This window comes from Trichocoleus sp. DQ-A1 (assembly GCF_039961955.1).
Lineage (GTDB): Bacteria > Cyanobacteriota > Cyanobacteriia > Cyanobacteriales > FACHB-T130 > FACHB-T130.
On the sequence record NZ_JAMPKE010000015.1, the window covers coordinates 57672 to 115342 of the forward strand.

A 57671-nucleotide genomic window follows, 5' to 3' on the forward strand; every position below is an offset into this window, starting at 1 on the left:
TAACGAGCTACAGCAAAACGATATTTAGATGCTTGGGGCAAAAGAGACAATGATGACTAATAATACGCCAAATTTCGAGAGACGTGACGAAAATGCTGGCTCTAGCGAGACAGCTCAACCTTATATTCGTACAGAAAGCACAACTCAACCTAGTGGAATAGCAAGAGCAGAAAACAGCCCTACGATTACATCTCAATCTGTTGCTCGGCAACAACCCACCGACATCAATGCTCGGCAACAACCCACCGACATCAATGCTCGGCAACAACCCACCGACATCAATGCTCGGCAACAATCCGGCAGTATGAATGCTGGACAACAATCTAGCAGCATGAATCCAGCCTTATCTAGAGCGCTGATGGGAGGACTCATCGGTGCTACCTTAGGGACACTAGCCGGTCTGGTAGCTGGTAGGAGAACATCTGAGGGTGTGAAACACGCTGCCAAAGGTGTTGGCGATGCGACAAAGACTATTGCTGGCGGTGTTAACCAGACTGCAAAAGGTGTTGGCGAAGCAGCAAAGACTGTAGCTGGCGGTGTTGGTCAGACAGCCAAAGGTGTTGGCGAAGCGGTTAAGAGTGTAGCTGAAGGCGTTAACTACGCTGTAGTAGGCACATTACAAGATACCGCTGAAGGTGTTAGCCAGGCTGTAGTAGGTACATTGGACGCAGTAAAGGGTACAGCTTCAAATGCTAAGCAAGTTGTAGCAGGTGCCGCAGACCAGCTACAGGATAAAACTGAGGATGCCAAGCAATCTGCAATCAGTGGATTGGACGCAGTTCAGGATGCCGCTGAGGATATCAAGCCATCTTACGAGCAGAACGTCAAGGTAGCGAAAGAGCATCCGGTGATCAGTACGCCGCAGGTCACGACAACTGCGAACATCGGCATGGAAAGGGACATGGATATGCAGACAGCATATATTTCCGGCCCAGATGAGGAAGATGTGGTTAATCGAAATAGGTTTTCAGAGACTGAAACCTCACTAGATCCTAATGCAACCTATCTCCAAGAAGGGGAAGCTTCTGGTTTCCAACGTTATGAAGATACTGCTGACATTTAGAAGCAAGTCTTGATGACTGCGAATGATTGATAGAAGGGTTAGGAGTTAGGAGTTAAGAGTTGGAAATTGATAACTCATAATTCATGACTCCTAACCTTTATCAATTGTCACTGAAAAACAACCCTTGCAAATTAGAATAAAATTGTAATTAGTTGGGTTTGAACTAAGCGTTAGCAAAGGATATTTCCGCATTTGCTTAGGTTAAGAGAATATCGCTTTTTTCCCATTTAAGCAGGCGGCTATCATCAGTATCTATTTAAGTAGAAAGGAGACGATTTTTATGATTGATAATGACAAAGTTTTGGGTGAAGATGAAATATTTGTTGAGCAAATTCCACACGAATATGATACTCCTCCGGCAGACACAGGCATGAATAATGCCTTGACTAAAATAGCGATTGGAGCATTCATTGGTGCTACGGTGGGTGCGATAGCTGGCGCTATGGCGAATAAGGGTGCCGTTGATCGGGTAAACCAGACTGTAAGAAATGCAGGAAATGCAGTCAAAAATGCCGCTGACGGTGTTAACCAAACTGTAAGAAGCGTAGGTGATGGTGTAAAGAACGTAGCTGTCAGCGTTAACGACACAGTAATCGATGTAGGGGACAAAGTTAAGGGCGTCACCCAGGATGTTAATTACACCGTAAAAGATACCCTTAGCACAGTTAAGGGTACAGCAGAGAATGTTAACGAAACTGTGAAAGGTACAGTGGATGTACTCAAGGATGCAGCGGATAATGTTAACGAGAATGTCAGAGGTGCGGGAGAAGCATTGAAAGGTGCATCTGAGGATGCCACTCCATCTGAACCTCAGATTGTCAAGGGGCCTGATAAGCAGGTAAAGTACATTTTAGTGCCAGTAGAAACTGAAGGGAATGTTTGATAAACCAAACTTCGAGGAAGGGGAAGTTTAGGAACAAATACTTGAAGTGTTGCTTTTGCAACTGGACAAACTTTTGTCGTCAGAACAAATTTTAATTAGAAGCGATCGCTCTCTGAAAAAAAGAAGCGATCGCTTCTTTTTTTCTAATAAAAAGGGTAGATTGAGCCTTGACTTTTATTAATTGTAGAAATCTTAATAGATTAGGAATTGATTAAGGGCGGTGCCGTTTCAATTTTTCCAAGTAGCTCCATTTTTTCTGTGTCATCACACCAAGAAGATTTGATGGCATTTTTAATCAAATTTACAATATCATCCAAAGAAAACCCTAATTTTTCAACCAACATTTTATATTCGTAAGCTAAACTCGAATTAAACATTTTTGGATCGTCAGTATTAACCGTTATCAGCAGTCCTTCCTCGTATAATTTTTTAATCGGGTGGAGTGAGATGTCAGCAACGACTCCTGTTCTCAGATTAGAGATAGGACACATCTCTATGGGGATTTGCTCTGACTTCAAAAAGGATACTAATTCTGGATCGTCTATCGCACGTACACCATGCCCAATACGATCCACTTTTAAGCTGCGAATGGCTCCCCAGATACTCTCAGAACCTGCTGCTTCACCCGCGTGGGCAGAAGTTTTAAATCCCAAGTTTCTCGCTTGCTCGTAAACCGCTTCGTAGGGTTCGGGAGGAAATGTTTGTTCCGAGCCACCGATGCCAATTCCCAAGACTCCAAGATTTTTTACCTCGTGAATCTGTTTTACCCAAGTCATTCCCTGTTCCGGTCCGAAATCTCGAATCAGGTCGGCTACTAAATTCACTGTAATTTTATCGGCATGAACATCCAAACCTTTGCGAATTGCTTCTGTGAGTTTCTGGGGTTCCAGTCCATGCCGAATAAAATCACCTGGAGAATAAAAAGCTTCCACATAAATAATATTTTGAGAAGCTAAATCCTCAGCAACTTTACTGGCAATCAATGTAAAATCTTCGTATTCTCGTAAAAAGTTGTTCTTCCAAACCCAGGTGTCAATAAAATGTTGAAAATCTTTGTATTGAAATTTTTGCTCCATCTGGGAGAATGAACCAACGGAAGAAACGGCATTATACTTTTCTATAAGTTGCCAAAGGGCTGTGAGGGGAATTGCTCCCTCCAGATGAAGATGAAGTTCAACTTTGGGTAATTGGTGCAGAGTATCATTTAGCAACATATTCTTAAAATGAAAAGTAATTTTTATCAGCGTCAGATGACGCAATTTTATCGCTCAAAAATCGCCAACTCTATTTATTAGAGTTACTTTGCCTAAAGGTTATTATCTTCCTCCAAGTGGTTCACCCGATTGGGTGACAGTATGGACAGATAGCTCCCAGGTGAGAATATAGCGGGCAAGCTAGTTGAGTCCAATACAAACCTAACCCCCAGCCCTTCCCTAGTGGGAAAGGGGAGTAAGACTTAAATCAAAGCCTCTCTCCTGCTAGGACAGAGGTTTGGAGAGAGGTCAAAAATGTACTGCATCCAACGGAGAACGGCTATATCTCATTGATATTCCTTGGCAGTAAGGGTGCCTTTACACACAATTAGTTTTCTGTCAATGTGGAAGCGATAAAAATAATTCGTGGATGGGTGTTTTAGGATGATCATCACAGAAGTGTCTGATTCGTAACTGCTGAACACATCCGATGCTGAACATTCCTCAACTACTAGCACAAGAGCTTTCCCTCAAACCTTCTCAGGTGCAAAGTGCGCTGGAACTTTTCGCCGAGGGGTCAACGATTCCCTTTATTGCTCGTTATCGGAAAGAGCGTACTGGCACAATGGACGAAATCCAGCTTCGCAACCTGTCGGAGCGATTTACCTACCTGACGGAGCTAGAAGAGCGCAAGGCGGCGATTCTGGAAGCGATCGCATCCCAAGGTAAACTGACCGATGAGCTGAAAGCTAAAATCGAATCCTCTGTGCAAAAAACCGAACTAGAGGATCTTTACCTACCCTACAAAACGAAGCGACGGACACGCGCCACCATCGCTAGGGAAAAAGGACTGGAACCCCTGGCAGAGTTCATCAAGTCGCTGAACAATCGCACTGCTCAGCCTGCATCCTTGGAGGCTGAGGCAACAAAGTATATTTCTGAAGAAAAGGGAGTGAAGACGGTGGAGGAAGCGCTTAAAGGTGCTTCTGACATTCTGGCGGAGGCGGTGTCTGAAAAAGCTGAGGTGCGATCGCATCTACGCGACTATTTGATGAACGAAGGGGTATTCGTCTCGCGCATCAAAAACGATCATCCCGAAGGTTCCACCAAATTTGAGATGTACCGAAATTTCCAGGCTTCGGTAAAAAATATTGCGCCGCACAACTTGCTGGCACTGCTGCGAGGCGAGACGGAGGAAGTATTGAACTTAGAACTTTCCTTCGATGAAGAAGTTGTCCTGTCGTATTTGGAGTCGCAGGAAATCCAAACGAAAGTCCCTGCGGTGAGAGACTTTTATCGGGGAATGCTCAAAGATGCCTTCAACCGTTTGATGAAAGCTTCCCTGATTAGCGAAGTGCGTGCTGATAGAAAAGCTTATGCAGATGTCGAGTCGATTAAGACATTTGAAAGTAATTTGCGGGAGTTGCTGCTGTCGAGTCCCGCGGGATTGAAGCCGACGCTGGCAATCGATCCGGGATTTCGGACTGGCTGCAAAGTTGCCGTTCTTGATGAGACGGGGCAATTTTTAGAATACCAGGCTGTCTTTCCCCATCAAGCAGCCGAGCAGCGATTGAAGGCTGCCAGCACTCTCAAGAAATTGATTGAAAAGTACAATATTCAACTGATAGCCATCGGTAATGGCACTGCCGGACGAGAGACGGATGAGTTCGTTGCAGAAATTCTCAAGACGATGGATCGCAAACCGATTAAAGTCATGGTGAATGAGTCGGGAGCATCGATTTATTCTGCGAGTGATGTCGCGATCGCAGAATTTCCCGATCTTGATATTACGGTTCGCGGTGCTATCAGCATCGGTCGTCGCTTGCAAGATCCCTTAGCCGAACTCGTCAAGATTGACCCCAAATCGATTGGCGTCGGACAGTACCAACACGATGTCGATCAAAAATTACTGAAAACGAAGCTAGATGATACGGTAGAAAGTTGCGTGAACTATGTCGGTGTGGATTTGAACACTGCCTCAAAAGAACTTTTGACCTTTGTTTCCGGGATGACACCAACGGTTGCCAAAAATATCATCACCTATCGCAACAAGCAGGGTGCATTCAAAAACCGCCGGGAATTGATGAAAGTGCCAAAATTAGGGCCAAAAGCCTTTGAACAGGCGGCTGGTTTCTTGCGGATTCGCGCTGGCGAAAATCCTTTGGATAATACAGCCGTGCATCCTGAGAGTTATGGGGTTGTACAAGCGATCGCTAAAGATTTAAATGTGCCGTTGGAGCAAATTACGCAAGTTGCAGAAAAACTTAAGTCAACCAACTTGAAGAAATACGTCACTGATACCATCGGCGAACCGACGCTGCGCGATATTATCAGCGAACTAGAAAAGCCGGGAAGAGATCCCCGCGCCGAGTTTAAGTATGCCACTTTTAAGGAAGGAGTCAAAGAAATAAGGGATCTCCAAATTGGCATGGAACTGGAAGGGATTGTGACGAATGTTGCTAACTTTGGCGCGTTTGTCGATATCGGCGTTCACCAAGATGGTTTGGTGCATATTTCGCAACTCTCTGACCGATTTGTAGAAGATCCAAAACAAATTGTCAAAGTCGGACAAGTTGTGAAAGTGCGAGTTCTAGAAGTCAACGAGCAGTTGAAACGCATTAGTTTGTCGATGAAATCAGCAGGCGAAGCGAGTGGCGGAAGTAGTGTGAAAAAAACAAGCGATCGCATGCAACAAAAATCACCAACACTAAACGACTTAAAAACGAAGTTTGGTAGAAAATCGTAAGCTTGCAACTTCCTAGCTCGATCCCCCCAACCCCCCTTAAAAAGGGGGGGCTAAAATTCTTAAGACTTTGGCAATATTGGGTAAGCTCTAAATAAAAAAATACTTTTTTATTTAGAGATTCTGATTTTTATCAAGTTTTTTTTAGTTTAGAAATGAAAAATATTGGTCTTAGCTTCCCTTAAAAAGGGGGGTTGGGGTGCTCAAATATAGCAGCAGCCCAAAATTATCTTATCCCTTCAGCTTTTGAAAAACCATCAAATGCTGCTGAGGTAAAAAGCTTTTTGTTTCCAACCATTGCAAACCCACTGCTGCCATTTCTTTACGCACTTGCTTTTGAGTCATTTTGTGCAGCGCTTTGATCAGAATAAACGGATTTTCACCGCGATACTCAACTAAAACTACACGTCCACCTGGTTTAAGCGCCTTCACAAGTGCTTCCATCACTTCTCTGGGATACTCAAATTCGTGATAAGCATCCACCATTAACGCCAAATCGACACTTGCTGTCGGCAGATTTGGGTCTTTAATTGTGGCTAAAATTGGCTCAACATTCGTAATATTTCCCTCTTTTTTCATAAAATTCATCATGTCGAGCATCTCCGGCTGAACATCCACCGCCAGCACCTTCCCTTGTGACACGAGGGGAGCAATGCGAAAGCTCATGTATCCCGTCCCGGCTCCGATATCTGCCACAATATCAGTAGGTTTCAAGTCAAGGGCATTCACCACTTTAGAAGGTCGCTCTTCAGCTTCTCGACTCGGTCGTTCCAGCCAAAATGCTCCCTCATGTCCCATCACTTTAGCAATTTCTCGACCCATGTAAAACTTGCCAATGCCTTCTGAGCTGTGGTTGCTCCGTTCCTGATAAATCGCGTTATCAGAAGCTATTGTATTTGTTAGTCCCGTGTCAGCAGGATTAAGCAAGAAACCGCCTATCATTACCAAAATAATCACTGCTACACGTAATTTTTTCAAAATTTCCATCCTTGGTTTACCTAAATATGTCTCTGCTTTGTGCCCCAAAGCTCAACTTAGCACTCAGACAGTCAAGAGCATATCATCCGATTCCTTAAAATCTTCGGAATTCCCGAAGAAACGGCTATATGAAGAATCGGATGTATTAGGAAGTAGCTGGTGATGCGATCGCGGCATCGACTAATGGGCTAATCCCACTCGGAGATTCTCAAAGCACCGCTGGACGCCCATTTAAGTTGAAATTTCATCATTAAGTGCGCTTCGATCTGCCAGTGCGAGTGTCAGTCCTCAACCTGCCTTATTCGTTATGCTGTTTGGCATTCATGTGACGAATAATCCAATAACTAATTGAAAGAGATAATAGGGCAATTCCCAACCCAATTATGTCAACCCCTGATGTTTTTTCCAAGTCTAGAATAATAATTTTTCTGGCAACAGCGATTATAGAAGTAACAATAACTAATTCAACTTGAATAACGTGTTTTTTTAGATATGCAGTGATATTTTCTAATATTTCAAGAGCAATCAAAACATTCAAAAACAATCCAAATATTTTGAATAATGTTTTAGTAAAAGGCTCATCTGGTTGACCAATCAGCGTTTGTACCAAAGACAAGCCTAGATTCCAAATTGCTAACAAGATAACTAATATCATAGCAATTGAAAGAATTTTGGAAACTATACCCTCTATATTTTCTAGCTGGTGCAAAAAGTTTTCATCTCTGAAAGCTGCTCTGATTTGTTTTGTTAACTTTTTGCCTATCCGCATTTTGCTAGTCTCTTTTTATAGATACACCATTGAGATTGTTTGAAAAGCGTTAGTATTTTTTATGATTAACGCGCTAAAAGGCAAAAGGAAAAAAAGGAGCGTTATTTTTCCTTTTGCCTGTTGCTTTATTCGTCGTGGGCGAAGCGATTGTAGAGAAAATCTAGAGCGTGATTCCGGAGTTTGTAGTATTGCGGATCTTCCATAATGCGGGCGCGATCGCGCGGACGCGGAAAAGGTATTTCCATTACCTCACCAATTTTAGCGTGAGGCCCATTCGTCATCATCACCAATCGATCTGCTAGAAATAGAGCTTCATCAATATCGTGAGTGATCATCAACACGGTTGCCCGGTTGTCGTTCCAAATTTTTAGCAATTCTTCCTGTAATTCTTCCTTAGTAATCGCATCCAACGCTCCAAAAGGTTCATCTAGAATTAAGACTTGGGGACGAATCGCCAAAGCACGAGCAATACTCACCCGCTGTTTCATCCCGCCGGATAATTGCGGCGGCTTTTTGTCAGCAGCTTCTGTGAGTCCTACCATTGCTAAATGATCTCGCACTATTGCCCTTTTTTCAGCTTCCGGTTTATTAGGATAAACTGCGTTAACAGCCAGGTAAATGTTTTCAAACGCAGTCCGCCAAGGTAACAAAGCGTAATTCTGGAATACTACCATGCGGTCTGGCCCTGGCTGGGTGATGCGCTTCGAGCCAACCCGAACCTCGCCGCTGCTGGGCGTATTGAAACCCGACACCATGTTGAGCAGTGTCGATTTACCACAGCCAGAGTGACCGATGAGGCAGATAAACTCGCCTTGCTGTACAGTAAGGTTAACGTCTTCCAGCACCGTGTAAGGACCTTTTGGTGTTGGATAAACTTTGGATACGTTCTCAATCACCAAAAACGGTGAACTAGGGGATTTTTGAGTGTTGAGGTTTGAGTTTTGAGTTAAAGAATTTGAGGTTTGAAAGTTAAAAGCTTGCATGGCTGTAGAAGGAGTAAATAAACTGTGGGAGCAAAACTAGGGGATTTCTAATCGCGGCTACACAGGCAAAACTCTACAAAAGTGGGTTTCAAATTCAATCCACGCAGGCGGGCAAGAGTTTGTATAGCCGCGAATGACCTTCGCTGGGGTTTCTATTAATTAAGCTGCCGTCTTTGTCCTGGAATCGATGACAACTTCCGCAACTGAAAAGTCCTGCTTAATTGCCAGACTGTTGAGGTAGGAAATTGGGTCATCGGCGTTAAACGGAGTGCCGTCAAAAAGTTGAATTGCGCCGCGAGTGTAACTAATGTCAAGACCCAGTTCTCGCGCTGCTGTACTGAACGCACCAACTCGACAGACTCGTTCCAGAATTTCTACCCAATTTCTGGGGAAAGGAGTATCGCCCCAACGCGCTAGCTGTGTCATAATCCAAAGTTGCTCAGTACGACTGGGACGGTTGACACCACCTTCACCGTAAAACTGGTGATGGGCATACTCGCGCATGGGATGCTCTAAGCTACAGGCAGAGTAGTTTGGTTCTCCCATCTGGATGTAAGCCAAATCGGTGCTTACATACTCCCGTCGCGCCAAAATCTCCCGAATTTCTTGGGCATTACCCGTATCTGCACAGTATTTGCAAGCCTCTAAGAGAGCTTTAACTAAGGCAATGTGGGTGTTCGGATAAGCTGCTGCCCAGTCTTCCCTCACTCCTAGAACTTTGCCTGGGTGTCCCAGCCAAATTTCTAAGTCTGTCGCAATAGTAAAGCCAATTTCTTCCTCGGCGGCGCGGAGGTTCCAAGGTTCCCCGACGCAGTAACCGTCAATCGTTCCGGCTTGCAAATCCACTACCATTTGGGCGGGAGGAATGGTTTTTAGGGATACGTCGCGGTCGGGGTCAATGCCACCAGCTGCCAGCCAGTAACGCAGCAACAGGTTGTGCATGGAACTGGGATGCACCATTCCCATCCGGTGCTGACGATCGGGAGTGCGACGCAGGTAATCTTTAAAATCAGATAAGGTGTACACGCCTTCCTCGTAGAAGTGCTTGGCGAGGGTGATGGCGTTGCCGTTGCGGGTCATGGTCAGGGAGGTGACGACCGGAACGGAGCGGTTTTCATGACCTCCCAGAGTTAACCAGAGAGGCATTCCGGAGGGCATCTGGGCGGCATCTAAATATCCGCCAGTCATGCCGTCGGTGATTCCCCGCCAGCTGGTTTCACGCATCAGGTTGACTTCATCAAGTCCATGCTTGGTAAAGAAACCTTTTTCTTTAGCGACAGCTAGAGGCGCACAAGCGGTTAGCGGTAAGAAGCCAATATCGAGATTAACTTTTTCTAGACCATGACGAGCGATCGCTGTCGTCTTCCTCGCCCGAATTTTCTTAATCCGTTTCTGCTGATTGAGGAAGTAAATCATCTCACTCCGCAAGCTGTAGTAGCTGGGATGTTCTACTACTTCCATCCGCTTGCGGGGTCGGGGAATATCAACTTCTAGAATCTGACCGATTTTGGATTCTGGCCCATTGGTGAGCATTACAATTCGGTCAGATAACAGCACCGCCTCATCGACATCGTGAGTCACCATGACGGCGGTGACTTGGTTTTCTTCGCAGATTTTCATCAGCTGTTCTTGCAAGTTACCCCGCGTCAGTGCATCTAATGCACCAAACGGTTCATCTAGTAGCAGTAACTTGGGACGAATCGCGAGGGCGCGTGCGATCGCTACCCTTTGTTTCATTCCACCGGATAATTGAGCGGGTGGCTTATCAGCAGCATGACGCAACCCTACCATATCAATATGCTGCTCGACGACTGCTTTGCGTTCCCCTGCTGGCAAATCTTTCATCACCGAGTTTACAGCTAACGCAATATTTTCCCGTACCGTGCGCCAAGGCAATAGCGAATAATTTTGGAATACTACCATCCGGTCAGGGCCAGGTTTAGTAATGCGTTGTCCTTCCAGCGTCACTACACCTTCAGTTGGCAAATCCAAACCCGCCACCATGTTTAACAAAGTGGATTTACCACAACCGGAGTGTCCAATTAGAGAAACAAATTCTCCCTTTTTTATCTGGAGGTCAATTCCTTTGAGGGCGACATAGGTGCCACCTCCGGTTAACGAAAAAACTTTATCAATTTGGTCAACGGCAACAAAAACGCTCATAGTAGTTGGTGATTGGTAATTGGTAATTGGTGATGACTAACGGGTGATTGGTAGTAGGTAATAGGTAGTAAGTAGGCGCTTTTTACCCATTACCCAGTCCCTACTTCTGTCCTTCGGGTAAAATCCGCGTTTCGATCCAACCCATCGCTTTATCTAGCAGCAGACCAACAACACCGATGTAGATTAAAGCCAAGATAACTTCGCTAACTGCGTTATTCTGATAAGCTTCCCAGATAAAGAAGCCAATCCCGACAATCCCGGACATCACAATTTCTGCTGCGATAATTGCCAACCAAGCCAAACCGATTGCAATTCTCAAACCTGTGAAAATGTAGGGTAAAGCAGCAGGAATGAGAATATTGAAGAAGTATTCTTTCCGTGAAAGCTGCAAAACTTTGGCGACGTTGTTGTAATCTTGGGGGATTTGCTTCACTCCTACCGCTGTATTAATCAAGATAGGCCAAATAGCGGTGATAAAAATTACGAAAAGGGCGGCTGGTTCGTTTTGGCGCAATGCTGCCAAAGAAATTGGCACCCAAGCTAGAGGCGGTACGGTTCGCAATAACTGGAAGATGGGATCTAAAGCTTTGGACATCATTTTATTTGTACCAATCAAGATGCCCAAGGCAATACCAATAATCGCTGCTAAGGAGTAACTAATAGCGACTCGTTGTAAACTAGCGAGAATCTGCCAAAACAAACCTTTGTCCGTACCGCCTCGGTCATAAAAAGGCCAGAAAATTAGTATCCAAGTATCTTTGACAACCTGTATTGGCCCTGGTAGCGTTGCACCTGGAGTCCAAGAAAACAGCTGCCACGCGCCGAGGAAGATAGCGATCGCAATAATTGGCGGTATCAGGTCAGGAAATTGTTTGTTCAGGCGGGATAACCAGGTGTTCTGGGAAGCAGTTGCAGGGCGTCTTTGTAGCGTTGTCATGGACAGTGTTCTCCTAAACTTTACTAATTGACTAAGGGGTTGTTGGTCTATTGGTTGCTGTCTGTTGTCCGTTGTTTGTTATCAACTAACTGCCGACAACCGACTAAGCTTTCACCTTTTTGATTTTCAGTTGTTGCAGGTAAGCTGTGGGATTCTCTGGGTCAAACTTGACACCATCAAAAAATTCTTCAACGCCACGAGACGTACTTGTAGGAATGTCGGCAGCAGAAATTCCGGCTTCTTTGGCAGCTTCTCGCCAAATGTCTTCCCGATTGACTTTATCAATAAGGGCTTTAGCATTTGCCAATGCAGATTCAGGCAAAAATCCCCAGCGGACGCTTTCTGTGATAAACCAAAGATCGTGGCTCTTATAAGGATAAGAAACACTTCCTTTTTCATCTTTCCAGTAAAGAGATGCCATTGATTTATCATCAATGACACGACCATCGCCCATGTCATATTTCCCCTGAAATGGTTCGGCTAAAATTTCGGATGGAAGATTAAAATAATTTCGTTCGCCAAGGATTTCAGCGGCTTCTTTCCGGTTGTCAAAATTATCTAACCACTGCTGCGCTTCCATCAGACCTTTCAAAAGTGCTTTGGTAGCTTTGGGATTCTTGTCAACCCACTCTGCTTTCATAGCAAAGTATTCTTCTGGGTGGCACTTCCAAATTTCCGCTGTCAATGCTGAAATGAAGCCAATCTTATCTTTAACAATTCGATAAGGCCAGGGGTCGCCTGTACTGAAAGCATCCATCGTTCCCGTCTTCATATTGGCAACAGTTTGAGCAGAGGGTACGGGAATTAATTTAACTTCCGTATCTGGATCGATGCCGTTTCCTGCTAACCAGTAGCGAATCCAGAAATCCTGATTAACTTGTGAAAAAGTATAAGCAGCGGTAAAAGGAGTTTTTGCGGATTTGAGTCCGTCAAAAAATGCCGTCGCTTTGTCCATTTTTAACTCAAGACCTTTTCCGAGATGCTTGCTAGCAATCGCGATTCCATTTCCATGAGTAATCAACTGAGCCAGCACGTACATGGGAATTTTCTGATTACCTTTGGTGATTAAACCTTCAGTAATGAGATGCGGCATTGGCATCTGATATTGACCACCATCAACGCCGCCACCCGCTGAACCTATTTCGGTGTTATCCCGCATAGAACCCCAGGAAGCTTGCTTGGAAAGCTCAACTCCAGTCATGCCATACTTGGCAAAGAAGCCTTTTTCTTGAGCAATAATAAAAGGAGCTGCTTCTACAATTGGGATATATCCTAGTTTTACTTTATTAGTTTCCGGTGCTTGTTCTGGGCTAATGTTAGCGGCAGGCGTTGTCTGTGCTTGCGTTCTGTTGCTGAATTCCGGGGGATTTCCTAAACAGCCTTTGAGCAATAAAGACCCCATTGCGGATGCTCCAGCAGTTAGGATAAATTTGCGGCGTGAAAGTTTAGAAAATTCGCTCATAAAGTCTCCTTCCTACAATCTGGTTTAGTATTTTGAACGGAAGAGCTATCTTAATTAAAAGAACGCTTTTTGAACGCAAAAGCCATGCCAATTAGAGGCATACCAAACCGATTTCCTAGAAGGGTCAAAGGTTTAATGCACTAAAATTGACGGTTGTTTGCTACAACCAAGTCGCGAACCTAGTGATAGATTTACGACAATTAGCTTTTGAAAAATTTGCTGAGGTTGGTCGCGCTAGCTTCTTTGCGTCAGGTAACGCTGCTTTTCCTCTGCGTTAAAGGTAAATATATCACCTTGATTAGTGAGCGCCTAGCTAAAAAGCGTTACTTATCAGTGGAATCTTCAATGGTATTTATAAATTTTTTCTTTAGATTAGACGCCATAATCAGCTAAACCAATAGGCTGATTAACGGGTGATTATCTAAACTCCTGAATTTGACCTAAAACCTAATTCAAGGCAGCGCGATCGCTCAAATTGCATACATCAGGCAGACTTGTTAATGAAAAATCCAATGGTAATCATAGAAATTTCCTTGGATGTCATCGCTCGACCGAATAAACAGCCTAATTAAGTTTTGCTTATTTAACCGATTTAATCAGGTTTATCAAATTTCCTCAACTTGAGGCGATCGCTGATGCTGAATGTATTGATCCCTCTAGCCTGTCGGGAGAGCTAAATTCATCTTCTATTTCCGCCTAACACACCAAGCAGACTAGTGATCTTGGTAGATTACGATGTGAAGCGAGCAGCCAGGTTGTGGTTGGGTTTCGCTCCCACACAAGCCTAACGAACGGCTTTTCAAAGGTTTCAAGAGTTTTGGAGAGTCTTGCAGCTCGAAACCTCGTCCCCAACTCTCTCTTTGCTTGCAGGGAATAGCCGGGGTGGGGTAAAACTGGACTGCATCCAAACCAGAATTGCTGTATGCGAAAACTAAAATATTACGTAGCTTGCACCATTGATGGGTTTATTGCCCACGAAGACCACACAATTGATGGTTTTCCTTCGGAAGGCGAACACATAACCGATTATCTCGAATCGCTCAAGCAGTTTGATGTCGTTTTAATGGGACGCAGGACATACGAGTTCGGGCTAAAGCTCGGCGTGACTAATCCTTATCCAGCGATGAAGCAGTACGTTTTCTCGCGGACGATGAAGGAAAGCCCCGATGAGAATGTTGAACTCGTTTCGGACAATATTACTGAATTGGTCAGGAAATTGAAAAATGAAACCGGCAAAGACATCTACCTTTGCGGTGGCGCGGATTTAGCGACAATGCTTCTTGGCGAAAACTTGATTGACGAGATCATCCTGAAGTTGAGTCCGGTACTATTCGGTTCGGGCATTCCACTTTTTTCTGGAGTCATCAAGCAAACCGCTTTAGAACTCACGGACAGCAAAATCTATGCAACTGGTGTCTTATTGCTTCATTATCGGGTGAAGAATTGAAGTATTAAGGCTTACAGATTAGAGGATATTAAGGTCAAGCGATTGCTTCTGAAGTTCCGCTTGCTTGAGATAAGATGCTCCTCGCCTGATGGACGATTAGTTCTTACAAGCCTAAAAGACTCACCACCATTTTTAGCAATCCGATCCGCGAAAACCTGTGCCAGTCGCCAACTTCCGAAACCAGACAGCGCTGTTGGGGACGCGATCGCTTCTCCCCAATTGCTCGCGTAGAAGGGGGCGTGAACTGTAGAAAGCATCCACAAAGCAAATTGACTTTTTGGGCGCTAGGCTAACGCCTCGCTTTGCTATTTTCATGCCCAAAGGGCTGTACGCGATCGCGTCCAATTTAATTTATGACTCAGTAACACTCACCGCAGCCCTGAGAATTGCTAAAATTTGCATCATTTATCTTTCAGGGGGAGTGATGACAAACTGGCAAATCATTAGTGGTGGAGTAACGGCTCCTAGAGGGTATCGGGCGGCTGGAATCGCCGCCGGACTAAAGCCTTCAGGCTTACCGGATTTAGCGCTAATTTATTCAGAGGTAGAAGCGATCGCAGCAGGCGTTTTCACCACCAGTCAAGTACGCGCCGCTTGTGTCGATTATTGCCGTCAGCACCTCTCTACCAAACACAGCGCCCACGCAATTCTCTGCAATGCTGGGCAAGCCAACGCCGCTACGGGTTCCCAAGGTTGGATCGACGCGATTGAAAGCGCTCAGATGTTGGCTCAAATACTGAATATCTCCTCTGACTCTATCTTGTTGGCATCTACGGGCGTTATTGGGCAACGAATTAAGATGGATGCCCTGCGGGATGGGATTCCTAAATTGGTCGCCGCTGCTTCTGAAACCGGCGGCGATGCAGCCGCCCAAGCGATCGTCACCACCGACTTAGTGACCAAATCGATTGCCCTAGAGACCACTTTTGGCGATCGCCCGGTGCGAATCGGCGGTATGGCAAAGGGATCTGGGATGATTCATCCCAACATGGCGACGATGCTAGCTTTTGTCACTTGCGATGCGGCGGTTGCTCCTTCTCTCTGGCAAAAAATGGTGAGTCGAGCCGCTGACCAAAGTTTTAACCAAATTACCGTAGATGGCGATACCAGTACCAACGATACGCTGATCGCCTTAGCAAATGGGGAATCTCGCACCCCAGCGATTACCGAGATGGGACCAGACGCCGAGAAATTAGAGGCGATGCTGACTGAAGTTTGCCAATATTTAGCGAAAGCGATCGCCCGTGATGGCGAAGGGGCTACCTGCTTAATTGAAGTGCAAGTTACCGGCGCATCGGATGAAAAAGCTGCCCGTCAGGTTGCCAAAACGGTTGTCGGTTCATCCTTAGTTAAGTCAGCCGTGTTTGGGCACGATCCAAACTGGGGAAGAATTGCAGCAGCGGCGGGTCGTTCCGGAGTGCTGTTCGATCAAGAACATCTCCGCATTCAGCTAGGGGACTTCTTATTGATGGAAAATGGTCAACCGTTGCCCTTCGATCGGGCGGCGGCGAGTGCTTATTTAAAACAAGCGGCGGCGGCGTCGGCAAAAGAGTTACTCAGCACTGATTCCAGCAATGACTTAATGCAAGTAGAGTCCGGTCAACCTGTTGCATTTGGTCGCCCCGCCTCACCTACCAACTTCAAAGATCAGACTGTTGCGATCGCGCTGAGCATCGGGAATGGTTCGGGTTCTGGTGTCGCCTGGGGCTGCGACTTGAGTTATGACTATGTGAAGATTAACGCTGAGTACACAACCTGACTTTTGAGGAATTTGACCGATCTGTTGTGGGTGCCATACTGCGGACTCTCGCAAAGGTTAATAGGATGAAAACTAAAACAACCAAAAATATCATCAAATTTCAATCCTATAAGTTTGCCTTTGAGCGCATGGAAGAGGCAATTCAAAAAGAGTTTTTCCTGGAATCAATTATGATTGCGGAAAGCATCATTTCAGATCGGCTTCTCAGTTACTTAGTTGTTAGACTGAAAGAATCCGGTGAAACTCATCAGTTTACAAATAAAGAAACTTTCCTAGGAAGATTGATTCAGGAATGGAAAAGGCGGGATGAGAAAGTTCCGTATAAAACTAGGGAAGATTTGATTGATGCTGTGAGGCTCTGGAGCTACGACCGGAATGAATGCGCTCATGGTCTTGTGAAATCTCGACCGGGCGACCCGACTACATCGGTAGAAGAGTTTACCAAAAAAGCTTCTAACTGTGCAGTCAATGGGAAACAGCTAGCCCGTGATATCTGTAGCTGGACGCAAAGCAAAAAATCAAAAATTAGAAAGACGAAAGTCCAAGCGCCTGAATCAATCGATACACCCACACAGCCTGCTTGTTCTGATTTAATTTAGGGCGATCGCTTGGTGAAAGCGATCGCTGAGTGCCCCATGAAATTACCAACACACGCATTGTCCTCCCTAGGAGGATCGATAATGTATGTTCAGAAAAATGGAGTTGCTTTGCCTTGCCATCATGTTGGGAATCGCCTTGCTGCCCAAACAAACACTGGCGCAAGAGTCATCTTACTTAGAATCGCGGATTTCTAGATTGGAATCCGAAACTTATCAATTGCGATCGCAAATAAATCAGCTACAGTCGCAGTTACAAGGACAGAACCAGTCCCCCTCTGGAAGAACCGGCTCAACGAAACCAGCGCCTCCTATCGCCCCTAGAGGCAATCGACCCGCCTCAGCAGACCCCATGTTTGACCGCCTAGCCACTCTGGTAATCGAACTCAAGCAGCGTATCAACAAACTAGAAGCACAAGTTGCTGAATTACAAAAACAACGCCGTTGAAACTCCCCACGGCTATAAGCCGGGGGATGCTTTCACCTCAGGGATTTCCATGAATTTATCCTCCCAAAGGTACTGCGGCGAAGAATTGGGTAGAAGCCAAACAATTTTAGATTTTTTAACCAAAACCTGGTGCATCTACGCTCCTGATAAATTCCCAGCAATTTCTCGATACCGACAAAGCAACCTTTGATCGGGGAACCGCTAATCTTAAGCTTGGGTAAGGATTTCGACGCCTTCCTCAGTAACAGCCACCGTATGCTCAAACTGGGCGGAGAGCTTGCGATCGAGTGTGACAGCCGTCCACCCATCGTCGAGAAGCTCGACTTCCCAAGTTCCCTCATTAATCATCGGTTCAATCGTAAAAACCATGCCTGGTCTCAGACGCTTCCCGGTTCCGCGTCTACCATAATGGAGGATCTCTGGTGCAGTATGGAAAATGCGGTGAACACCGTGTCCCGCGAAGTTCCGCACCACAGAAAAACCTTCTCCTTCAGCGTACTCTTGAATCACTGCCCCAATATCGCCAATCCGCGCCCCCGGCTTGACTTCAGCAATTCCTCTGTTTAGGCACTCCAGCGTCACCTCAACCAACTTTTTCGCGATGGGTGAGGGCTTCCCGACAAAAAACGTCTTAGAGGTATCGCCGTGGTAGCCATCCACCAGCGGCGTCACATCAATGTTAATGATGTCTCCTTCTTTGAGAACCTGTTTAGCGCTGGGGATGCCGTGACAGACCACCTCATTGATACTGGTGCAAAGAGACTTGGGAAATCCCTTGTAGCCCAGCGGGGCGCTTTTCGCTTTGTGAGCCAAAGTCCAGCGTTCAGCTTCATCGTTGATTTCTAGGGTACTGACTCCTGGCTTGACCATCGGTTCTAGATGGTTGAGGAGTTCAGCCGCCAAGCGTCCAGCCTGACGCATTTTATCCAACTCCCGGTTTGACAACAGCTCAATTGTTTCGCTTTTCATCTGTAATATATTTCCTTGATTTTCTGGTGGCGATTAGCCGCTTGTGAGGCAAGAGAAGGCGTCTCATTTGCAGCTAATTCGTGTATCTGGGAATGCAGAGTAGACGCGCTGCTTCCCCCTAGCTCTGTTTCTGGTGCGTTCTGGAGTGGTTTATTTCTGGGCGTGAATCACCTGCAAACTTCCACCTGCATGGAGAGTCGGTTCTTCCACCAGATTAAACCCAATCTCCTGCAACAACCCAGCCAAATCCGTCTTTAACAGCTGCCAAGCGGTTTCTGTTTCAAACAGCCACAAAAATAGGGAGATTGGAGGCCAAAATAGCGGATTTGTGGGACGATGAAAATCGACTAAGGCAAAGATACCTTCCGGTTTTAGTACCCGGTAGACTTCTTGGAGAATTTGCCGCAATCGATCGGGTTCCATTTCATGCATAGCAGCACGTTTCTGAATCGATCGTTAACCCTTGCAAAGGTAGTTGACGAAATCTTGCTTCCCCGCCTACACTCACAGCAGCTAAACGAGCGATCGCATCATACAGCCACTGGTGTTGATAACTCCAAGTACTTAAAATAGTAGCCACTACTCTACCCGTAGTTAAAATCTGTATCTCTTATTGCAGACCCGAACCTTTAAAAGAATATTATTGTTAAAATCAGTAACGAAAATGAAAGATTTGGAAACTGTAACCGCTATGGGTCGTGTAGGAGTTTTGCTACTAAATCTGGGTGGGCCGGATGATTTAGAGGATGTTGGGCCTTTTCTGTTTAATCTGTTTTCCGACCCAGAGATTATTCGCATACCCTTTTCTGGGCTACAGAAACCCTTAGCGTGGCTGATTTCCACCTTAAGAACCAAAAAATCGCAAGAAAACTATCGGGAAATCGGGGGCGGCTCCCCACTGCGGCGGATTACAGAAGCCCAAGCAGAAGCGCTTCAGGCAAAATTGCAGCAACAAGGACAAGAAGCGAATATTTACATTGGGATGCGTTACTGGTATCCCTTTACAGAAGAAGCGATCGCTCGCATCAAACGCGACGCCATAGAACACCTGGTAATTCTGCCCCTCTATCCTCAATTTTCCATCAGCACCAGCGGTTCCAGCTTCCGCCTTTTAGAAAGACTGTGGCAGGAAGACCCAGCACTGAGCCGAATCGAATACACCGTCATTCCCTCCTGGTATCACCAACCCAGCTACCTACAAGCAATGGCTGAGTTGATTACCCAAGAACTGGACCAATTTCCCAATCCCGACCAAGTTCATCTCTTTTTCAGCGCTCACGGTGTTCCTGTGAGCTACGTTGAAGAAGCCGGAGATCCCTATCAAAGAGAAATTGAGGACTGCACCGCTCTAATTATGCAGACCCTCAATCGACCTAATTCCCACACCTTGGCTTATCAAAGTCGAGTCGGGCCAGTCGAGTGGCTTAAACCCTATACCGAAGACGCTCTAAAAGAACTGGGAGCCAAGGGAGTCGAAAATTTGTTGGTTGTACCGATTAGCTTTGTCTCCGAGCATATTGAAACCCTACAAGAAATTGACATTGAGTACCGCGAACTGGCAGAAGAATCTGGCATCCACGACTTCCGCCGCGTGCCAGCACTAGATACTCATCCCCGCTTTATTGAAGCAATGGCGACTTTGGTAATTGATGCTCTCGACGCCCCCAGCTTGAAGCTATCCCAAGTCACACAGCTCAAGAAGAAAGTCAAAATGTATCCCCAAGAGCGCTGGGAGTGGGGCATGACCACAGCAGCAGAAGTCTGGAACGGACGGCTGGCAATGCTTGGCTTTCTTGCCTTAGTAATCGAGTTAATTAGCGGTCGCGGCCCTCTACACTTTGTTGGGCTAATGTAAAAACTAAAAATAAAATAAAAAAGTAAAAAAGCCAAACTAAAAACAAACAATCCTTTCTTTTGCCTTTTTACTTTTGCTTTCCTTTAGTCGGGTTGCTGATAGTGTCCCCTAGAGCGTTTTTGTCCTCGATACCAGCGATACCATTCCTTAGAGCTGCGAATAGCCAGCCACAACAAAAGTAAGGCGATGAGTCCTCCATGCTTGGGCGCATCGAAGGCGAAGACCACCAAGACAACGCACAGAACATCTTGCAAAAAGACGACCCACAGCGGTAGACGCCGCAAGCGGTAGAACCAGCCGACCTGAACTAGCTGGAGGACGAACGCTAATAAGCTGCCCACCACAGCAACTATCCAGAGAAGGCCAGTGGAAGCGCCAGCAATTTGGGCAACGGCAACGCCCATAATCGCTCCGACAATTGGGCTGAAAAGTAGCTGGATCAGTTGCAGTACGCGCTGACCCAACAGCTTTTTCGAGGCGAACAGCTCAAATAACGACCAGCTGGTTAGCACTCCTAAAACGACAGGAGGAGGAAAGCGCGACAATAGGGGCACGCTTGACCAGAGATTGGTACTATGCAATAGACCAATTACCAGCAAGGGAAGAGCTACTCTCATTCCTGCCGCCGCAGATGCAGAGAGTGCGGCTAAGATTTCAATCATAAGAATTCAGCCGACACAAGAACTGATTGCTTGACATCAGGGCAGACGAGAATTATTTCCTCTGTTTACAGTTTCACACTGCTTTAGAGAGCTTGCCACTAATTTCCAAGATATTTCATAAACAGCGATCGCGCTGATGGGTCATCCCCCCTCCCCCGCCGTCCTAAGCTCTACTTAAACCGGAATTGTGTCGCTTATTCTTAAAATGTTACATATAATACAGTTTTTTTTGTGTTTTAATGTTGGTAGGGAAAGTTAAGCGTCTTCCAAGAAAGAAAATTAATTGCAATACGTGCGACGCGCACACTTATTAAGTCGGTAAAAATAAACAAAAAATCCTCACTTTGCTGAGAAACTCGACGATGAGCAACTCGCAAAATTCCCTATTGAAAAATAGGTTTAGAGAGGGTTCGGTTTTTGCCTACTTAATTAAGAACCCTAGCCAAAGCAATCGTTTTCTATTGCGAGAATCTACTGAAACAGGTGGTGTAATTAAACATTACTTGTAGGGTTTGTAATGGGTAATTGGTTATGCTGCATACCAGTTAACTTTTTCACTTCCAATCCTCAAGAATTAGCTTAATTTGCACCATTCTGCTTTTCTTAAAGTGAAATTTGTATTTGCATACCAGCTTGATCGTGCAACAGGAGGAATCGTGGGATGTCAGACTCATTATTTGCTGATGCTAGCCAAAGATTAGAACAAGCCCTAAAATTTGTTTCTATTTCCGACGATGCAGCCGAACACTTAAAATATCCAAAAGCCAGCTTAGCCGTTTCAATTCCTGTCCGGATGGATAACGGCACTTTGAGGATTTTTCAGGGCTATCGTGTCCGTTACGATGATACCAGAGGCCCGACTAAAGGAGGGGTACGCTATCACCCCAATGTTTCAATGGATGAAGTGCAATCCTTAGCCTTTTGGATGACTTTTAAGTGTGCGGTGTTAAATTTACCGTTTGGCGGAGCGAAAGGGGGAATTACGCTGAATCCCAAAGAACTCTCGAAGATGGAGTTAGAAAGGCTGAGTCGAGGATATGTCGATGCGATCGCAGACTTTATTGGCCCTGACATAGATATTCCAGCACCCGACGTATACACCAATCCCATGATTATGGGTTGGATGATGGATCAATACAGTATTATCCGCCGTCAAATTACCCCAGCCGTTGTCACTGGCAAACCGTTAACAATGGGGGGTAGTTTAGGCAGAGATACGGCTACCGCTATGGGTGCTTTCTTTGTGATTGAAAGCATCATGAGCAAAGTTGACCGACTCCCTCAAGAGACAACAGTAGCCGTTCAAGGATTTGGGAATGCTGGTGCAGAGATAGCAGAATTACTCTACAAAGCCGGATATAAAGTTGTTGCGGTTAGCGATTCCCAAGGTGGTGTCTATTCCAAAAAAGGTTTAGATATTCCCAGTATTCGGCAATATAAAGTCTCCAGCAAAGGTATTAAAGCCCTCTACTGCCAAGACACCGTTTGCCACATGGATGAACACGAAGTCATCAGCAACGAGGAACTTTTAGCTTTAGATGTGGATGTCTTGATTCCCGCCGCTTTAGAAAATCAAATTAATGAGGCGAATGTCAAGGATATCAAAGCAAAATATATCTTTGAAGTCGCCAACGGTCCAGTTAGTTCGGCGGCTGACAGAATTTTGGAAGAACGAGGAATTTACGTCTTTCCCGATATTTTAGTTAATGCGGGCGGTGTTACAGTCAGCTACTTTGAATGGGTACAAAATCGCAGCGGACTTTATTGGACGCTCAAAGAAGTCAATCAACGTTTAATGGAAAAAATGGTCGAAGAAACTGAGAAAATTTGGTCAATTTCCCAGGAACTAGCGATTTCGATGCGAACAGCGGCTTACGTTCATGCTTTAAATCGATTGGGAGAAGCTATCAACGCTAAGGGTACGCGAGACTATTATCTCAACGGTCGAGTTTATGCATAGTCCGTAAGTTAACGAGAAGCGGCGCTATCTACTGGGGCAGGGGATACCTCTGCCCTATTTCGATGATATCATCCATCTGAAACCCCCAGCCATCGGCAAACTGCCCATTGCAGTTTATGGCGTAGATAGACAAAAACGTAAATACCTTGAGATTGGAAAAGCTCGGTCTGGAATCGAGAGTAATCTAGGATACCTGTTTAAGTCTTGCCATTGGATAGGGACATCCAGCCGCTTTTTAGAGTATCAAGTTAGATTTATAGAAAAAGCTAATTGCAATGCCTATTGTCTCGGCTGAGAAACTGAGCAAAGTCTACCCAGTGGCGGTCAAAGAACCCGGACTTAAGGGGACATTACAGCACTTTCTGCGCCGCACCTACCGCGAGGTGAAGGCGGTTCAAGAGGTTTCCTTCGAGATTGAACCGGGGGAAGTCGTGGGGTTTTTAGGTGCCAATGGCGCGGGAAAAACGACGACTCTGAAGATGCTCACGGGGTTAATCCATCCCTCCGCAGGGAATGTAAGAGTGGCGGGACAGGTTCCTTTCCAGCGTCAGGCGTCCTTTTTAAAACAAATTACGCTAGTGATGGGGCAAAAGCAGCAGTTGCTCTGGGACTTGCCAGCGATGGACTCGCTGAGGATAAACGCCGCTGTTTATAACATCTCCGACAAAGAGTTTCGGCGGATGGTGGGGGAGCTGACGGAGATGCTTTCACTGCAAGGCAAGCTAAATCAGCCGGTGCGGAAGCTTTCTTTAGGGGAACGAATGAAGGCTGAGTTGCTAGCCGCTCTCCTCCACCAGCCCAAGGTACTGTTTTTGGATGAGCCGACGCTGGGGCTGGATATCAATGCTCAGGTGGGGGTGCGGGAATTTTTGCGGGAGTACAATCAGCTCTATGGAGCGACGATTCTCTTAACCAGCCACTACATGGCAGATATCACGGCTTTGTGTCAGCGGGTGCTACTGATTCATCAAGGTCAGCTAATTTATGATGGTAGTTTGGATGGACTCCTAGACCGCTTTGCCCCCTACCGCGAGGTGAAAGTAGAGTTGGCGCATCCGCTACCGAAAGATGATGTAGAAAGGGGAAGTTTGGCATCTTTAAAGTCTTATGGTGAAATCAAAGCGGTAGAAGGTCAAGTAGTGCGATTGCTGGTGCGGCGGGAGGCACTGACACGCACAGTCGCTAAAATTTTGGCAGAAATGGATGTATTGGATTTGGCAGTGACTGACCCGCCGATTGAAGAAGTCATCGGTCAGGTGTTTCGGGCGGGAGTCGTTGTATGAGTTCAGCAATTAGAACCGCCAAAACTTTGCTGATAGCTTATTACGCTCATATGGTGGAGTATCGGGCAGAGTTATTTTTGTGGGCGTTATCAGGTTCTGTGCCCTTCATCTTGATGGGGATTTGGATGGAAGCAGCATCGCAAGGTGGACAATTTGGACTGTCGCCAGTAGATTTTGCCCGGTATTTCATTGCAGCTTTTCTGGTTAGGCAGTTTACGGTTGTTTGGGTGATTTGGGAATTTGAGAAGCAGGTGGTACAAGGGACGTTGTCTTCTCGACTGCTGCAACCCTTAGACCCGGTGTGGCATCATGTCGCTTCTCATCTTTCCGAACGCCTTGCCCGTTTACCGTTCATTGCGGGATTGATAATCTTGTTTTTCACTCTCTACCCGAAGGCTCTTTGGTTGCCGAGTGTGGGGACAATTTTATTATTTTTCGGGGTGTTAGCGATCGCCTTCACGCTCCGCTTTCTCATCCAATACACGTTTGCTCTGTTTGCTTTTTGGACGGAACGCGCTAGCGCCATCGAGCAATTCTGGTTTTTGCTGTATCTGTTTCTTTCTGGCGTTGTGGCACCCCTAGAAGTTTTTCCGCCAGCGGTGCGTGAGGTGGTGCTGTGGACGCCATTTCCCTATCTGGTGCATTTCCCGGCGGCCTTGTTGGTAGGGTTGCCAGTGGATTTAGGGCGGGGTTTGTTGGCAATGTTCGGTTGGTGTTTGCTGTTTTTTGTCTGGAATCGTTGGATGTGGCGGCGGGGATTGAAACAATATTCGGGGATGGGGGCGTAGGAAGAAAGAGGGGAAGAGTGCGATCGCTTTCGCCGTGTTGCTATCCGCAAATCGCGTTACTTTCAAATTGGCACACCTTGCAACCTTGAGAAGATGCAACGATATCTATGGGTACTAAAGCTATTTTAGAGTACAGCGATCGCATCCCTAACTATTCATCGCTCATAGATATGAAGTGTGAAGGCGCGATCGCGCTTAATAGTACACTAGAACTAAATCGACTGTGAGAATGCCATGACCCCAGTAGTAATTAGACCCTCTTCTTGGCTAACGACTGGCATCCGAGTTGAAAAAGTAGAGAATATGAATCTTTTCAAGTTCACAGAAGAACTCCAGTCCCGGATGGAAGAACTTTTGGAGAAAAAAAAGGCTGATTTTCTCACGCCAGAAGAAGCTGCTGAACTGGAGGGTATAGGAGAATTAGACATGATTTTTACCTACATCAATGCCCAAATTGCTGCTCAACCGTGACGATTTCAAATAAGCTCCAGCAGTTGGTACGGCAACGAGCAAAATATTTGTGCGAGTATTGCCATTCTCCTGAATTTTTGAGTACATCTCTACTCACCATAGAGCATTTGTTCCCGCAGTCTTTGGGAGGGTCTGATGAGATTGAAAATTTAGCTTTAGCTTGCCGTCGCTGTAATGAGCGTCGTTATAATTTTATAGTAGGAATTGACACAGAAACTCAAGAAGAAATACCCTTATTTAATCCTCGTCAGCAACCGTGGGCTGAACATTTTATCTGGACAGCAGACGGTATAAAAATTTTAGGTATTACACCTACAGGTAGAGCTACTTGCAATCGACTTGATTTTAATGATGAGTTTCATAATGATGGTTTTATTCAGAAATCTCGTCGGTTTTGGGTGCAAGGCGGCTGGCATCCTCCCAGCGACGATCCGCGTCAGAAAAGGGGGATTTAAAGACGCGATCGCTTTCGCCGTGTTGCTATCCGCAAATCGCGTTACTTTCAAATTGGCACACCTTGCAACCTTGAGAAGATGCAACGATATCTACGGGTACTAAAGCTATTTTGGAGTACAGCGATCGCTGCTGAACTTGAATACCGGGTTAATTTTGTTCTAGCAGCACTCAGTAGTTTGGGAAACCTAGCCGGTAGTATGTTTGGGTTGTCCTTGTTTTACCGCAATGGTTACACCTTTGAAGGGTGGAAATGGGAGGAAGCTTTGGTTGTGCTAGGAGTTTTTACGATCCTGCAAGGCTTTTCTAATAGCTTTTTGGTGCCTAATTTAAACCGGATTGTCGATCAGGTTCAGCAAGGGACATTAGACTTTGTGCTGCTGAAGCCAATCAGCAGCCAATTTTGGCTTTCTACCCGCGCCTTTTCTCCTTGGGGACTGCCAGATTTAGTCTTTGGAGGGGTGCTGATTGGCTATGCTGGGGCGCGGTTGGGTTTAAGAATCAGCGACTATTTCTTAAGTACGATACCGCTACTATTCGGTTTCGCAATTCTGTACAGCCTGTGGTTTATGCTGGGGGCGACTAGCATCTGGTTTGTGAAAATCTACAACGTCACTGAGGTACTCAGAGGCTTTTTAGAAGCTGGGCGATACCCAATGGTTGCTTATCCCGCTGCTTACCGTTTTTTCTTTACTTTCATAGTGCCAGTAGCGTTTTTAACGACTATCCCAGCGGAGGCGATGCTGGGGCGCGTCGAGGTGGGTTGGATAGTGAGTGCGGGAATTCTGGCGTTGGCGCTATTATTCGCTTCGCGGGTTTTCTGGCGGTTTGCACTGCGATTTTATACGAGTGCGTCGAGTTAGAATTGCCCTTTTAGACGTATGGACACGCTAATGCTGTGTCCTTGCAAGGTGTTGACCAACAGAATTTGCGATCGCTTGTTGAGAACTAACCGTCAGACAGACGATTTCCATCCGGCAATCTTCAATCAATTGAAGGGGTAGAAGACGAAAGCAAAATCAAACAATGGAAACGAAAGAACTCGGACATACAGGTGTCAAAATCAGCGCGATCGCACTGGGTGGAATGCCGATGTCTTTAAGTAGCAGACCCCCAGAATCAGAATCCATCAAAGTCATCCATCACGCCCTCGATTTGGGCGTGACGCTGATTGATACAGCTGATTCCTACTGCAAAGATGAATCAGATAAGCACCACAACGAAGGCTTAATTAGTAAGGCGCTTTCCTCTTATTCAGGTGATAAGAGTAATGTTCTGGTTGCCACTAAGGGCGGACTGATGCGCCCTAACGGTAGCTGGACGCGCAACGGCAACCCCAAGCATCTACGAGAGACAATTCGGATCAGCTTTGAGACTTTGGGGGGAAAGCCGATAGATATTTGGCAATACCACGCACCCGATACAGATTACACGATTGAAGAGTCGCTCAAACCAGCCAAAGAAGCTCTAGAACAAGGGATGATCCGGTTTGTCGGCGTCTCTAACTTTTCAGTAGAGCAAATTAAACGCGCCCGTGATGTGGTTGAGATTGTCTCTGTACAAAATCAGTACAATCCTTGGAATCGTCAGCCGGAAGAGGACGGAGTGCTGGAGTATTGCGAAAAGGAACAACTAACGTTTTTACCTTGGAGTCCGTTGGGTGGTAGCCGTCGCGTGGGCAAACTGGAAGATATTGATGCGATCGCGCAACTTGCCCAAGAAAAAAGCGTTTCTGTCTACAATATTGTCCTAGCATGGCTGCGGGCAAAATCTCCAGCCATTGTGCCTATTCCCGGCGCAAGTAAAGTTTCCAGCATTGAAGACTCTGTGCGTGCTGTCGATGTCAAGCTGTCAGATCGAGAAGTTGCCCAAATCGACCGCGCTACAGCATCCTGATGATTGTAGGGGCTTTCGCATTCCAGCGAAAAAACGCTTGCTGTAACAATAGTTGCTCCGAAGGCTTCGCCCTTCCCACGGCTAGATTGAGGGCGAAGCCTTCGGGTTCAAAATCAGGGTGTGTGACAGAAATGTTCGCCTAAATGCGAAAGCCCTATAAGAAATCAGCGAACGAGAAAATAGGTTAAGCTACCGCTAGTTCTGCTTCCTCAGACATTTCTGTGGGAACGCCATCCTGAACCAGAGAAGGCATCTGTCCGCTTTTCTGCATCAGATTTGTCACCATTGCCAACAAAGCATTCACCTTGCGAGTCCGCCACGCATCCACCATCTCTTCTACTGCTGCATCTGGGAGGCGACGCTTTAGCGCTTCTAAAAGATAAGCGGCGTGTCCGGTTTCGTCGTGGGCGATACTGAGGAGTCCCTTTTTCAAGCTAGCGCTGTTCGGTTCATCCTCTGGTAACACATTAGCCATGCGAACGAAGTCTTTGCTGGCATCCAGTTCTAGGATATACGTGCTAGCCATGAACACCACCCAGTCAATATTCTGCGGTTTCAAGCTTTCTTGGGAGTATCCTTCAAAGTAAGCTTCAAAAAAGGGACTGCGGCGGCGTTCATCCGGCTTACCCTCTGGCTTAGCTTCAGCGGCTTTCTTGAAGTCAATGACTTGCTTATTCAGCCGCTTCAGCGCTTGGGCAAAAATTTGACCGTGACGCTTTTCATCAGAGGCGTGGCGGGCAAGTTTTTCAGCTAGCCACGTATCGCCTTCAGCAGCGGCGCGATCGCTCAAGGCTTGCAGAAATGGAACTGAACCAGATTCTGCCAGTTGGAACCCGGCGAGGACGTTTGGGCGCGTTAAAGGATCGCGGATTTGGCGGGCACCAATGTAAGCCCCAGCACCCGATCCGGCTAAGTGCAACAGGTAGGTAAAAAAGTTCATGCTGAAATTTTCTTGAGTGTTTAGAGCTAACGGATGATATTCTATCGCTGTTTTTTTAAATAGGGGGTTAGAGAGGATGCTTTTGTTGTTGCCAATGTGGGGTTTGCTCGCTGACTCTAAACTCCTAGTTTTATTAAGCAAAAATACTAAAAAGCATCCCTCCCAGGAAATATCTATTACAGTTGACTCTAAGGAATTTTAGGGTGCAGAAGCTTCTAGGCTGAGCGGGTAACAGTTTAGCAGGAACTGAGTGTTTCGCTAATTTAAAAGAAATTGTCAATCCTCAAGTAAAAATTTAAAATCAAATAATCTCTGCATTCAAAAGAATAAGATTGCCATGAAAAGTTTACCCGTAATTTCACTGAGTTTTGTCGTGGTTGCGACGATTTTCATATCTTCAGACGCACTCGCGGAAATTTTCAAAACCAGTCGTAGACTATCAGGTTTCTCAACTGATAGTCGTCACTATATTTATCTAGAAAGTTATCGAAACCCGATTACGGAAACGCCTAAAGCACAATTGCAAATCGTAAATGCACCTACAAATTCTTGCATTGAATATGGCTGTATAGAAACAGAAAATACTCAGGAATCTTCAAGCCCAACGACTCAAGCCGCTGAAACAGAATTACTAAAAAAAACTGCGGTAATTCGGTACAAATTAAAATTAAATCGTCCAGCGGCAGGAAGAAGACTGCCTGCTCTTTCTCGCGTCACCAACCCAGATGGAAGTGAAGTTTATACCTTTTTAGTGAAGAATAAGAAAGACCCTCTACAGGTATTAATGCGGCAAAAATATATCCCATCAGTTGCGTATGGAGGAAATGCGGATACAGATCGTGCTGCCCTACAACTTGAGATTATTTACAACAATCGGAGACGTACCCTGAGCAGCCTGAATACATACCGCGATAATACGATGAAATATGCACTCAGAGAAGTGCGCTTAGCCCCAAATGGACGCAGTGCGGTTATTCTAATGAATACGATCGAACCGGCTGAACAGGGGGCAGTCCAGACAACTTTGGTACAGAGTTTCCCGCTTTAATCCAGCTATAAATTGCCCGGTTTAAAAATGCAATGCCGCCAGAAAATTTAACCGATTATCCCTACTTTAGTGCCCGACGAGTGGTGATGGGGCAGCGAGGTGCTGTGGCAACTAGCCAACCTCTGGCGGCTTTGGCTGGGATGGAAATGCTGATGGCTGGGGGAAATGCGGTGGATGCCGCGATCGCGATGGCGATCGCGCTGACTGTGGTAGAACCCACCTCCAACGGCATCGGTGCAGACGCTTTCGCTTTAGTTTGGGATGGGAAATTGCACGGATTGAATGCTTCGGGGAACAGTCCCCAGCATCTCAATGTAGATGCTTTTGCTGGGATGCAGCAATTCCCGGATCTGGGTTGGCTGACTGTCACCGTACCGGGCGCGGTGTCGGGATGGCAAAAATTATGGAAGCGTTGGGGAAAGCTACCGTTTGAGCAGCTATTTGTCCCGGCGATTCGATACGCTGAAGAAGGTTTCCCGGTGTCACCGGAGACGGCACGGGCGTGGAAGCGAGCCGAGGCAATCTATTTGCCGCTGATTGCACCAGAGTTTCAGCCATTTAAAAAAGTATTTTTTCCAGAAAATCGGGCACCCGCCGCTGGGGAAATTTGGCGGAGTGAGGTTCATGCCAAAACCCTAAGAGCGATCGCCCAAACGGAAGGGGAAAGCTTTTATCGAGGGGAAATTGCCGAAAAAATCGCTAACTTTGCTGCCAAAACCGGCGGTATTTTGACAGCATCTGACTTGGCAACCCACTCCTGCGACTGGGTGCAGCCGATTTTCACCAACTACCGGGACATTACCGTTTGGGAAATTCCTCCCAATACTCAAGGCATCGCGACGCTAATGGCTTTGAATATTCTCGAAGGTTATCCCCTGCCCGATTACCCCCGCGAATCAGTTTCTAGCTACCATCTGCAAATTGAGGCGATGAAGCTGGCTTTTGCAGATTTACATCAATATATTGGCGATCCTCGGTTTATGGAGGTGCCTGTAGAACATCTCCTAAACAAAGCTTATGCTGACGAACGACGCTGTTTGATTGGAAAAGAAGCTGCGATCGCTCAGCCTGGTTTGCCCAAGGGAGGCACCGTCTATCTAGCGGCAGCTGACGGCGAACTGATGGTATCTTTCATCCAATCCAACTACAGTGGCTTTGGCAGTGGCATTCTGGTTCCCGATACCGGCATCGCCCTGCAAAACCGGGCATCGGGATTCAGCCTAACTCCGGGACACCCAAATCAAGTGGCAGCCGCTAAACGCCCCTTTCACACGATTATTCCCGGCTTTCTGACGCAAGACAATCAACCTTTGGGGCCATTTGGCGTCATGGGGGCACCCATGCAACCGCAGGGACATCTGCAAGTCGTTGTCAACCTCCTAGACTATGGGATGAACCCCCAAACAGCGCTGGATGCACCCAGGTGGCGGTTTGTTACGGGTAAGACAGTGCTTTTAGAACAGATGGTGCCCCGGAATATTGCTTTAGCTCTGGCTGAACGCGGTCATGATATCCAAATCAGTGCAGAACCCGGAATGTTTGGCAAGGGGCAGATCATCTTGCGGCAAGGCGGGGTACTGGTTGCCGCTTCCGAACCCCGCGCCGATGGGCTGGCATTAGCCTGGTAACACCTTTCCTTAGAGAGACGCGATCGCGTTTCTAAATACCTCCATAGGCTGAGAGGCTCTTGACCAATTTATTATTAACTTTTGTAAATAGCTCTGTAATTTATCTTTACCAAAAGGCCATTCATGAAAAGTTTAGGAAAACTGTTGTTCAGCGTCATCGGTGTTGGTAGCCTGGTCGTTCTCTCTGCTTGCGGCGGTCAGCCTGGTGCAAACACAGCGAACCAAGCTCCGACGGGCGATTCGACCGCAACAACCGAATCACCAGTTGCTGAAGCTCCTGCAACTACTACTTCACCCAGTGCTGAAGTTTCTCCTACCACCTCCCCTGGTGCGGAAGCCAATGGTGCGGCAACCGAAGACAAAAACCTGGGAGAACTGGCACAAACAGCAGCGAGCAATGGTTCCTTCACCACTCTCACTAAAGCAGTGCAAGCAGCAGGCTTGACTGACCAATTAACTGGAGACAAGCCATACACGGTATTTGCACCGACTGATGCCGCTTTCGCCGCTTTACCAGCCGGTACTGTGGACAAACTCCTGCAACCAGCAAACAAACAAACTCTAGTCAAGCTTCTGAGCTACCATGTGGTGCCAGGTAAAATCTCTTCCACCGAACTAAAGTCCGGCGAAGTGAAAACCGTTGAAGGTACCCCCGTCACCGTTAAGGTTGATAGTGCCAGCAGCGAAATCACCATAAACAACGCCAAGGTGATCCAGCCGAATATTCCAGCCAGCAACGGCGTCATCCACGTTGTTGACAAAGTAATTCTGCCTCCGGATATTCAAGCAAGTCTTGGTTCTAGTCAGACAGCACAGTAGGACTTGACACTCCCCTGACTGAAGCGGATTTTTCTAGATATCTATCAAAGCCTTCTTTCAATACAGATGTATCTACCTGAATTCCATCGTTTCAAGCTTTGGCATTCAAGCTTTTAAATGTGGGTAACGATGAGGCATCGATTAGCCTTTCAGGGCGGGGAAACCCGCCCTTTTTAGTGGGTTGATTTCCCTAATCCCCAGAAAATGAGAAATTATAAAATGTTTACGGAGAGCCTAGCGGCTGCTTTGTAGCGACGTTTTAGCCCGATCTAGAATTCCAAATCGTCGCTGCCTTGCTTCCCCGCGACTTAGCCTCAAGAGCTGCCGATGTTCAAAATTCTTAATGAAAATTCTCAGCAAATCAGTCTAATCTAACGTTTTAGCGGTTTTCAAGCCGTGGAAAAGATCGGTACGCTCCTCCGTAGACTTTAGGGATAAGAAATTTAGCATGAGCAGCAATTTAGCAACCAAATTGCGTGAGGGAACCAAAAAATCCCACACAATGGCGGAAAACGTTGGTTTTGTCAAGTGCTTTTTAAAAGGCGTTGTTGAGAAGAACTCTTACCGGAATTTGGTAAAGAACCTCTACTTCGTCTATTCCGCAATGGAAGAAGAGATGGAAGGGCACCGGCAACACCCCATTCTGTCTAAGATTTATTTTCCCCAGCTAAACCGGAAAAAGAGCCTAGAACAAGACCTCGCTTACTACTACGGCACCAACTGGCGCGAACAAATCTCTGCCTCGCCTGCTGCTGAAGAATACATCCAGCGCATCCGCGAAGTCTCGACTTCAGCCCCAGAAATGTTAGTTGCCCATTCCTATACCCGCTACCTTGGCGACTTGTCCGGCGGTCAAATCCTCAAGGGCATTGCTCAACGGGCGATGAACCTCACGGATGGGCAAGGGACAGCTTTCTACGAATTTCAAGAAATTGACGATGAAAAGGCGTTCAAGGCAACCTATCGCCAAGCCATGAACGATCTGCCCATTGATGACGCCACAGCAGACAAGATTGTGGATGAAGCCAATGATGCTTTTGCCATGAATATGAAGCTGTTCCAAGAATTAAATGGCAACTTGATCAAGGCAATTGGTCAGATGCTGTTCAACACGCTGACACGCAAACGCACTCGCGGCAGCACGGATCTCGCAACTGCCGAATAATAAGTTGACGCTCCCTCAAGACTCTTAGACTACAACACACGATTTTCTACAATCCTGGAGGCTGGGTGATGGTGAAGCCATTATCATCAAGCTTTCAGGATTGTCAGCTTTTATCGGGCATCGTGATGATAGGAAATGTCTCTTAAACGCGACTGCAAGAAGGCGATCGCGTAGCTGCACGCGCTTGGTCAATCCATTGTGCGATCGCGCCCCGCGTGGGACAGAGATCCCGGCGTTGTAGAGTGGCGACTTGGAGCCGCAAAATTTGTTGATATATCCTTTCAACGGGCGTTTGCGCGAGTTGGGCGCAAGAAGCAATTCCGGCATGAAGCAACAGCCCACAATATTCGCAACCCACACTCGGAAGGCGAGACAAGTCCGCCAAAGCCACCCATTTATTGATGTGTTGAATATGAATCTGTAACTGAGTAGCTAAGGCTTGCCTTTGCACTGGGCTACTGGCTTGCTGGAGTAGTTGCAAAGTGGTTTTTATGCCACAGTCTCTTAATCCAGCTTGATTTTCAGCACTTAATCCAGGCAGTTGCTCAATTCGCCAGTTGCTAGGAAGGAAGCGATTTTGAGGCGAGGAATGAACGGGTTTCATTTTCTGAATTTCAAGTGTATGGACTTTTGAGAAATCTACAAAATTGCAGCGGTTGTATCAGCGCTTCCACACACCGAGAAAGTCACATCCCGCTTGGGAGGTAATATCTTCTACTCTACCAAATGGCTAATAATACAGCAACTAACGATTTAATGGGCTGAAAATTCAGATAGAAAGTTACGAAAAATTATTTACTTCTTCAGAGAGACGTAAGAATTAAATTACTTTTCTAAATTAACTAGAGTTTGAGCGTCCCATTTTGAGAGCGCTCATTGAATCAAGTTTGATAATTTTAGGGTTTGCAGAAAATTATGGCATCACACCACGCATTTTTAGAGAAAGTCAAGACAAAAGGAAACTTAAATGATCTGGATGAAGCAAAAAATGCGGCTGAAGTAGTCTTCCGCACCATGCGCGACGTAATGTCTAATGAAGCGGTGGAGCGAGTCGAGGAAGAACTGGACAAGTCAGCAACTGATGAAGTGGAAGATTTGTGGGAAGACACCAATCCAATTGTCAGTTTCTTAAGCAAAATAAGACCCCAGTTAAAAATCAAACCGGAGAACTTTTTAGTTCGGCTGAGGCAAGAGGGTAATTTACCCGAAAGAGACGCAGAAACAATTATTAAAGCTGTATTTTCTGCAACCAAAGAGGAGCTATCTCCCGAACGAATTCAGGAAGTTGCTAGCTATCTCCCAGGTGAAATTCAGGAGATGTGGCAACAAGCTTAATCAAGTAGGGTTGCACAAAACAACCTAAGTAATGAAACGGTTCATAGTTCATCGGGGGATAGAAAATTACTTGCGAACTATGAACCACGAAGCACGAGCGTGAGTTGCGTTTATCTTCACCCAGTGACTTATAACTTATCCAAAAAGTCCTTGGGCAAACTGAATATCTGCGTTCATCTGTAGTTTATAGCGGTTCTCGCTACTAGATCAACTGAGCAGCAGAGTCAAGAACTGGAGCGATCGCATCCTCTCCTGCTTTCTCAACAAAGTAAACGCGATCCCATTTCGTAAAATACATTGAGACGCACCCTAAAAAATCACCGCTCGCACTATCCTGTTACTTAAATTGTTGTTCTGTGGAAGTGAGAGATCGCAATATTTTCCGGAGTAAGTTGGGATGACGATAAAGACTTACCGGATGATGTGGAGTGAAGGCGATTAATTTCTTTTGGAAGAGTAGAGGAGTTGAGGCAGAGTCTTTTTTTGTCAAGAACACGGTTCATATTCTCAGGGTACCCAACTCCGTTGAGCTGCCTTTTTATATAACTCAATGACATTTTTAAAATTCACAATATACTCCTCCAAAACATTACTTTCCCCAAAAACTTTGACATATTCTTTATGTTTCAGTACATTATTCACTATCTTTTCTAGCTGCCCTATCAAGTTATTTAAGGCATATATATCAGCTTCTAATTTTGGCTTTACATCTAAGCGAATATCACCAAGAATTCTCAGTTCTTTAAGAGGAAGTGGATCTAAAGTTTTAATACTGTTTACTATTTTGTCCATATGATCGTTGAGTAAATCAGTTCTCTTTTTAAGAGAAGATTTATTCTCTTCAATGAGTTTCTGAAGGCGGAATACATTCACAGGATACATTGCCTTACTTTTAATTCTGCCATGATTAATGGCTGAACTTTCCGCTTCTGCATTATTTAACAAATCTTGTATTGTACCATAGCTATAGCCTTTATGTGCAGAGATTTTTTCTCGAATTTTGCCTTTAGTGCGTCTTGCTTTCCAGTTCTTGAGCTGACTAAATCTATGATCGTTACCTTCGATTTGCTCTGTATCTTTAATGTCTTGCGCTGATTTCAAAAGCTCATCTACCTTAATATTTCCTAATGATTTAAATTGACTAGGTATGTCATTAATTAGCTTTTGCAAAGCCTTCAAATTTTTAGCTTGTTGCTGTTCTTGAATAACTTTTTGGCGCTCTGGTCGAAGTGCATTTGAGCGTTCCTTGATAGCTTCTATAAACTCTGGGTTGTCTTTAATACTTGGAGCATAACCCTTTTGTTTACGTTCTTCCTGTAGCTCCTGCTGACGGTCTTTGTCAATGCCTCCTAATTCTTTATGGACATCAGGATAATTTTGAAAAAGGTCTTGTCGTGCTGTAGGAACTTCAACACCTAAAATATTGTATAGCTGACTAGGTGAAACTTCCTCTTGTTTGGTTATTTTTTTGATCAGTGACTCACAGCCTTTTGCTTTGCTACTTTCAGGATCGAGAACCTCATCTTCATCTCTAGCATTGTATAAGTCAAACACTTCTCGGAGTGAGATGCCACCATATTCCTCTGCTTTCTTTATTAGAAACTGGATATCTTCTAAGTTACGTAAAGCTTTTGCTTCATCAAATACCTGTTGCTTTTGCTTTTCTTTTGGATTGTTGCCAGATTCGTCTTTGTATGTAGCTGCCTTAAGGATTTTTTTTAAGTGTTCCGCATCCATCTCTAAAATGCGTTTTTTAGTAGCCTCGGTAAGAAGCTTATTTGCGTTAGGTAATCCTACGGGAAATGAGCTTGAATATACTTCAGTTCGATTTCTATCCACTTTTCCTATGCCATAATCATCATTATCAATCTTTTGTAAACCACCTTGATCGAACATATATTGAGTATATGAACCATCTTGATACTGAAACAGCATATCGAGGATTACTACATCCTGAATTTGCTGCTCATCTACATCCAGCTCCTGAATTTTATTCTTCCAACTGAATTTTTCTTCGGCTTCCTTCAATCTTTCGATATATCCAAATCTTTCTTTGAGTTCCTCTAGGTCTCCCTTTGAAATATCGGATCTGAATTTCCCTGTCTCCTTTTTTACAAAATCATCAAACTCTCTATCTATTGTTTCAAACGCATAGTCAGGGTTTGATGCCGCAGCCATCTTTTTGCTGCCATCTTTTCCTGGTGCTAGATTAGAAAGAATATTATTCTGTTTGTTCTGCCTCTCTACCTGGCTATCTTGCGGCATTGATGTAGAAAGCGGCATATGCGTAAATCCCAACTCATGAGCAACTAAAGGAATATATATAGCTCGCTTACGTTCGGCTTTTCGTTCATCATAATTTCTTTTACCAAGGTTTTCTTTCTTAATTACATGAGTAGCAGGATCGGTATCTGAACTTCCTGATTTTTTATAGGGAAACACTGTCCCAAAAGTCCCTTTACCTACGGACCAAATACCTGCTTGTTTGAGGATATCTTTCCCAGTTAATTGTTCAAGTTCTTGATATGCTTTAAGCGTTTCTGGATTTTGTAGAGTTTTTAGAAACTCATTCGTTCCTTCTGTTCGTCCCAGATTAGTCGAGGTTATATTTTGTTCGGAATCGCTAGGTTGTTTTGCTCTTTTCTGCTTCCTGTTATAAGGCGTTAAACCTTCTGGTCTCGGATTTTTCTTCACCCATTCTGCTGCTTCTTCCTTCCCCTTTCCTTGCTCCACACGCTGAATTTTGGCATTTTGCGTATTCTGCTGCACCACATGAGTCAACTCATGAGCAAGCAACTCCTGCCCTCCCCGACTCCCCGGATCGTATGCCCCCTGGCGAAAGAAGACATCCTGCCCCGTTGTAAATGCCTTCGCCTGAATGGATTGATTCATCTGGTCAGATTGAGCATCTGTATGGATGTTGACGCCACTGAAGTCAGCCCCAAATGCCTGTTCCATCGGTTCTCGGATATTGTCTGCAAGCGGTTGCCCACCTCCTTTGGCTTGTTGAATAGATGCTTCCAAGTCAGGTGTAGCCGCCATTGGGTTGCTATCTGATTTACGCTGCATCTGAAGTTCTTCCTCTTCAGGCATCTCCTCACGCTGGACGATACCAGATTCGAGTTTCATCTGAAGTTCTTCCTCTTCAGGCATTTCCTCGCGCTGGACGATACCAGATTCGGGTTTCATCTGAAGTTCTTCCTCTTCAGGCATCTCCTCGCGCTGGAGAGTCTTACCTTGAGATGATTGCTTGGAAACTGGTGCGTTAATCTGATTTACGACTCGCTGTGCCGTTTGGTCAGCTTCCTGCTCATATTGATCTCCGGGCTGACCAATGGTAAGCTTCGCTTGAATCGGTTCTAGCTCCTCTTTGCCCAACTCTTCCTGACGCTGGACTACTCCCGCCCCTGACAGACTCCGCATCAAGTTATTATTAGTCGCCCAATTAGCGGGTAGTGGAGTGTAACTTGGTAGTTCCTGCTCTTGTGGCGACGCAGAAACTGGTTTAGCTTGCACTGGCATCGCAGGGGTAGTCCAGCGAGAATCTTTTTTATGGATGTGAGAATTCCCAGAGGAGCGTTTGGAGACTCGTTCGTAAGCCATAAATTATTGACCTCTACGTGCCAGTGTCAGGAATTTTTTCAATAATATCTTTAGATAAATAGATTGAGTATTCATGTGCATGAATATTAATATTTTCTCATCAAAACAAGTAAAAATAATGACCTCAATATCTTTCTTTGAACTAAAAAAATAAGTAGCTATGTATACAAATTTTCAATATTTTTTCGTGAAAACAAGTAAAAATCATTGGCTTGAATGACGCTTCTGTACCAGCGGTGCAGGAGAAGTGGTGATGATGAAACATAGGCGGCAAGCGGCTAAAAGCGAGTATTTGGAATTGGAGCGATCGCTTACTGATGCTGAGGTAAAAGGTTGGATTTAGTATAGAGCTTGTTCACCAGCAACTATCTTTCAGCCTGTTAAGGGGAATGCACTCACCTTGCACCGGCTGATGGAGATAACTGTATTTTATTTGTTGTTAATAGACTCACGTCGCCAAAAGAGCCAGCCGATTGCCTGTCAAGGTAGTACGGAAAACGTCTCTTATTTTTGAAATAGCTGCTACACAAGGGGTTCAAGCATTTAGTTTTTATATTTATCTAATAATGAGATTCTTACAGGGAAAGACATCCAGAATTTAGATGCGATCGCGCCATCCACCTAAATTTCAGCTTTCAGCCTAGAATAGTCAATCGTGTATACAAGGCACTTGTAAAGAAACAGAGATACACCCTAGCTGCCTTGGTACTGAATGATTAATTCAAAACTCAAAACTCAACACTTTTCAAACAATGGCTACCAAAATTCCCGTCACTGTTATCACCGGATTTTTAGGGAGTGGTAAAACAACTCTGATTCGCCACCTGCTACAGAACAATCAAGGACGCCGCATCGCCGTTTTAGTCAACGAATTTGGCGAATTGGGGATTGATGGCGAATTGCTGCGTTCTTGTGGCTACTGTCCAGAAGAAGAAGCCGACAGCACCAGCAACATTGTTGAATTAACCAATGGTTGCTTGTGCTGTACGGTTCAGGAAGAATTTTTGCCGACGATGCTAGAACTGCTGAAGCGCAGAGATAGTCTCGACTGCATTTTAGTGGAGACATCGGGATTGGCGTTACCAAAACCGCTGGTGAAGGCATTTCGCTGGCCTGAAATTCGCAATGCAGCGACGGTAGATGCTGTGATTACCGTCGTGGATTGCGAAGCGGTGGCGGCGGGAACCTTTGCCAGCGATCCCGAAGCGGTGGACGCACAGCGCCAGGAAGATCCCAACCTGGAACACGAAACCCCATTGCAAGAACTTTTTGAAGATCAGCTGGCGTGTGCCGATTTGGTGGTGTTGAATAAAACCGATCTGGTGAATGCTACGCAGCAGGCTGAGGTCGTGAAGTTGATTGAACGAGAACTATCTCGTGCTGTCAAGATGGTACCGAGCGATCGCGGAAAATTAGATCCGGAGGTTCTCTTGGGTTTCCAGAGTGCCGTAGAAGACAACTTAGATAATCGTCCCAGTCATCACGACACTGAAGAAGACCACGATCACGACGAAGAAATTACCTCAACTCAAGTGATTTTAAACCGTACTTTCGATCCCCAGAAGTTGCAAGAACAGTTAGAAGCGTTGGTGCAACAACAGGAAATTTATCGAATCAAGGGATTTGTGGCAGTTCCCAACAAAGCGATGCGGCTGGTATTACAAGGAGTGGGAACGAGATTCGATCAATTTTATGACCGTCCCTGGCAACCACAGGAAACCCGGCAAACTCAGTTAGTCTTTATTGGTCAGAAGCTCAATTCCGATGAAATTGAGTCGCAGTTGGCAGCGTTACCTGGCTAAAATCTTTCATCTTGCAAGTGCAAGGCATCCTGGCGGGAGTTACTCAAGTCGCCTTTGGCCTTTTGCACTAGCCTTCCATCTTCCGGCGTTACAGTGACATCCTCTTCTAAAAACTAGCAAGTTTCCGGATCGTCGTAGGTTTAGGAAAATTCGGAAACTTCTTTCATCCAAATGGGTCTAGCGGAGACGCCCAACTGGGTGAGATGCGATTGACTGGGCTGATGCTGAACCTTTACCTTTACTGTCATCTGGCGATCGCCAGAAAGTGTATGCTTGCCTTAGCACAATTTGCTCTAGTTTTCTCTAGATGTAGGACTGGATATCCACACCACATTGATCGACTAGATAACAAAGCGCCCGAAAACGCAATCCTACCAGTTGGTCATAAAACGGATTCAGTTTGCACAACGGAGGAATATGTCCTACTTTGTGACCAAATAGCTTGATATCACGCTCAAAGGGGCACTGTGCCGGAATCGCCTTTGCGAGAAGCTCAGCCATCTGACGGTCAGAAATCGCAATTCCGTCCAGCCATTGACGGAGTGGGCGCAGGATATCGAATTGCTGCTTTTTAGGCGAGCGAACGACTTTAGCTGCTTGTACGCTTTCTGCTGAAGCGAGTGCAATACTTTCTAGGGTATTCGGCTGTTTGTCTGTGCAGATCATACTCATTAGGTTCACCCTTGTGTTTTCCAATTGCTTGAGTATTTGCTCATCCCTATTTCCAAGATACAAACCCTAAAGAAATGTTTCATAAAACTACGAACAAATTCTATCAGGATTTTTAAAGATTTGATGAAATAATCACCAATTAAACAAATGCCACGTCAAAATACCTAAGCTGGGATTGCTTAGAGACTGAATTTAGTTTATTTCTCGACTGGTTGAAATCATGAAATGCCAGCTCAAGCCAATTTTAGAAGAACAGAATTAGATAAGTTAAACAAATGTTCCGATAATTCTGATCTAGGAGATTTACAGAGTTAGCTTGGCTGTACTGCATTCATTAATTACATTAAAACTAAGTATTCAGTCAAAGCGGAAGTACCCAACGAGGTAATTTTTTTGAGTGCAATTTGTTCATTATCTTTCCTGAGATTGATAGAGGATTGGTAGCAAAAATAACAAAAAATTTGCAGGGAGACAGGAAGAGGTTTTGACACTACCGATTTGCCCGATCTAATCGCAGACAAACTTAAAGACAAATTTCAACTCTTCGACCCTGCAAACCGAGCTGTCAGTACTGATATGTAAATTAGACGAGTGCCGGTTCTGGGAGTGCCCCTTGCATCTTACCCAACCAAGTAATCAGATGTTCCGTCTGCTGCTCGGCAGGCAAGACGCCCAAACCGCGAACGGTGACTTTACCGGAGGTGTAGACAAAGCGAGTTTTCAGGTGTTCTGGCAGATTATCTTTGAGCAGGTTCCAGGCGGGTTCCTCCATCGGTGTCTCTAGGATAACGTGTTGTTTGCTTTCTGGTTTAATCCGGCTGAAGCCGAGTTTTTTCGCCAGTTGTTTCAGTTCCATTACCCGCAGCAACTGAGTTGCTGATTTAGGGATACTCCCGTAGCGATCGCTCCATTCTGCGGCAATACTCACTAATTCTTCCTTAGAATTCGCCGCAGCCACTGCACGGTAAGCGCTCATCTTTTGATCCAAATCGGTGATGTAGTCCGCGGGGATAAACGCCGTCAGCTGCAAGTCAATCTGCGTATCGTCAACTTGGGGAATTTCCTGTCCGCGAATTTCGCGAATCGCTTCCTCCAACATTTCCATATAAAGATCGAAACCAATGGCATCCATCTGTCCCGATTGTTCCGCACCCAATAAGTTACCGACGCCCCGAATTTCCATATCGCGCGTGGCAAGTTGATAGCCAGAACCCAATTGGGTGAATTCCTGAATGGCTCGTAACCGTTGCCGTGCGGCATCTGAGAGCGCCTTGTGCTTGGGATAAAATAGCCATGCGTGAGCTTGGATGCCAGCACGTCCGACCCGTCCGCGCAATTGGTATAGCTGGGATAGACCAAATTTATGGGCATCTTCAATCAAGATGGTGTTGACTCTGGGGATATCTAAACCGGATTCAATAATCGTGGTACAGACGAGGATATCCGCTTCGCCAGCGCTGAAGGCAAGCATCGTCGCTTCTAACTCAGATTCGTCTAATTGACCGTGAGCGATCGCTAGTCTCGTTCCTGGCACCATTTCCCGCAACTTCGTGGCAGTTTCTTCAATTCCCTCGACTCGCGGGACGACATAAAACACCTGTCCCCCTCGGTCGAGTTCTTGCCGAATCGCCGTGCGGATCGCTTCGGGATCGTAGGATGCCAAATGAGTTTTAATCGGACGCCGAGACGGTGGTGGCGTAGTAATCAAACTCATTTCCCGGATTCCCGACAGTGACATATAAAGCGTCCGGGGGATCGGGGTGGCAGAAAGAGTCAACACATCCAACTGCGTTCTCAGAGATTTGATTTTTTCCTTCTGGTTAACGCCAAATCGCTGTTCTTCATCCACCACCAACAACCCTAAATCTCGGAAACGAATTTCCTTACTTAAGAGTTGGTGAGTGCCAACGACGACATCTAATTCTCCAGTCGCCAGCCGTTTGATAATATTGCGGCGTTCCTCAGCACTGCGGAAGCGGTTGAGTAAACCCACCTCAATTGGGTAGGGGGCGAAACGCTCTTTTAGGGTGTGGTAGTGCTGCTGAGTCAGAATCGTCGTTGGGGCGAGGAACGCAACTTGCTTCCCGGCGGTAATCGCTTTAAATATGGCGCGGATGGCGACTTCCGTCTTGCCGAAACCGACATCACCGCACACCAACCGATCCATCGGGCGATCGCTTTCCATTTCCCGCTTCACATCCTGCACCGCCTTCAACTGATCCGGCGTCGGTTGATAAGGGAAAGAATCTTCTAATTCTTCTTGCCAAGGCGAATCCGGTGGATAAACGAAACCTTGTTGTTGCGATCGCTGAGCATACAACTTCAGCAAGTCCACCGCCAATTTCTTAATCGCCTTGCGGACTTTATTCTTCGTAGATTCCCACGCCTTCCCGGACATTCTATTGAGTTCCGGCGGTTTCCCCTCCGTGGCGCGAAACCGAGACATCGCACCCACCTGATCTGCCACTACTCGCAGCAAACCATCTGCGTACTGCACTACCAAATACTCGCGGGTTTCGTTATTAACAGTCAGACTTTCCAGCCTGAGAAACTTACCAACCCCGTGATTTCTGTGAACCACATAATCACCGGGGCGCAACTTGTTGGGATCGACTTGCTTAGACGCCGCCCGACGACGCTTGCGGATATAGCTGGGACTTGCCAGAGAATGCTGTCCGAAAAACTCCCTGTCTGTCACCACCACCAATCGGAAGGTTGGCAGGATAAATCCTTCCAGTTCCGCGATCCCCGAATATTTTACCGCCACCGGCGTCTTCTGGATTTGTAACTTGTCAATCGCCGGATAATCGTGGGGATTGGGGACAAATTGCGCCGGACAATCGTGTTCTTGGAGCAACGATACAGAACGGGAAGGCTGTGCAGAAACGATCCAGATCGAGAAACTGCGATCGCGCTCGTTTCGCAAAGTTTCGGCAATTTTAGCAAACTGATGCGGCGTTACCGGAACCGGACGACTAGCCAGATTGAGTGCGGAGGACTGAGGATTGAGGACTGAGGATTCAACCAATTCAGATAAATACAGCCGCTTAAAGCGTTCCACCGCCGCTAAAGATTCATCAAAATTGCGGTGAATTTTGGGTAATTCCTCCTTCCTATTCGCAATTGCCCATTGTTCTTCAGCGTGTTCCACCCAGCGATCGCTATGGGCGCGACATTGCTCCGGCTCATCAATCGCAATCAGCGTATTTTCCGGTAAATAATCCAACAAAGAAGCCGGATGCTCAAAAGCCACCCCCAACAACCGCCGCGTACTCTTCTCTGGTTCTTCTTCCCTCTCTTCCCTCTCTTCCTTCGCGACCTTGGCGTCTTGGCGGTTCGTATCTTCTAACGCCGCCCGAACAATCGGACTAAAATCAGTCGGAGTTAGCACCAGCCGCTCAATCTTATCTAGCGATCGCTGAGTTGCCGGATCGAACTCCCGCATCTGATCCAGTTCATCCCCGAACCATTCCAAACGCACCGGCAACTCAGCCGACACCGGGAACACATCGATAATATCCCCGCGCCGACTCCATTGCCCCTCCATTTCCACCAGAGGCACCCGTTCGTATCCCAGAGTCGCCACCTTCTTGCTAAAGGCGTCTAAATCCCAACTCTGTCCGCGTTCCAGGGTGATGCAGAAAGGCTTAAAAGCTTCAGGAGGTGGCAAATGAAGTTGTAGCGCCCGTTCCGTCGCCACAACCGCCATCTTTGTGGAAGACTGAGGATTTCCTTTCACCTCAGTCCTGACTAAATCTGCCAATACCTGCATCTGTCCCCAAGTCATCTCCGATTCGGGATCAAATGGCTCGTAGGGCGACGCTTCAGAAGTCGGATAAAAATGTACCGTCTGCCAACCCATTGCTTCCAGTTGAGCGCAACAGCGGCTGACTTCCTCCAAGGTGGCACACACCACGAACAAATTCTGTCCTTGGGCTTGCGCGAGGGCAGAAGCCACCAATCCCTTTGGCAAACGGGGAATTCCGTTGAGCTGTAGATACCGTTGTTGGTCGAGCTTAGAAAGGAGTTCTGTCGTGAGAGGCGATCGCCCTAAGGCACGAATAATAGAAGAGAAAGCCATCAGTTGCAGGAAATGCTTAATTCGTTCTGACAAAAAGGCAGGAGTATACCTCCCTACCTCCATCATTTTAGAAGGCAGTTCAAATCGAGACTGCTCTATCGATAGATTTCTGCTTTACACAAAATGCTACTTTCTCTATAGTTACTGCTTTTTTGGGGAACCCCAGCTTTTGATATCGGGGTGGGCACATTGGTTCTCTGGTTTTCTAACCATCCAACTTCGGGTATCGCCCCTACTTCCATCTAAGGCACCGTTCGCCGATATTACTGACACATTGACAAATGACCCCTACTACCGAATTTCTAATTATTTTGCTACTGATCGTTGCCAATGGCATCTTTGTGATGTCAGAGTTAGCTATCGTCTCGGCTAGGAAGGTGAGGCTACAACAGCTGGCTAACCAAGGGGATGTCAAAGCACGCGTTGCCTTGGAACTGGCGAATTCCCCGAATCAGTTTTTGGCGATTGTTCAGGTGGGGATAACCCTCCTGGCGATTATCTCCGGTGCTTTCGGCGAAAAAACCATCGCTAAAAGCCTCACCCCTCTACTAGGGTTGATTGCCTGGATCGCTCCGTATAAAAACGCGATCGCATCAGCGATCGCCATCCTGATCATCACCTATCTGACACTGATTATTGGCGAACTAGTGCCCAAGCGGCTGGCTTTAAACTATCCAGAACGGATTGCTTCATCTGTTGCTATCCCGATGCGGATGTTGGCTACTATTGCTGCCCCAGTTGTTTATCTATTGAGTACCTCCACAGATATGATGGTGCGGCTGTTGGGCATCAGACCGTCTACCGATGGTGAAATCACCGAACACGATATTACAGCCTTAATCGAGCAAGCCACGGAGGCGGGAACCTTTGAGGAAGCAGAACAAGACATGGTGGAACGAGTGTTTCGCCTGGGAGACCGACCCGTGAGTGCGTTAATGACACCCCGACCGGATATTGTCTGGCTTGACCTAGAAGACTCCCAGGAAGAAAATCAACGCAAGATTATAAACAGCGCCTATTCCCGATTTCCCGTTTGTCAGGGGGCGCTGGATAATGTTTTGGGCATCATTCCCGTGACTGACCTATTAGGGCGCTGTCTGTCCGGACAACAGCTTGACCTAACGCTCTCGTTGAAACAGCCGGTATTTGTGCCTGAAAGTACCGGAGGGCTGAAAGTTCTAGAATTATTCAAGCAAACCGGCACTCACATGGCGCTGGTTGTAGATGAATACGGCGTCACTCAGGGAGTAGTTACGCTCAACGACATCTTAGTAGAAATCGTTGGTGATGTAGAAATCGATAGTACAACATCTCCTCCAGCCGTACAACGCGAAGATGGTTCCTGGTTGATTGATGGAATGTTGTCGGTGGAAGAGTTTTTTGAAATATTAGATATTGAGGAATTGCCGGGAACGCAAAAAGGAAACTATCACACAATGGGCGGTTTTATGATTACCCATTTAGGGAAAATTCCTACGGCTGCCGACCATTTTCATCTGGGTAGTTGGCGTTTTGAAGTGATGGATATGGATGGCAATCGCGTTGATAAGGTGCTGGTGATGCCCGTCTCTAGAGATGCCGCTGATTCCGAGTCTGGCGATTGAGATGCTGAAATTGCTGGGTTAAGCGTGTTTTAACGCTTTGCGTGTTATCGGCATTGCCTGCATCGTGCGTTGATGTTGACACAGAAAGCGATCGCTTCTTAATCCGGTTCGCTTAGAGCTAAAAATACCAATTCCACCGAATTTCCATTCTGCCCACACCTGTTTTAGGAGCCAAAAATGCAGTCAGAAGAAGCAATCCGAGAGCAATTTGACCGCGCCGCAAATGCCTACAGTACATCACCCATTTTCGCACAAGGGCACGATCTGGAGCTGATGGTGCAGGCAGGTGAACCAACATCAGAGATGAGTGTACTTGATGTAGGGTGTGCGGCAGGACATACGGGGTTTGCTTTCGCCCCTCATGTCCGCGAAGTGATTGGCATCGACTTAAGCCAGAAAATGTTAGCGGAGGCATCGCGGCAAGCAATGGCACGAGGCTTAAATAACGTGCATTTTCAGGAAGCCAATGTTACAGCACTTCCCTTTTCAAATCAGCAGTTTGATATTGTGACTTGCCGCTATGTCGCCCATCACTTCCCCAGCTTGACACCCGCGCTAAATGAGGTTTTTCGAGTGTTGAAAGCGGGTGGAAAGTTTGTGGTTGTGGACATTATTTCACCAGAAGATATTGCACTGGCAGAGTTTATCAATCAGGTGGAAAAACTACGCGATCCTTCTCATAGTTGGGATTGGATGATATCTGAGTGGCAATCGGCTGGCGAAAGTATTGGGATGCCCTTCACCGCGATACAACAGTGGCATCTGCCGATTGATTTTGCAGATTGGACAGCACGACAGCAGACGCCGCCAGAAGCAGTTCAAGAACTGGAAATATTACTGGATAATGCTTCTTCACAAGCAAAATCGGTATTCTCCATTGTGGGTGCGCCGCAGCGTTCATTTTGCGAATACTCGGCTCTCCTGCGGGGAACAAAATCATAAACTAGGGAAAGAAATTTTGCCCTTCCCTACTGAAAATTGAAGGTGGAAACTAGAGGTGAAGAAACCACGTTGCAGTGTGCCCGTGCCGCCTCGATAAAGGCAGTAACATCCTCTTCTTTAGTGTTAAAAGCTGTTACTAATCGGACGGTTGATGAATATTCCCCCTCCCAGGGATAAAATTGGAAACCATCGGCAAGAAGCCCTTGGATAACTTCCTCCGGCAACTGAATAAAAATTTCATTTGCTGCAACCAGGTAGCACAGGTTCATTCCTGGTAGCGCTGTTAGCTCGTGCGCTAATTTCTTAGCCATCTGGTTAGCATGGGCAGCATTTTTTAGCCATAAATCATCTTTGATGTAAGCTTCTAACTGGGCAGATAAAAACCGCATCTTTGAAAAGAGATGCCCGCTGCGCTTGCGACGATAGGCGAAAGTTTTTGCCAAATCTTGATTAAAAAAGACGACGGCTTCTGCTGCCATCGCACCATTTTTAGTCGCTCCAAACGATAGTACATCAACCCCAACCCGCCAAGTGATATCCGCCGGAGAACAACCCAAGCTAACCACCGCATTCGCAAAACGGGCACCATCCATGTGTAAACCCAAATTGTGGGTATGGGCAATTTCGGCAATCTGGGAAATTTCCTCTGGCTGATAGATCGTTCCAGCCTCCGTTGCTTGAGTCAAGCTTACAGCCGCAGGCTGTACGTGATGGACGACGCCAGCGCCCGATTTTGCCAGTACAGCAGCCAAGTCAGCGGCGCGAATCTTGCCATCTGCGCCATCCAGTGTCACTAGCTTTGCGCCGCCGGTATAAAATTCAGGTGCCCCGCATTCATCCAGATTGATATGAGATTGGCGATGGCAGTAAATCGCCCCAAACGGGGGTGCAATAACAGATAGGGCAAGGGCATTGGCAGCAGAACCCGTGGCGACGGGGAAAACAGTCACATCTGTCTCAAATAATTCCTTGAACCGGGCTGACAAGCGCTGGGTATATTCATCATCACCATAAGGCATGGTGGTACCCTGATTAGCGGCAGCGATCGCTGCCATAATTTCCGGCGAAACTCCGGTGACATTATCGCTACAAAAGTTCATCTGTTCGTCTCGCGCTTCTCAATACTCAACTCTATGCTAATCGCCCCTGTCGAGATGGGAATAGCCTGCGACTTGAATGACGAGTGGGATTTGCTTCAACCTAACGTTTTAGCTGGATAAAACGGCTGAGTTTTAAACCCAAAAATCGGGGCTAATATAACATTAGGAAATTGTTTAACTTGCTGGTTGTAATTTTGAACAGCTTGGTTATATCGCATTCTTTCTACTGCAATACGATTTTCCGTTCCTGCTATCTCATATTGGAGATTAATGAAGGCTTGCGATGATTGCAATTCAGGGTTTTTCGCTGCGTAGTCTCGGAAACGTTCTATAGCTTGAGAAACTTCTGCTTCTGCCGCCGTTTTTTCCGCAGGAGTATCAGCTTGTAAATAGTTTTGACGGGATTTTGTGAGTAAATTTGCGAGTTGGTACTCTTGTTTAGCATAGGCTTGGGTAATGCTAACCAAATTGGGAATGAGATTAGCACGCCTAGCCAGCTGATTTTCTAATTGCGCCTCGGCTGCATCTACTTTTTGGGCAGCACCCGAAAGATAATTGTAAGTGACGATTCCCCAGAGAGCGATCGCTACTCCAACACTGACACCAACGATCTTTAGGCTTCTTTGCCGCTTTTGAGTTTGTATCCGCTTCTCCTGTACCTCTCGTACCGCTTGCTGGATAAACTCTGGGGGAATGTCTACCTCTGAGCCTGCCTCGATTAACTCTTTCAGGGAATAACTTTGATTTTGTTCGGCATACAAGCGCGAGGCAAGGGCAAAAACTTCCGGAGCAATTTCTTCAGGTATTTGAGAATCTGAGGGTTTCATAAGATGACCTAACCTGAATGCGATCGCTAACTTAACATAAATGACACTGACTTAAGAGCCGTGAAATAAATTTCCGGCTTCACCCCTTTAACCCATTGAAACGGGTTGAAATCACCATCCAGTTGAGCTTTAGCTAACTTTAGCGATTAGCCCGAAATTTATTTTAGGGCGGTGCTTGAACTCATTTGTCAAGCGCAAGTTTTTGTATATGCTTAGCAAATATTCTGATTTCTGTCCACTTCTAGAGATACAAATTATAAAATTTAGTTTATTTAAGCCAATTTTCTGGAAAACCGTCGCCATAACTGGAAGTCATCAGCAAACCATCTTTGAAATAAACCGATCGCTAACCCAACAGAAGACGGAACAAAGGCTAATTAACACATTGGTGTGTATAAAAAACGGAAGTTATGCAACTTTTAGCAATTGCGCTCAAACAAGGTTTCTGTGTATGTAGCTTGAGTATCGCGGTTCTCAGTTTCGCTCCACCAAGTCTAGCCGTAACTGTGCAGGAAGTTCCCAATCCGCGAAAAGTGAATAGTGGCTGGGTTACGGATATGGCTGATGTGCTGAGTCCCCAAACGGAAGCACAACTCAACCAGATGATCTCAGACTTGGAAGCTGAAAATGGCAGTGAAATTGCAGTTGTAACAGTGCCAGAAACCTCGCCCTCAGCTAGCCCCAAGGAATTTGCCACTTCCCTATTTAATAACTGGAAAATTGGGAAGGCAGATAAAGATAACGGAGTGTTGTTGTTGATTTCCCAGGGCGATCGCAGGGTAGAAATTGAAACTGGCTATGGCGTTGAATCAATTCTGCTAGATGCGCGGGTGGGTAACATTATCCAACAAGAAATTACGCCGCGATTCAAACAAAGCGATTTTGATGGCGGTACTCTGGCTGGAACGAAAGCCCTCGTGGTAGCTTTACAAACAAATGCCGCCCCCTTAAAGCCTTCTACCACAAAGCAACCGAGTAGCAACGCTACCGTACCTAACTCACTTATTAACGTTGATGCAACGAGTAGCGACGCTGGTGTACCGAGTTGGATTTATTGGCTAGGAGGTATCGGCGGTGGTGGTGGATTGATCGGGGCGATCGCCTATAGGCGATCGCGTCGTCCCGTTTACATCGAACCAACCGGACGCTCTCAAAGCGACAGTTGGTTTAAAGGACGCATGCATTGCGCTAACTGCAAACAACCAATGGAAAAGGTTGAATCGAATTTAGTGCAGTCTTCTTTAAGTAAATCAGAGCAAGCTGCCCAAAAAATTGGCAGTATCAACTTCGAGGGTTGGCAATGTCCAAACTGTAGTAAGTCTCAAAGTGAACCAACGTTCCATATTCGCGCCTATCTTAACAAATCAAGTGAATTTAGCACTTGTCCTAACTGTCACGAATACACAGTCAGACGCAACGAAAAAACTCTCAGACACGCTACCCAGTATCAAGAAGGTAGACGCTTAATTACTTACAACTGCCACTATTGTTCCCATCACTGGGAGAAAGAGGAAATTATTCCTCGCCTTCCTCCTCCCCCACCACCACCCCCTCCTCCTAGCAGCAGTGGAGGTAGTTTTAGCGGTGGCAGCTTTGGGGGCGGTAGTAGCGGTAGCGGCGGTGGCAGCTTTGGGGGCGGTAGTAGCGGTGGCGGCGGTGCTGGTGGCGGTTGGTAACGCTATATATCGCAATCCTATTTGAGTTGTGAGCCAGCGCTTCAGATCCTCGACTTTTCTAAGAAGTTGGGGATCTCGTCTTCACGAATCATTTAGAGCGCTATATCTTGTTTTGCGAAATCGGAATCTTAATGACGAACTCTGCCCCCTCTCCGGGTGCAGAAATACACTCCATACTGCCACTATGTTTTTCTACTACAATCTGATAACTAATCGATAGCCCTAAGCCGGTGCCTTTCCCGACTGGTTTCGTTGTGAAAAAGGCATCGAATAGATGAGAACGGACTTCTTCTGTCATGCCTGGGCCGTTGTCGGCAATGCGAATCACCGCTAGCTTTTCGTCTTCAACAGCGGTGCTAATTTTAATACTGGGTAAAAGACAAAATATTTCCTCCTTAGCGACTGACTCTTCTAGTGCATCAATCGCGTTACTCAGCAGATTCATAAACACCTGATTCAGCTGTCCCGCGTAGCATTCAACTAATGGCAAAGCGCCATATTCTTTGCTCACGGTAATCGTGGGACCGCCAGCGATCGCTTTCAGTCGATACTGCAAAATTAGCAAGGTGCTATCAATGCCTTCGTGAATATCAACCGGCTTCATTTCCGCTTGATCGACGCGAGAAAACGAACGTAAGGACTGAACAATTTCCCGAATTCTCTCAATTCCTAAGTGCATTGATTTTAGTAATTTTGGCAAATCTTCAATAATAAAATCAAGGTCACTTGCTTCAATTTCTTGGTCAATTTCAGGTGTAGGGGGGTATTGTTGTTGGTAAAGGTGTAACAAATAGAGCAAACTATTCGCATAGTCACAGGCATAATTGATATTGCCGTGAATAAAGTTAATTGGATTATTTATTTCGTGAGCAACTCCAGCCACTAATTGACCAAGGCTGGAGATTTTTTCAGTTTGAATCAGTTGAGCTTGAGTTTTCTGAAGGTTAAGTAGAGTAATTTTTAGCTCTTGAGATTTTTCTCGATAGCGATTTTCACTTTGCTTGCGCTCAGAAACTTCAAGTAATAATAGATCGTTTGTCTGTCTAATTTCTGCTGTCCGCTCCTCAACTCTCCTTTCAAGCTCAACATTGGAGCGGTGCAACTCCTCTTCTACTTGCTGGCGCTCAGCGATTTGTTTTTGCAGCTCAAGATTAATCAGTTCTAACTGCTTAGTTTTCTCTAATAATATTTTTTGGGTTGCTTCTAATTTGTCAACGGTTAGGGCTTCTTCGCGAAGAGTATGAATGTACTCCGAACTCAAGCCAATAAATGGGACGAGGTAAGCAATAATTTTGAGAAAATGGGCAATATTGAAATGGTTGTCGAATAATGCAGTTGACCCAAAAGCCATGTGGAGTTGAACGGCAATTTGGGGAATCACGCTAATCGCTAGCGTTAAAGAAAAATGGCTGGGATAAGCATCATAAAAGCGAGGAAAAACAAAAATACCTGCAAAGATAAACAATAAGAGGGGCGGGACATCCCAAGGACGAGTAACAAGCGCGTTCGGGAAAATAGTTGCCGGTATGGCACTATGGGTACAGAAATAGACAATTGTATAAGAAGCAACAGCAAAAGATACACTAGCGATCGCAACAAAACCCGCGCCTCCCTTCCACTTTCCTGGTTTCGTCGCCAGAAAAATTCCCGCGCCTCCCAGCAGAATCAAAGCATTAAAAAGTCGGCAGACTGCCCAAGTCAAAGGAATTAGGTTTTGGCTATCTGCTATCCCCTGGCTCAATCGGTCGGCGGCTAAAGCATGAAAGGTGTCCATGCACCCCGCGCAAAACATTGCCACGCCAATTATGAGCGTGACAGCATCGCGCTTCAGGCTGAAGTGAATCAAAGACAAAATAACAATGGACAGGGCAATACAGAACGCATTCCACTCCAGAATGGTGTGCAGAAAGCTTCCGGAAAGCGTGTACTGCATCGCTTCGACAAATGCGCGGGGAGACATTCCCACAGCAGCTGGCACCTCGAAGGGATGCTTTGGTGAGGCAAAATCCACTCCCAACAAATTCAGCAAGCTAGGCAGCACACAGATCGCTACCACTACCCAAATCAATTGAAAAGGAATCCTCATTGTTTCCATAGCATTTTTCCCAATCCCCCTATTTCAAGATGCCACTAAAGCTTAGCCACAAGTACAGAAGCAGTCATTTCTGACTCTACTAGCGTGGCTTTTAGCCTTCTGCCATTGCCAGAGGTCAGTAAGCTGATATGCGCGATCGCTAATTGAGTAAATAAAAATACACCTTATGGCAGTTCTACGTAACTAAACGTAACTATATTCTGGGATACGTTAACGCGACTTCGCCATTAGGCAAAAAATACTCTTAACAGCGAGGCTAATTAAAGGTGAGAATTGGCGCTTGTTACTTGGGCAACGGAAATTGTGAATTTACCGTTTGGGCACCCACTCTTCATACAGTAGCCGTACAAATTGTTTCTCCTGAAGAACGCCTTCTCACAATGCAACAGGATGAAGAAGGTTACTGGAAAGTTAAAGCTTCAGGCATTGAACCAGGAACGCTTTACTACTACAAACTCGAAGGAACAACTGATAGACCAGACCCAGCTTCAAAATACCAACCGAAGGGGGTACACGCCCCTTCTCAAGTCATCGATCCTAGCACTTTTGCCTGGAATGATACTAATTGGTCTGGCATTCCCTTAGATGAAACTATTATCTATGAATTACACGTTGGCACCTTCACTCCAGAAGGCACCTTTGAGGCAATAATTCCCCGACTTGCTGAATTAAGCGAGTTAGGGATTAATGCCATTGAAATTATGCCAGTTGCTCAATTTCCCGGTGAGAGAAACTGGGGATATGATGGGGTGTTTCCCTTTGCCGTGCAGAATTCCTATGGTGGTCCCGAAGGATTAAAAAAACTCGTTGATGCTTGTCACCAACACGGTATCTCAGTCATTCTCGATGTCGTCTACAATCACCTAGGTCCTGAAGGAAATTACTTCCGAGATTTTGCTCCCTACTTCACTACCAAATATCGCGGTGATTGGGGAGAGGCAATGAATTTTGATGACAAATACAGCGATGGCGTCCGTAATTTTTGTTTAGAAAACGCTCTTTACTGGCTCCAAGAATATCACATAGACGGTCTAAGATTAGATGCCATTCAGGGCATTTTTGAGATGGGTGCTAGACCCTTATTACAGGAAATGGCAGACCAAGTTGCTAATTTTTCTCAGCAACAAGGTAGAAAATTTTATCTGATAGCCGAAAGCGACTTGAACGATGTCCGAGTCATTCGACCCAAAGAAGTGGGCGGCTATGGAATAGATGCACAGTGGAATGACGATTTTCACCACGCATTGCATACCTTACTCACCGGAGAGAACGATAGGTATTACGAGGATTTTGGAAAGGTTGAACAACTCGAAAAATCTTTCAAAGAAGGCTTTATTTACTCCGGACAATACGCTTCTCATAGAAAGCGCCGTCATGGTAGTTCTTCCAAAGACGAACCAGGATATCGATTTATTGTTTTTACCCAGACTCACGACCAAATTGGTAATCGCGTCCTGGCAGAAAGGTTATCTCAGCTTGTTTCCTTAGAAGGGTTGAAGCTAGCTGCGGCAGCTATTTTTCTATCTCCCTTTGTTCCCTTCCTGTTCATGGGTGAAGAATATGGTGAAGAAGCTCCTTTCTTTTACTTTATAAGTCATTCAGATGAAGATTTGATTGAAGCAATTCGCAAGAGTAAAGAAGAAGAATTTAAAGTATTTGTGGGGCGAGGCGAAATGCAAGATCCCCAAAGCCCTGAAACCTTCCAGAGGTGTCAGCTCAACTGGGAAAAGCGAAAAGAAGGAAAACACAAAGCTCTTTGGGAATTTTATCAGCAACTTATACATCTACGTCAAACAATTCCTGCTTTGAAGAAACCAGACAAAAACACTCTAGAAGCATCCAGCATTGAAGCCGATAAAATATTATTCCTTCGGCGTTGGAGTGAAACTAGTCAGATATACTCCATTATGAACTTCAATCAAAAAGAGGTCACTTTTACAGCTAATCTACCAAGTGGCAATTGGCAAAAGATTTTAGACTCTTCCGATACTCAGTGGATGGGTTCTGGTTTCACTTTACCGGAAAAACTCACGCCAAACCAAGAATTGACCATCAAACCACAGAGTATTGTTCTCTACGAGATAGCAGGATAATAGACGAGGCAGAGCCTTCCAATCCTAATTATCAAACTGATGATAACGAGACGATTGAGGCTTTGCTTCGCCAGTCGTCACTGTAGAGCAAGCACTGTTCACCTGACAAAATTAGAAAAATCATTGAGGAATTAAAATTACATCATGCGGATTCCAGCAGCTACTTACCGAATTCAATTTAATGCAGATTTTCCCTTTGATTCAGCCAAGAAAATTATTGCTTATCTCGCTGAATTAGGAATTTCCGATCTTTACGCTTCGCCCATTTTTAAAGCAAGAGAAGGTAGCACTCATGGCTACGATGTTGTTGATCCCACACAACTGAATCCCGAACTAGGAACACCGGAAAAATTTGAAGCATTGGTGAATGAAATCAAGAATTACGACATGGGATGGGTACAGGATATTGTTCCCAACCACATGGCTTATGATAGCCAAAATCAGTTCTTGATGGACATTCTAGAAAATGGACCGAATTCCGAGTATTTTGATTACTTCGATATTGACTGGAATCATCCTTATGAAAACTTGAGAGAGCGAGTTCTTGCTCCAATGTTGGGAAATTTTTATGGGGATTGTTTGGAAAATGGCGAAATTCAACTCCAGTACGACGCTCAAAGCGGACTGAGTGTTAATTATTTTAGCTTAAAACTTCCTGTAAAAATAGAATCTTATGCCCCGTTTATTACTCATAACTTAGGAAAACTAGCTAAATCTCTGGGAAGAAATCATCCAGATTTTGTTAAATTACTAGGGATTCTTTACCTGCTTAAAAACACGCTAGTAGAACCAAAAGGTAAAGAACGATATGACCAGATAGCCTTTGTAAAAGGACTTTTGGGGGAACTTTATACCCAAAATCCAGAGGTTCAGGAGTTTATCGATAGCAACATAGAGTTTTTTAATGGGGAGAAGGGCAATCCAGAAAGTTTTAATTCTCTTGATAGGTTGCTTTCAGAACAGTTCTATCGCCTTTCGTTTTGGAAAGTGGGTGCTGAAGAACTGAATTATAGAAGATTTTTCACCGTCAACGAATTAATTTCTGTCAAAGTCGAAGAAATCAAGGTTTTTCATAAAACTCATAATTTTATAAGTCAGTTGGTTGAGTCTGGAACAATCACAGGACTCCGAATCGACCATATTGACGGACTCTACGATCCAAGTGAATATTTGCAACGGCTGAGAAACAAAGCTGGAGATGTCTATATTACGGTTGAAAAAATTCTGGAACATAAAGAAGATTTACCTGCTTACTGGCCTATAGAGGGAACCAGCGGCTATGACTTCTTAAACTATGTTAACGGTATTTTCTGCCGAACTGAGAGCGAGGAACGGTTTACTGAGATTTACTCTAGACTGACAGGTTTAAATACCCCGTACGAGCAGCTTTTCATGGATAAAAAAAGGCTGATTGTAGAGAAAAATATGGCGGGAGATGTAGATAATTTAGCCCATCTTTTGAAACGAGTATCGGGGCATTCTAGAGTAGGAATCGATTTTACTCAGCATGGTCTGCAAAGAGCATTAGCTGAGATTCTGATACTGTTTCCCGTTTATCGAACTTATATCAATCAAGAGGGATTAAGAGAATCGGATCGCTTCTATGTGAAGGAAGTCATTGAAAAAGCTAGAGAGCAAGTGCCGTTGCTTTTGAAGGAACTGAACTACATTGAAAAACTCTTGTTGCTAGAAGAGGAGGACTCTTTAAAGGCAGAACAAAGAGAAGTACAGCGTCACTTCGTGATGAGACTTCAGCAGTTGACTGGCCCATTGATGGCGAAAGGAATTGAGGATACGCTTTTATATGTTTACAACCGACTTTTATCCCTGAATGAAGTGGGTGGAAATCCGAGCCAATTTGGGGTTAGCGTTGCAGATTTTCACGAGTTCAACCAAAAGCAGCATGAGCGTTGGCCTCATAAAATGAATGCCACGGCAACCCATGATACCAAGCGTGGGGAAGATGTCAGAGCTAGAATAAATGTGCTTTCAGAAATTCCCGATGAGTGGGAAGAACAGGTAAAAACTTGGAGTAAAATTAACGACTCTAAAAAACGCCGCATGAAGGGTCGGGTTTTTCCTCAAAAGAATGATGAATATTTCTTTTACCAAACGCTGGTTGGTGCTTTTCCGTTTGCTGAAAGCGAGCGATCGCACTTTGTAGAGCGCGTGAAAGAATATGTAGTGAAAGCGGTTCGAGAGGCTAAGGTTCACACCGCTTGGCTCAGACCGGATACTGATTATGAAGATGGCTTTGTTGCTTTTATCGAAGAAGTCCTGAAGCCTTCCACAGATAATCAATTTCTCCAGGAGTTTCTGCCCTTCCAACAATCGATAGCTTACTACGGAATCTTCAATTCTCTCTCTCAAACTTTGCTAAAAATTACCGCTTCTGGTGTACCTGATTTTTATCAAGGAACGGAGTTATGGGAGCTGAGTTTAGTAGACCCAGATAATCGGCGTCCAGTGGACTTTGAGCA

At 45.7% G+C, this 57671-nt stretch carries 43 protein-coding genes and 1 pseudogene (1 of these 44 only partly in view); 26 read left to right on the plus strand and 18 right to left on the minus strand.

Annotation, left to right across the window (positions count from 1 at the left end; all coding sequences use genetic code 11):
* Positions 1–49 precede the first annotated feature (49 nt).
* Both NDI33_RS15910 and NDI33_RS15915 read left to right on the plus strand, forming a co-directional pair.
* Entirely contained in the window at positions 50–1063 is a 1014-nt protein-coding gene (locus NDI33_RS15910) for a hypothetical protein (RefSeq protein WP_190675337.1), read from the plus strand.
* Positions 1064–1343: 280 nt separating this feature from the next.
* The gene (locus tag NDI33_RS15915) at positions 1344–1946 is read left to right on the plus strand and encodes a hypothetical protein (protein ID WP_190429271.1); all 603 of its coding nucleotides are present in this window, start codon (positions 1344–1346) and stop codon (positions 1944–1946) included.
* A 200-nt stretch (positions 1947–2146) separates the two neighbouring features.
* On the opposite strand, the gene add is transcribed toward NDI33_RS15915, so the two are convergent.
* The gene (gene add, locus NDI33_RS15920; RefSeq protein ID WP_190675338.1) at positions 2147–3160 is read right to left on the minus strand and encodes an adenosine deaminase; all 1014 of its coding nucleotides are present in this window, start codon (positions 3158–3160) and stop codon (positions 2147–2149) included.
* A gap of 469 nt (positions 3161–3629) precedes the next feature.
* On the opposite strand from add, the gene NDI33_RS15925 reads away from it, so the two are divergent.
* Positions 3630–5885 carry a Tex family protein gene (locus NDI33_RS15925; protein ID WP_190675340.1) on the plus strand — a complete coding sequence of 752 codons (2256 nt, stop codon included), beginning with the start codon at positions 3630–3632 and terminating at the stop codon, positions 5883–5885.
* Positions 5886–6113: 228 nt separating this feature from the next.
* Here NDI33_RS15925 and NDI33_RS15930 read toward each other — a convergent pair whose 3' ends face one another.
* The 6 genes from NDI33_RS15930 to NDI33_RS15955 form a co-directional block, all read right to left on the minus strand.
* The gene (locus NDI33_RS15930) at positions 6114–6869 is read right to left on the minus strand and encodes a class I SAM-dependent methyltransferase (RefSeq protein WP_190675342.1); all 756 of its coding nucleotides are present in this window, start codon (positions 6867–6869) and stop codon (positions 6114–6116) included.
* A gap of 289 nt (positions 6870–7158) precedes the next feature.
* Positions 7159–7629: a phosphate-starvation-inducible PsiE family protein gene (locus NDI33_RS15935; RefSeq protein WP_190527070.1), complete on the minus strand. Its 471-nt coding sequence runs from the start codon at positions 7627–7629 to the stop codon at positions 7159–7161.
* 125 nt (positions 7630–7754) lie between these two features.
* Complete coding sequence (locus tag NDI33_RS15940; protein ID WP_190667137.1) at positions 7755–8612, minus strand: nitrate ABC transporter ATP-binding protein; 858 nt, start codon at positions 8610–8612, stop codon at positions 7755–7757.
* Positions 8613–8771: 159 nt separating this feature from the next.
* Positions 8772–10775 carry a nitrate ABC transporter ATP-binding protein gene (locus NDI33_RS15945; RefSeq protein ID WP_190675344.1) on the minus strand — a complete coding sequence of 668 codons (2004 nt, stop codon included), beginning with the start codon at positions 10773–10775 and terminating at the stop codon, positions 8772–8774.
* 100 nt (positions 10776–10875) lie between these two features.
* Positions 10876–11712, minus strand: coding sequence for a nitrate ABC transporter permease (gene ntrB, locus NDI33_RS15950; RefSeq protein ID WP_190410101.1), 837 nt, complete (start codon positions 11710–11712; stop codon positions 10876–10878).
* A 103-nt stretch (positions 11713–11815) separates the two neighbouring features.
* The gene (locus NDI33_RS15955; RefSeq protein WP_190410102.1) at positions 11816–13174 is read right to left on the minus strand and encodes a CmpA/NrtA family ABC transporter substrate-binding protein; all 1359 of its coding nucleotides are present in this window, start codon (positions 13172–13174) and stop codon (positions 11816–11818) included.
* A 922-nt stretch (positions 13175–14096) separates the two neighbouring features.
* On the opposite strand from NDI33_RS15955, the gene NDI33_RS15960 reads away from it, so the two are divergent.
* From NDI33_RS15960 to NDI33_RS15975, 4 genes are all read left to right on the plus strand, one after another.
* Positions 14097–14621, plus strand: coding sequence for a dihydrofolate reductase family protein (locus NDI33_RS15960; RefSeq protein WP_190410103.1), 525 nt, complete (start codon positions 14097–14099; stop codon positions 14619–14621).
* Between the two features lie 424 nt (positions 14622–15045).
* The gene (gene argJ, locus NDI33_RS15965) at positions 15046–16380 is read left to right on the plus strand and encodes a bifunctional ornithine acetyltransferase/N-acetylglutamate synthase (RefSeq protein ID WP_190675411.1); all 1335 of its coding nucleotides are present in this window, start codon (positions 15046–15048) and stop codon (positions 16378–16380) included.
* Positions 16381–16445: 65 nt separating this feature from the next.
* Positions 16446–16979, plus strand: coding sequence for a hypothetical protein (locus NDI33_RS15970; RefSeq protein ID WP_190675346.1), 534 nt, complete (start codon positions 16446–16448; stop codon positions 16977–16979).
* Between the two features lie 85 nt (positions 16980–17064).
* Complete coding sequence (locus tag NDI33_RS15975; protein ID WP_190410106.1) at positions 17065–17424, plus strand: hypothetical protein; 360 nt, start codon at positions 17065–17067, stop codon at positions 17422–17424.
* A gap of 207 nt (positions 17425–17631) precedes the next feature.
* Here NDI33_RS15975 and map read toward each other — a convergent pair whose 3' ends face one another.
* Complete coding sequence (map, locus tag NDI33_RS15980; protein WP_190675348.1) at positions 17632–18393, minus strand: type I methionyl aminopeptidase; 762 nt, start codon at positions 18391–18393, stop codon at positions 17632–17634.
* A gap of 150 nt (positions 18394–18543) precedes the next feature.
* Positions 18544–18973: pseudogene (locus NDI33_RS15985) on the minus strand (methyltransferase domain-containing protein).
* 111 nt (positions 18974–19084) lie between these two features.
* Here NDI33_RS15985 and hemH point away from each other — a divergent pair.
* Positions 19085–20248 carry a ferrochelatase gene (gene hemH, locus NDI33_RS15990; protein ID WP_190675413.1) on the plus strand — a complete coding sequence of 388 codons (1164 nt, stop codon included), beginning with the start codon at positions 19085–19087 and terminating at the stop codon, positions 20246–20248.
* Positions 20249–20331: 83 nt separating this feature from the next.
* Here the strand turns inward: hemH and NDI33_RS15995 are convergent, their stop codons facing one another.
* Positions 20332–20910, minus strand: a complete 579-nt coding sequence (locus NDI33_RS15995) for a DUF4126 domain-containing protein (protein WP_190410108.1) — start codon at positions 20908–20910, stop codon at positions 20332–20334.
* Between the two features lie 661 nt (positions 20911–21571).
* Between NDI33_RS15995 and NDI33_RS16000 the strand changes: the two genes are divergently transcribed.
* From NDI33_RS16000 to NDI33_RS16030, 7 genes are all read left to right on the plus strand, one after another.
* Positions 21572–22870, plus strand: a complete 1299-nt coding sequence (locus NDI33_RS16000; protein ID WP_190675350.1) for a Glu/Leu/Phe/Val dehydrogenase — start codon at positions 21572–21574, stop codon at positions 22868–22870.
* 275 nt (positions 22871–23145) lie between these two features.
* On the plus strand, positions 23146–24153 hold the full coding sequence (locus tag NDI33_RS16005) for an ATP-binding cassette domain-containing protein (RefSeq protein ID WP_190675353.1): 1008 nt from the start codon (positions 23146–23148) through the stop codon (positions 24151–24153).
* Positions 24150–24941, plus strand: coding sequence for an ABC-2 family transporter protein (locus tag NDI33_RS16010; protein WP_190430495.1), 792 nt, complete (start codon positions 24150–24152; stop codon positions 24939–24941). The genes NDI33_RS16005 and NDI33_RS16010 overlap by 4 nt, the downstream gene beginning before the upstream one ends.
* A 234-nt stretch (positions 24942–25175) precedes the next feature.
* Entirely contained in the window at positions 25176–25412 is a 237-nt protein-coding gene (locus tag NDI33_RS16015; protein WP_190675354.1) for a hypothetical protein, read from the plus strand.
* Positions 25409–25867, plus strand: a complete 459-nt coding sequence (locus NDI33_RS16020; protein ID WP_190675356.1) for an HNH endonuclease — start codon at positions 25409–25411, stop codon at positions 25865–25867. The genes NDI33_RS16015 and NDI33_RS16020 overlap by 4 nt, the downstream gene beginning before the upstream one ends.
* A gap of 78 nt (positions 25868–25945) precedes the next feature.
* Positions 25946–26728 (plus strand): ABC transporter permease, encoded by a 783-nt coding sequence (locus NDI33_RS16025; protein WP_190410112.1) that lies wholly within the window; start codon positions 25946–25948, stop codon positions 26726–26728.
* A gap of 163 nt (positions 26729–26891) precedes the next feature.
* Positions 26892–27761: an aldo/keto reductase gene (locus NDI33_RS16030; protein WP_190675358.1), complete on the plus strand. Its 870-nt coding sequence runs from the start codon at positions 26892–26894 to the stop codon at positions 27759–27761.
* A 184-nt stretch (positions 27762–27945) separates the two neighbouring features.
* Here the strand turns inward: NDI33_RS16030 and NDI33_RS16035 are convergent, their stop codons facing one another.
* On the minus strand, positions 27946–28701 hold the full coding sequence (locus NDI33_RS16035; RefSeq protein ID WP_190410114.1) for a ferritin-like domain-containing protein: 756 nt from the start codon (positions 28699–28701) through the stop codon (positions 27946–27948).
* 337 nt (positions 28702–29038) lie between these two features.
* On the opposite strand from NDI33_RS16035, the gene NDI33_RS16040 reads away from it, so the two are divergent.
* The 4 genes from NDI33_RS16040 to NDI33_RS16055 all read left to right on the plus strand — a co-directional run bounded on the left by NDI33_RS16040 (position 29039) and on the right by NDI33_RS16055 (position 33361).
* The gene (locus tag NDI33_RS16040) at positions 29039–29749 is read left to right on the plus strand and encodes a DUF2259 domain-containing protein (RefSeq protein ID WP_190675360.1); all 711 of its coding nucleotides are present in this window, start codon (positions 29039–29041) and stop codon (positions 29747–29749) included.
* Between the two features lie 32 nt (positions 29750–29781).
* A complete protein-coding gene (locus tag NDI33_RS16045; RefSeq protein WP_190675362.1) occupies positions 29782–31377 on the plus strand; it encodes a gamma-glutamyltransferase family protein in 1596 nt (531 codons plus the stop codon).
* A 123-nt stretch (positions 31378–31500) separates the two neighbouring features.
* Positions 31501–32196, plus strand: a complete 696-nt coding sequence (locus NDI33_RS16050) for a fasciclin domain-containing protein (RefSeq protein ID WP_190527026.1) — start codon at positions 31501–31503, stop codon at positions 32194–32196.
* A 448-nt stretch (positions 32197–32644) separates the two neighbouring features.
* Positions 32645–33361 carry a heme oxygenase (biliverdin-producing) gene (locus NDI33_RS16055; RefSeq protein WP_190429697.1) on the plus strand — a complete coding sequence of 239 codons (717 nt, stop codon included), beginning with the start codon at positions 32645–32647 and terminating at the stop codon, positions 33359–33361.
* 142 nt (positions 33362–33503) lie between these two features.
* Here NDI33_RS16055 and NDI33_RS16060 read toward each other — a convergent pair whose 3' ends face one another.
* Positions 33504–33965: a DUF4332 domain-containing protein gene (locus NDI33_RS16060; RefSeq protein WP_190675364.1), complete on the minus strand. Its 462-nt coding sequence runs from the start codon at positions 33963–33965 to the stop codon at positions 33504–33506.
* A gap of 311 nt (positions 33966–34276) precedes the next feature.
* Between NDI33_RS16060 and NDI33_RS16065 the strand changes: the two genes are divergently transcribed.
* Positions 34277–34696, plus strand: coding sequence for a DUF2267 domain-containing protein (locus NDI33_RS16065; RefSeq protein WP_190527020.1), 420 nt, complete (start codon positions 34277–34279; stop codon positions 34694–34696).
* 507 nt (positions 34697–35203) lie between these two features.
* Here NDI33_RS16065 and NDI33_RS16070 read toward each other — a convergent pair.
* Positions 35204–38299, minus strand: a complete 3096-nt coding sequence (locus NDI33_RS16070) for a DUF4157 domain-containing protein (protein ID WP_242033110.1) — start codon at positions 38297–38299, stop codon at positions 35204–35206.
* Positions 38300–39051: 752 nt separating this feature from the next.
* Here NDI33_RS16070 and cobW point away from each other — a divergent pair.
* A complete protein-coding gene (gene cobW / locus NDI33_RS16075) occupies positions 39052–40101 on the plus strand; it encodes a cobalamin biosynthesis protein CobW (protein WP_190675366.1) in 1050 nt (349 codons plus the stop codon).
* A 303-nt stretch (positions 40102–40404) separates the two neighbouring features.
* Here cobW and NDI33_RS16080 read toward each other — a convergent pair whose 3' ends face one another.
* Both NDI33_RS16080 and mfd read right to left on the minus strand, forming a co-directional pair.
* A complete protein-coding gene (locus tag NDI33_RS16080; protein ID WP_190410141.1) occupies positions 40405–40767 on the minus strand; it encodes a Mo-dependent nitrogenase C-terminal domain-containing protein in 363 nt (120 codons plus the stop codon).
* Positions 40768–41356: 589 nt separating this feature from the next.
* Positions 41357–44854 (minus strand): transcription-repair coupling factor, encoded by a 3498-nt coding sequence (gene mfd, locus NDI33_RS16085; RefSeq protein ID WP_190675369.1) that lies wholly within the window; start codon positions 44852–44854, stop codon positions 41357–41359.
* Between the two features lie 281 nt (positions 44855–45135).
* Between mfd and NDI33_RS16090 the strand changes: the two genes are divergently transcribed.
* Entirely contained in the window at positions 45136–46458 is a 1323-nt protein-coding gene (locus NDI33_RS16090; RefSeq protein ID WP_190425428.1) for a hemolysin family protein, read from the plus strand.
* Positions 46459–46635: 177 nt separating this feature from the next.
* On the plus strand, positions 46636–47400 hold the full coding sequence (locus NDI33_RS16095; RefSeq protein WP_190675371.1) for a class I SAM-dependent methyltransferase: 765 nt from the start codon (positions 46636–46638) through the stop codon (positions 47398–47400).
* A 26-nt stretch (positions 47401–47426) separates the two neighbouring features.
* Here the strand turns inward: NDI33_RS16095 and NDI33_RS16100 are convergent, their stop codons facing one another.
* Together NDI33_RS16100 and NDI33_RS16105 are read right to left on the minus strand one after the other, a co-directional pair.
* On the minus strand, positions 47427–48500 hold the full coding sequence (locus tag NDI33_RS16100) for a low specificity L-threonine aldolase (RefSeq protein WP_190675373.1): 1074 nt from the start codon (positions 48498–48500) through the stop codon (positions 47427–47429).
* Between the two features lie 95 nt (positions 48501–48595).
* A complete protein-coding gene (locus tag NDI33_RS16105; protein WP_190675375.1) occupies positions 48596–49327 on the minus strand; it encodes a LemA family protein in 732 nt (243 codons plus the stop codon).
* A gap of 410 nt (positions 49328–49737) precedes the next feature.
* On the opposite strand from NDI33_RS16105, the gene NDI33_RS16110 reads away from it, so the two are divergent.
* Positions 49738–51003: a TPM domain-containing protein gene (locus NDI33_RS16110; RefSeq protein WP_190675377.1), complete on the plus strand. Its 1266-nt coding sequence runs from the start codon at positions 49738–49740 to the stop codon at positions 51001–51003.
* 100 nt (positions 51004–51103) lie between these two features.
* On the opposite strand, the gene NDI33_RS16115 is transcribed toward NDI33_RS16110, so the two are convergent.
* Positions 51104–53098 carry an ATP-binding protein gene (locus NDI33_RS16115; protein ID WP_348245648.1) on the minus strand — a complete coding sequence of 665 codons (1995 nt, stop codon included), beginning with the start codon at positions 53096–53098 and terminating at the stop codon, positions 51104–51106.
* 266 nt (positions 53099–53364) lie between these two features.
* Here NDI33_RS16115 and treZ point away from each other — a divergent pair, with 266 nt between their 5' ends.
* Both treZ and treY read left to right on the plus strand, forming a co-directional pair.
* A complete protein-coding gene (treZ, locus tag NDI33_RS16120; protein ID WP_190675381.1) occupies positions 53365–55191 on the plus strand; it encodes a malto-oligosyltrehalose trehalohydrolase in 1827 nt (608 codons plus the stop codon).
* 144 nt (positions 55192–55335) lie between these two features.
* Positions 55336–57671: the 5' portion of a malto-oligosyltrehalose synthase gene (gene treY, locus NDI33_RS16125; protein WP_190675383.1), read on the plus strand. Its footprint extends 466 nt past the window's final position; the window shows 2336 of its 2802 coding nt (coding positions 1–2336); the start codon lies at positions 55336–55338; the stop codon falls past the right edge of the window.

Excerpts from the sequence above, each read along its gene's own strand:
- NDI33_RS16030 (WP_190675358.1), top strand. The coding sequence starts at position 26,892 with ATGGAAACGAAAGAACTCGGACATACAGGTGTCAAAATCAGCGCGATC.
- NDI33_RS15970 (WP_190675346.1), top strand. The coding sequence starts at position 16,446 with ATGAAAACTAAAACAACCAAAAATATCATCAAATTTCAATCCTATAAG.
- NDI33_RS16095 (WP_190675371.1), top strand. The coding sequence starts at position 46,636 with ATGCAGTCAGAAGAAGCAATCCGAGAGCAATTTGACCGCGCCGCAAAT.
- NDI33_RS16045 (WP_190675362.1), top strand. The coding sequence starts at position 29,782 with ATGCCGCCAGAAAATTTAACCGATTATCCCTACTTTAGTGCCCGACGA.
- NDI33_RS16110 (WP_190675377.1), top strand. The coding sequence starts at position 49,738 with ATGCAACTTTTAGCAATTGCGCTCAAACAAGGTTTCTGTGTATGTAGC.
- NDI33_RS15930 (WP_190675342.1), bottom strand. The coding sequence starts at position 6,869 with ATGGAAATTTTGAAAAAATTACGTGTAGCAGTGATTATTTTGGTAATG.
- NDI33_RS15910 (WP_190675337.1), top strand. The coding sequence starts at position 50 with ATGATGACTAATAATACGCCAAATTTCGAGAGACGTGACGAAAATGCT.
- NDI33_RS16000 (WP_190675350.1), top strand. The coding sequence starts at position 21,572 with ATGTCAGACTCATTATTTGCTGATGCTAGCCAAAGATTAGAACAAGCC.
- NDI33_RS15945 (WP_190675344.1), bottom strand. The coding sequence starts at position 10,775 with ATGAGCGTTTTTGTTGCCGTTGACCAAATTGATAAAGTTTTTTCGTTA.
- NDI33_RS16070 (WP_242033110.1), bottom strand. The coding sequence starts at position 38,299 with ATGGCTTACGAACGAGTCTCCAAACGCTCCTCTGGGAATTCTCACATC.
- NDI33_RS15940 (WP_190667137.1), bottom strand. The coding sequence starts at position 8,612 with ATGCAAGCTTTTAACTTTCAAACCTCAAATTCTTTAACTCAAAACTCA.
- cobW (WP_190675366.1), top strand. The coding sequence starts at position 39,052 with ATGGCTACCAAAATTCCCGTCACTGTTATCACCGGATTTTTAGGGAGT.
- NDI33_RS15955 (WP_190410102.1), bottom strand. The coding sequence starts at position 13,174 with ATGAGCGAATTTTCTAAACTTTCACGCCGCAAATTTATCCTAACTGCT.
- NDI33_RS15935 (WP_190527070.1), bottom strand. The coding sequence starts at position 7,629 with ATGCGGATAGGCAAAAAGTTAACAAAACAAATCAGAGCAGCTTTCAGA.
- map (WP_190675348.1), bottom strand. The coding sequence starts at position 18,393 with ATGAAAAGCGAAACAATTGAGCTGTTGTCAAACCGGGAGTTGGATAAA.
- NDI33_RS16010 (WP_190430495.1), top strand. The coding sequence starts at position 24,150 with ATGAGTTCAGCAATTAGAACCGCCAAAACTTTGCTGATAGCTTATTAC.
- NDI33_RS16015 (WP_190675354.1), top strand. The coding sequence starts at position 25,176 with ATGACCCCAGTAGTAATTAGACCCTCTTCTTGGCTAACGACTGGCATC.
- NDI33_RS16050 (WP_190527026.1), top strand. The coding sequence starts at position 31,501 with ATGAAAAGTTTAGGAAAACTGTTGTTCAGCGTCATCGGTGTTGGTAGC.
- NDI33_RS16005 (WP_190675353.1), top strand. The coding sequence starts at position 23,146 with ATGCCTATTGTCTCGGCTGAGAAACTGAGCAAAGTCTACCCAGTGGCG.
- NDI33_RS16090 (WP_190425428.1), top strand. The coding sequence starts at position 45,136 with ATGACCCCTACTACCGAATTTCTAATTATTTTGCTACTGATCGTTGCC.
- NDI33_RS16060 (WP_190675364.1), bottom strand. The coding sequence starts at position 33,965 with ATGAAACCCGTTCATTCCTCGCCTCAAAATCGCTTCCTTCCTAGCAAC.
- NDI33_RS16040 (WP_190675360.1), top strand. The coding sequence starts at position 29,039 with ATGAAAAGTTTACCCGTAATTTCACTGAGTTTTGTCGTGGTTGCGACG.
- NDI33_RS16080 (WP_190410141.1), bottom strand. The coding sequence starts at position 40,767 with ATGATCTGCACAGACAAACAGCCGAATACCCTAGAAAGTATTGCACTC.
- NDI33_RS16100 (WP_190675373.1), bottom strand. The coding sequence starts at position 48,500 with ATGAACTTTTGTAGCGATAATGTCACCGGAGTTTCGCCGGAAATTATG.
- NDI33_RS16055 (WP_190429697.1), top strand. The coding sequence starts at position 32,645 with ATGAGCAGCAATTTAGCAACCAAATTGCGTGAGGGAACCAAAAAATCC.
- NDI33_RS15915 (WP_190429271.1), top strand. The coding sequence starts at position 1,344 with ATGATTGATAATGACAAAGTTTTGGGTGAAGATGAAATATTTGTTGAG.
- NDI33_RS16115 (WP_348245648.1), bottom strand. The coding sequence starts at position 53,098 with ATGGAAACAATGAGGATTCCTTTTCAATTGATTTGGGTAGTGGTAGCG.
- NDI33_RS15975 (WP_190410106.1), top strand. The coding sequence starts at position 17,065 with ATGTTCAGAAAAATGGAGTTGCTTTGCCTTGCCATCATGTTGGGAATC.
- NDI33_RS15960 (WP_190410103.1), top strand. The coding sequence starts at position 14,097 with ATGCGAAAACTAAAATATTACGTAGCTTGCACCATTGATGGGTTTATT.
- add (WP_190675338.1), bottom strand. The coding sequence starts at position 3,160 with ATGTTGCTAAATGATACTCTGCACCAATTACCCAAAGTTGAACTTCAT.
- NDI33_RS16025 (WP_190410112.1), top strand. The coding sequence starts at position 25,946 with ATGCAACGATATCTACGGGTACTAAAGCTATTTTGGAGTACAGCGATC.
- NDI33_RS15925 (WP_190675340.1), top strand. The coding sequence starts at position 3,630 with ATGCTGAACATTCCTCAACTACTAGCACAAGAGCTTTCCCTCAAACCT.
- argJ (WP_190675411.1), top strand. The coding sequence starts at position 15,046 with ATGACAAACTGGCAAATCATTAGTGGTGGAGTAACGGCTCCTAGAGGG.
- NDI33_RS16105 (WP_190675375.1), bottom strand. The coding sequence starts at position 49,327 with ATGAAACCCTCAGATTCTCAAATACCTGAAGAAATTGCTCCGGAAGTT.
- NDI33_RS15995 (WP_190410108.1), bottom strand. The coding sequence starts at position 20,910 with ATGATTGAAATCTTAGCCGCACTCTCTGCATCTGCGGCGGCAGGAATG.
- NDI33_RS16065 (WP_190527020.1), top strand. The coding sequence starts at position 34,277 with ATGGCATCACACCACGCATTTTTAGAGAAAGTCAAGACAAAAGGAAAC.
- mfd (WP_190675369.1), bottom strand. The coding sequence starts at position 44,854 with ATGGCTTTCTCTTCTATTATTCGTGCCTTAGGGCGATCGCCTCTCACG.
- ntrB (WP_190410101.1), bottom strand. The coding sequence starts at position 11,712 with ATGACAACGCTACAAAGACGCCCTGCAACTGCTTCCCAGAACACCTGG.
- NDI33_RS16035 (WP_190410114.1), bottom strand. The coding sequence starts at position 28,701 with ATGAACTTTTTTACCTACCTGTTGCACTTAGCCGGATCGGGTGCTGGG.
- hemH (WP_190675413.1), top strand. The coding sequence starts at position 19,085 with ATGGGTCGTGTAGGAGTTTTGCTACTAAATCTGGGTGGGCCGGATGAT.